Genomic DNA, 54,529 nt, shown 5'->3' on the forward strand with positions numbered 1-54,529 from the left:
CGTGCACGGTGAAGTAGTCCACGCCCTGTTCGGCCTGCTCGATCAAGGTGTCGCGGAAGATTTCCCAGGTCAGGTCTTCGGCAATGCCGCCCACCTTTTCCAGCGCCTGGTAGATCGGCACGGTGCCGATAGGCACGGGCGAGTTGCGGATGATCCAGTCACGCGTGGTGTGGATGTTCTTGCCGGTGGACAGGTCCATCACCGTGTCAGCGCCCCAGCGGATCGCCCAGACCAGCTTTTCAACCTCTTCCTCGATGCTGGAGGTGACCGCCGAGTTGCCGATATTGGCATTGATCTTCACCAGGAAGTTGCGGCCGATGGCCATGGGCTCGACTTCGGGGTGGTTGATGTTCAGCGGGATCACCGCGCGGCCGCGGGCCACCTCGGAGCGCACGAACTCGGGCGTCACCACCTTGGGGATGCTGGCACCAAAGCTGTTGCCCGCCAGGCGCTGGTCGCGCTCGGTATTGGCGGCGTACTGCTCCATCCATTCCAGCTTCTGGTTCTCACGCAGGGCGACGAATTCCATCTCGGGGGTGATGATGCCTTTGCGGGCGTAATGCATCTGCGACACGTTGGCGCCGGCCTTGGCGCGGCGTGGCGTGCGCTGCAGACCGGCGGCCTGGGCGCGCAGCAGTTGCAGGGCGTCGTGCTCTTCGCTCTGGCGGCCATCGTCCAACGCCTTGCGGATGCGTGCGGCATAGGTTTCGGTATCAAGGCGCGACTCGATCCAGCCCGCGCGCAGAGCTTGCAGACCGGCGCGCACATCAATCTGGGCATGCGGATCGGTATAGGGGCCGGAGGTGTCGTACACCGCCACAGTTTCGCCGTTGCTCTGCATGATCTCGCGTACCGGTACGCGCAGGTCGGGGCGGCTGCCCTGGATGTAGCGCTTGGTGGAGGCTGGCAGGGGATCGCAGGCGTAGTTGAGTAGCTGGACGAATTTATCGGGCGCGTTCATGGTGGGTTCTCCTTTGGAAGTGGGACCCGAAAGCGCAGCCAGACCGCGCAAACTCCCAAGGAGATGCCCCGCATCGTGGCAGAGGGGGCGTGTAGACGGAGCGCACCCGAAAATTACGGATAGAACGCTGTCGTCAAGCTCTTCTTACGCTGGTATGAACCAGATCAAGTTCGCGGGTTTGGATTCCATCTCAGCGCAGCTAACTGCACACCCCGGGCAGCGCGGAGTGTACGCGATGTGCAACACCTACCTATTGCAAACGCTGCAGGCGCGACTCCAGAGAACGTCGGACATGGTGCACCGGATACCGGGTGCAAAAGTGCCACAACATAGACACTGCGAGTCCCAGATCTGACCAATCCCGCTTCTCGCGCGCCCGGATCAACTCGTAGCAAAAAATCCGCCACCGCAGTCCCAGCATAAACCGCCCCGAAATTCGCCGCCCACTCTTGACCGTGGATACCGCCGAATGGACAACCGAGGTGTAAGGATATAGCCGCGGGACCGAATAGTTTGGTGGATAGTCAGAGATGGCATGCAGAATGTCAGTGATGCCATCAACCTGAACCCTAGTTGGGTCTATGACCAGCTTGGATTCGATAGCGACGGCCCAGTGGTCCCGGTATGCCGGGTCACCGACAACTCGCCACATCACCAGGCGGGGAGAAAAACCCAAATCTTGCGCATACGCAGCGAGCTCCAGGGACGCCGCCAAACAACTGCCTTCTGCCTCGGCCCGACTACCGGCACTCATGGCCTCTGCATAGCTCAGCAAGCGACTCGTCAACTGTTGGCGTTTCAGGAGAAAAGGGTGAAAACTAGACACGCTGGCGCCTTCGAATTCGAACCGCGACGACGCAATAGACGAGGAAAACTGCTTTTCTTTCATAATTTAGAGACGTCGACGGCAATGACGCCTGAACCTCCTCACGCGATCATACGGAAACCGAGCGTCAGCCGTCAGCCGTCAGCCGAACGTAGCCACAAACGGCTTGGGCTTCAGAAGCCGTGACTGTCATGGCATAAGCTTAAGCAAATGGACGGCAGCCATCTTAGCCGTCATCCCAACTCTGGCAGGTAAAGCAACCACGTGAGCGGTTTATAGTTCAAAATTGCATGTCTGGCTGCACCTAGACGCGCAATTTCAATGCCGTGGCAGCAGACCGTTCAGTCGACTTGTAGCCTAAACCGCTTATCCTGTTCATACGGAAACACGTCGTGCACATGGCCGGCCTGGATGCGCTCCTTGTGGGACTGCCAGAAGCCGGCGTCCAGCAGGTCCGCGTGGTGCTTCATGAAGACTTCACGCACAGCGGGGTTGCCCAGCAGAAACGGGGCAAAGGTCTCGGGGAACACATCCTTGGGGCCCACGCTGTACCAGACCTCACCGCTCATCTCGTCTTCCTCGTTGCGCGGCTCGGGCACTTTACGGAAGTTGCAGTCGGTCAGGTATTCGATCTCATCGTAGTCGTAGAACACCACCTTGCCGTGGCGCGTCACGCCAAAATTTTTCCACAACATATCGCCCGGAAAAATGTTGGCGGCCACCAGGTCCTTGATGGCGTTGCCATATTCGATGACCACGCGCTCGATCTGCGCACGCGCACGTGGGTCGTTCGGCCCTTGGTCAAACGCCTCCTGCAGATAGATGTTCAGCGGGATCATGCGGCGCTCGATGTAGACGTGCTTGAGGATGACCTCCAGCTGGCCGTCGCCATCCCGGTCTCTGATCTCCATCTGGCTGGGGGCGAACTTCTCGATTTCTGCGATCAGATCGTCCGAGAAGCGGTCGCGCGGAAAGGCCACTCCGCTGTATTCCAGCGTGTCGGCCATGCGGCCCACGCGATCATGGTGCTTCACCAACTGGTACTTGGCCTGGATCTGCTCGCGGCTGGTGTCCTTCTGCGGCGGGTAGTAGTCCTTGATGAGCTTGAACACATAGGGGAACGAGGGCAAATCGAACACCAGCATCACCATGCCCTTGATGCCGGGCGCGATGCGGAACTGGTCGCTGGAGTGGCGCTGGTGCTGCAGCAGGTCGCGGTAGAACAGGGTCTTGCCCTGCTTGGCCAGGCCCAGCGCGTTGTAGATTTCATTGCGCGGCTTGCGCGGCATCATGCTGCGCAAGAACTGCACATAGGCGCTGGGGATTTCCATCTCCACCATGAAGTAGGCGCGCGCAAAGCTAAACAGGCGCAGCATGTCGTCCTCACCGAACAGCGCGGCATCTATCACCAGCTTGCCCTGCGCGTTGTGCAGAATGGGCAAGGCAAACGGCAGTGCGTTGAAGCCGTTGATCACCTTGCCGCACACATACGCACCCTTGTTGCGGAAGAACAAGCCCGACAGCACCTGGAACTGAAAGTTGGCGCGCAGCGTGAACTCGCCCAGGTGCCGCAGCAACGCCTCCAGCACATGGCCGGTGTCGCGTGCCAGGTCGTCGAACGGGCGGCGCAGCTCAAAGTCCTGCACCATGCGCTGCAGCACCTCGCCCATGGTGTCGCGCGACGGGTAGTAGGCACGCCAGGTGGGGCGCTTTTCCGCCGGGTCGTTTTCGATGTACTCGGTGCTGACCGCAGGGCGTACGAAGATGAAGCCGTTATGGAAGTAGCTGCGGTGCAGTATCTTGGTGGTGACCGAGTTGAAGAAGGTCTCGGCCAACTCGGGCTGGTGGTGGTCTACCAGCAGGCCTATGTAATGCAGCTTGACCTGCGGCCACACCTCCTGGCCCTGCTCTCCCGCCTGGAACTCGCGCTCCAGCCGGGTGCTGCATTCGCGCACGCGCAGGTCGTAGAACTCAATGCGCTCGCGCTGGCCCCGCTGCTGGGCGCGCCAGTCGGCCGTTTCAAACCGGTGCTTGGCCCGCGCCGACTCGGTGCGGAACAGGCGGTAGTGCCGGTTGAAGCCATCCATGATGGCCTTGGCGATACGGTGAGCGAGCGGCGAGTCCAGCCGTTGCGGAAACATGAATTGCTATCGATTAAATAGCTGCAAGCGCAGGTATTACTTGCGCTCCGTCAGGAAAACATGGTCCACTGCAGCGCGGTAGGCGGCCTCCAGCTCGTCCACACCACCCACGCTGATGTGCAGGTTTTGCAGCAGGCCGTCGTGGATGCCATACACCCATCCGTGCACCATCACTTTTTGCCCACGGCCCCAGGCGTCCAGCATGACGGTGGACTGGCATACATTCACCACCTGCTCGATGGCATTGAGTTCCACCAGCGCGTCATGGCGGTGTGGCTCGGGAATCGTGTCCAGCAGGCCGCGATGGCGGTCGCGCACGTCCTGGATGTGGCGCAACCAATTGTCGGCCAGGCCCACGCGCAGGCCGGACAAAGCCGCCGCAACGCCAGAGCAACCGTAATGTCCCACCACGGTGATGTGCTCCACCTTGATCACGTCCACCGCGAACTGCACGGTGGACAAGGCGTTCAGATCGGAATGCACGACCACATTGGCCACGTTGCGGTGCACGAACACCTCGCCCGGTGCCAGGCCCATGATTTCGTTCGCCGGTACGCGGCTGTCGGAGCAGCCGATCCACATGTACTTGGGCTTTTGCTGGGCCTTGAGGCCAGTGAAAAATCCGGGGCGCTGACGCTCCATTTGCTCGGCCCAGGCACGGTTGTTGGCGAAGATGTCGGGGATATCGGGGGTAGTCTTGGTCATACCCGCATTTTGCCGTGTGTTGGTTACAGCCCAGGCACAGGGGCGGCCGGACGGCCGGCGCGCCCGTCTGCCCCGGGGCCGCCGGCCCTGCTTATCAACCCTTCTTTTCAGGCATCGCAGACGAATGGTGGTTGGTGATCAGCCACTGGCCGTTGGTGTACTCGTACACATAGGTGTAGCGGGCATGTACCTTGCCACCGTCCTTGAAGGTAAAGGTGTAGGTCCCCACGTCCTGCGCCACATTGCAGCCTATCTTGATGAAGCGCTTGTCGATCGCGCCTTGCGGCTGGCTCTTCAAGAACTTGACGAAGTAGTCCTGGATGTCGGCCGGCGTGCTGCGTGGCTCATTGGTCACCGTGGGCAGCAGTACGCCATCGGGTGCGTAGTTGGCCGTAACCTTGGCAGGGTCCAGGGTCTTCAGCGAATCGTTCCAGCGGTCGAACAGGCTGGCCACTTCTTTTTCACTGATGGTCTGGCAGGTCTGGGCACTGGCGGCGCCAGCAGCCAGCAGCGAGGCCAGGGCCACAACAGGAATCAGACGGTTGGAAACGGTAGACATATTTGCACTCTTTCAAAGGTTGGCCCTCGCTACAGCAGCGGGGGAAAATCCTGCAGCGGAATCCATCTGCTGCAGTGCAACCAGTGTCTGGCGCGGGCATGAACCCTAAGTCGCTTGCTGCGTGAACCGTGGTTAACGCCAAGATGAACAGAAGATGAATCTGTTTTAAGGCAAAGCCTCCAGCCGGTAGCCCAGGCCACGCTGGGTGTGGATCAGTGGCTGGGCCTGGCCGTCGTCGATCTTGCTGCGCAGGCGGCGGATGTAGACGTCCACCACATTGGTCAGCGGGTCCTCGTGCGAGCCCCACACCGCGGACAGGATGCGTTCGCGGCTGAACAAACGGCCCGGGGCCGACATCAGCAGCTCCAGCACGGCCAGCTCGCGGGCCGTCAAGGTCACGGGCTGATTCCCCCGGGTGACGCGCATGGCGTCGCGGTCCAGCACCAGGTCGCCCACCACCAGGCGGGACGCATTGGCGGGAGCCACGTCGCGCGATCGGCGCATCAGCGCCTCGATGCGGGCCAACAGCTCTTCAAACGCAAAGGGTTTGACCAGGTAGTCGTCAGCCCCCAGGCGCAGGCCGGAGACGCGGTCATCCAGCGAGCCCAGGGCGGTAAGCATCAGTATGGGCAGGGCCACGCCAGCGGCGCGCAGGGTTTGGCAGACCTCCAGCCCCCCCATGCCGGGCAGCATCACGTCCAGCAGCATCACGGCAGGGGTGTCTTCGTCGCGCGACTGCTGGGCCAGCACGCGTGCCTGGGCCAGGCCGTCGGTGCCGTTGCGCGCCAGTTGTACGCGGTAGCCCTCGGCGCGCAGGCCGCGGTCCAGAAAATCAGCGACGCGGGCGTCGTCTTCAACGATCAGTATGTTCATAGGCTTGTTCTGCCAACAGTGGCAGCCACAAGCTTACCGTGGTGCCCTGGCCTGGCTGGCTGTCGATATCGATATGGCCGCCGTGCGCATGTGCCAGCATGGCCGCAATCGGCAAGCCCAGGCCCAGGCCGCTGCCATCGGCGCGGTGCAGGCGGGCATTTTCACCGCGAAAGTTGCGCTCGAACACGCGGGGCAGGTCATCGGCGCTGATGCCTATGCCATGGTCGGTCACGTGCAGTTGCCACTGGGCTGCGCCATTTGCGTCTACCACGGTGCTAGCCCGCACCTGCACCCGGCCCGCAGCATGCGAATAGCGCACGGCGTTGTGCAGCAACAGGGTGAACAGCTGGCGCAGGCGCTGTGCATCGCCCAGCAGGCGCCAGCTGAAAGACTCGTCCGGCGAGGCGTACTCCACCTGCACGCGGTGTTCACGGCCCAGGGCTCGGGCCTGCTCCACGGCGTCCTGCAAGGGCTCGGCCACGTCCAGCGGTGTGCGATGCAGAGCCAGCGTGTCAATGTCGTTGCGCGCCATGGTCAGCAGGTCATCGATCACACCGCCGAGTTGCTTGGCGGAGCTCACGATCCGCTGCATGGCACCTTGGTAATACTCTGCCGGCTTGTCCTGCCCGCGCAAGGCAATATCGGCCTCGCCGCGGATGACCGTGGTGGGCGTACGCAGCTCGTGGCTGATGTCGGCAAACATCTGGCGGCGCCGGGCCTCGAGTTGCCGCAAGGTTTGCAGCGCCTCCTCCAGCTCTGCCGTGCGCGCCTGCACCAAATCCTCCAGCCGCTGGCGGGCCTGCACCTCGCGCTCGCGGTGGTGGGCGATCTCGGCGGCCATGGTATTAACGCGCTGGGCAAAGCGCGAAAACTCGTCGTGCCGGTGGTCGGGAATGCGGTGCTGCAATTCGCCGCGCTGCAGCGCTTCCACACCGTTGCTCAGCTCTTCCAGCGGCTGGCGCAGCGCCCGCGCAAAGTACAGGGCCAGCAGCGCGGCCGCCAGGGCCAGCGAGGTAGCGGCGCCCAGGGCCAGGGTACGCACTAGGGCCAGCGAGCTGTCGGCCGCGGCGCGGTCGCGCGCCACGGCGGCTTTTTCACGTTCGATATTGCGCGCCAGCAGCGAGCGCAAATCGCGCCCCTGGGACACATCGAACACACGGGTGATCTCGGACCACACCGCCACCGGGTTGGCGTTCAGCGGCTGGGGTTGCACGCTGGCCATGGCGGTGCGCAGCTCGTCCAGGCTTTGGTGCAGTACGACCAAATCCTCCTGGCGCTGGTGGTGTTCGGCCTGCACGGCGTCGCGGTCGCCATCCAGCTCAGCAGCCAGCACGGCCATGGCGTCCAGGCTGGCCAGGGTGGCAGCCATGTCGTTCTGCAGCTTTTCGCGCAGCTGCGGATCTACCGGCGCGCCCAGCAAAGACTGCGACAGCCAGGCGCGCAGGCGCTGCTTGGTGCCATAGAGCTCCAGAAAACCCGCCAATACGTCGCTGGCGACCCGGCCACGGTAGACCTTGTCACTTGCGGCCTGCAGCGCCCACAAAGACACTCCGCCCTGCAACAGCGCGGCCACAGCCAGCACACCCAGGGCCACGGTAAGACGTTTACGGAACATGCGCCATTATCAGTTTGCGCAGCATGAACGGCAGATGACAAACCGGTGAACCGGGCATGAACACCACCCAATGGCATCCAGCCTGCCAGGACGCCATTCAAAACCTGAAATAAAACCAGCTACCCTAACCCTCGGACGACTGGCCCGACCACCTTCAAATTGGCTTCACCCAGCAGAAACCGGGTAGAGATACACAACGCACGCTGCGGCAGGTACGCGCCATCATTCCGATACCAACAGCGGACTACGGCGTATTGTCAAAATCTGTTCGGCCACCAGGTGGTCGCCAAAGTTCATCAAATTGTCCTGGTCGGTTTCCAATGCTTGGCCCAGACCGACTTGTGTCTGATAGGCGCCATGCTCAGACCGCACAGCTGGATGCCGCAAACCCAGGATATGGCAAATTTCATGTGCCATTGCAATGCCCGTCGCAACGTCGTCAGATGCCTGAACGACGACGCCAAAGTAAGGGTCTTGCGGGTCTGGGGGGCCAGGCAACCCAAGGCTCTCACCACGTACGCCGCGTGGCAATCGGTCGACAACAAATACCGCCAACCCAGACCCCGGCAGTACGGACCGCCCCAACGCCACCAGATGGGCAAAGTCCCCAAAAGGAGACGCCCAAGGTAGTTCCAACGCATCAAATCGCGAGTATGGAGTGCCCGTCAAAACACGGCTGGCATCCACCTGTAGCTGGATGCCAGCCTGCCCAAGAACCCGATTGGCCACCGTCACGGCGGCACTCATTTCATCCGCCTGTACCTCTTCGGTCATACGGAAAACCCTCAGATGCAGCACGGGATTTTTGATAGATGCAGCGGCTACCACGGTCACTCCAACAGGCTCCAAGCTGCGACTAGACGCGACCTTGAACTTCAGCTCCTGCGGCACGGCTTGAGAGCCCGAAAACGGATACACCAAAGTGAAAGACCCAAGCCTTGCATTTTGCAAGGTATCCGCAGAGACCCCTCCCCACCCACCATCGCCGTAGGCTGAACGCACCCCTGCACTTGCATCTTGGTCGGAGACATCAATCCATTTTTGACCATCAACCTCCAACTGGCTGAGCGCGTACACAGAATACAGGTCGCCCTTGACCCAAATAGTCAAGGAGCGTGCGCCTGCTGGCGATGCCACCCTAATCACCGGCGACACACCTGCGTCATTCAACGCAAACGACCGGGCCTGCCCCGGCAGCAACAGGTCATCCGCATGCCCCTCTTTCCAGCACGCCGTCAAAGCGACTGCAGCGGTGAACGCAACAGCACGGATGACGGCGCAACGAAGCAAGGCCCCGACGTTCATTACTTTGGTTTTTTCCAAACCACCTCACAATAGCCGCCAGTAAACCCACCTTCCACGCCTGCAGCCGCCCCAACCCCGAGGGTAATGGAAGGAATTGGCTGTGTAATATTAGGCACCTTGGTAGATTCATCAAATGGCCAAGTCAGGTCTCCTATCCCCCCCAGTCCATCTCCACCTGCTACCGTAAGACCCAGGTATCCGCCAGCCGCATCTTTTACAGCCCCTGGAGACGCCGACACGAGAATTCCGGCACTGCCTTCTGCCCCCGAGGTGATGCCAGCGAGCCCGCCCTGACAAAGTGAAATACCCAGTCCGCCTTGGGTACCCATAACAAAATTCAATGTGAATTGAGCGCCAAGAGCCAACATTCCAGTGGGAATGACGATTCCATCATCAATCGCAATATCGGGCATCTTGGCCGCAGCCTCGATGTAGACGCCTAAGCCAATAGTCCACTCTTGTGCCAGATGCGGCAGGCGCATGAAATTCTCGCCATTGGAGCCCATGCCCATGCCATTGCGCAACAGGGCCAGATCGCTGGACAACTGGGCGCTGCTGAATTTTCCGCTTTTCACCGAAGCCTGAAAGCGCTCCATGACAGCCTTGCCGTTGACCGACTTCTGAAAATCCTGCGTCGAATGGGCGATACCGGCCGTCATGGGTTTCATCTTGTCGCGCCAAACCTTCATGGCTGCAATGAGTGCCTTACGCGCTGCGTCGTCCAACTCCTTCTTTATGCGCTCTTCCGTTTTTGCCACGCCATTCGTCAGCTTCTGGCTTGTATGTTTCCATTCGCCTTTTGCAGAATCAATACCTCTCTCTCCACCATGCACAATTGCACCACCTGCAATATTTCCACCTTTTTCCGCGCCCTTGAATACGGCGTGCAATTCAGTATCGGACTGTACGATTTGTTTTGCAGCAAGCGTGTCCGTCGTTTTTTGTGCCACGACAACAGCGCCGCCGGTTGCATTACCTGCGTCTACGACTGTCTTCTTTGCATCTTCGTATGTTTTCTTGGTTCCTTCTGTAACGGTTTTTTTGGCTTTGGAAAGCCAATTCGCCGATGCCGAATCAGCCACAGACAAAAGGCCTATTCCCAGCACCAACGGGAGCAGGTGGCATTTAATATTGGTCATTGTGTTGAGTGAGTTTTTCATATGCCGGTGAAATTGCATCAATGGGGTTAACAGCAGTTACTTCAGAATCGATGTGAGTTTCGGATCACTAGACACGTCCGATACAGCATGGTCCGACATGGTGTGGGCGGTCACGAACTCCATCAAAAACCGCTGCTGCTCTTCAGGCAATGCGGCTACGACCTCATCAGAAATGGCATCCAATTTAGGAATGATTTGCTGATCCGTCTCTTCTCGGGCACGTTGGCATGTTGCGTAACGCGACCGCAGGTCATTCTTCAAGCCTGTTTGGATATTTCCTCTCTTGTTTGCATGTGCTTCCAGCACTAACTTTGCGCATGTTTCCAACTTCGGATAAACCCCTTGCATTTGCGTAAGTAGCGCGGCAGGGAATGCCTGTGCAGCCGGCACAGCAGCATCTCCTGTGGCCGCCAGCGCTACGCCACTCTGAGCAGCGAACATCAGCCCAACAAGAGTGAAAGATGAGAGGTGCATAGCTGCACGGGTTTTAGCCGCAGTGCGATATACATTGAGATATAGATGCTTGTTTTTCATGGGTAATACCCTCACAGTTTTGAAAGTTTTTATCTGCACGCAATGACTTCAACGGTATTTGGACGAAGAAACAGAACGCCTTATTCACCATTCGATTGGCCCATACCGTTTTAATCATTGGCGGTCGCAACTTTAGTGGCGTTCTCTCGCCGCGCAGTACATACCTCCGTATGCCCTGAAGCAGACTTACCATACATCTGCGATATCGATAGAAAGCCCGGAGCATTGCAATAAAGCATTCCATGAAAATTGAATGCTTGTCGCTTTTCCGTACTTTTCCTTTTTTAGAAAATCTGTCGATACGTACGAAATAGAAGCCTATTCAGTAACAAAACTTCAAGGATCAAACATGAAAGCAATCATCTCTATCGCAGCAATTGGACTCTGCATGTCTTTCGGATTGGCACATGCAACCGATGCCCCGGCCGCGCAGGCGGATCAGTTGGGCTCTTGCGCCAAAGGCGCAGCGGGCAAACAAGGAGATGAACTGAAGGCCTTCATGAAAGAATGCGCCTCCGCCAAAGTCGCCACCGCGCGGGAGAAAATGGCATCGGTCAAAACACTCCAACAATCCTGCAAGGAGCAAGCCGGCGACAAGGCGGGCCCCGAGCGCATGAAGTTCATGGCCACATGCATGAAGAGCGGTGGTGCCAGTGCCACAACGACTGCTGCAACCACCACCGATACAGCCACGGCCACACCGGCAGCTCCCGCAGCCAGCAATTGATTGAGATTGGGTAGACACAAACCCAATGGCGCGGCATGTCAGCGCCTCGCTCCAGCCGCGTGCGGCCGCCTGCTGAACTCGGGTATGCTGGCCAGTGCCGAATAGGATAGCCAGCGTATGGAGCGCACCAGAAATTGCCTATCCGTTGTATGTATCCCGGCCCCATAAAGCAATTTCTCTGCGCGAATAGCTTTCCCAAGCGGGCAGCATCACCCGGATCGACGGAACCAACGCCATGGGGACAGCTAGACTTTGCGCAGCAGCCAGCCGCCCCTAGGAGCCATCAACGCCCAATCTGCGTTTGAAGCCATAACAGAGAAGCAAGCATCAACCGTGGACCCAGCAGCACTTATCGTCGAAGACCATCCGCTTTACCGTGACGCACTCGTGCGCCTCATGCAGGCCATCATGGATCCATCTTGCGTCTTAGCGGCAACCTCTGTCGAACACGGAATGCGTGTCGCCGCAGGTCGGACCATAAGCGTCATCTTGCTGGACCTGGGACTCCCGGGGATTAACGGCGTGGAGGGAATTCGCGCCTACCAGCGCTCACACCCAGGCGTCCCCATCATGGTGGTTTCGGCATCCGAGGACCGCCAGCAGTCAACCGCCGCACTGCGAGCAGGTGCCAAGATTGTGATGTCAAAAGCTGTTTCTACCGAAGCCATGCAGGAAGCTGTTCTGCGGGTACTAGGCGGACAGGTTGCCACGCCGGAATGGATCACATTCCAGGGGCAGGTATCGGCAAAAAATTCGGACCTTAAAAAACTGACACCACGCCAAACTGCAACGCTGGAGCTTTTGTTGCAAGGACACTCCAATAAGGAAATTGGCCTGCGCCTAGGTCTGGCTGAAATCACAGTCAAGATCCATGTGTCTGCGTTGTTCAAGGTCCTGGGCGTGGTCAATAGAACCCAGGCCGTACTGGCGGCTAGACGTCTGGGCTTATGCATCGAATCTGCAGACCTGCCCACGCCAGGAACGCCTGAATAGGTATGTTTGGGCGGAAGGTTTCCCGTTTTTTTCACAGCGTTATCACGCGCGTCATTGCCACGAGCATTGTGGTTGTGACTGTAGGATCTTTTCTCAAGTTCAACATACTGTCCTCGTATTTCCAGGATGAACTGGAGCTCTCTGCTATTGGCCATCAGATTGACACATCAAAGGCAATTGCCCAGCAAATAGAGAATGACCTGGCATTGAGACAGCAAACATTGGAGCGTATTGCGCAACAGGTGGCCACCGGCCATTTCGTGCAAAAAAAAATTGCGCAACGCTGGCTGAATGAACACTCGGATCTCGCCTTGCTTTTCCCGCTCGGCATAGCCATCGAACAAAGCGACCGGGGCACACTGGCGATGTATCCATCGGAGTCGATGAAGTTTCAAGCCTTAAAATCGAATGCGGCAAACACCGCCCAAGTCGGCTACATGGGCAATCAACTCGTGCTCGCCATCGCTGTGCCGCTGTTTTCGGTCGGTGCTGACCACACGATGCTGCGCGGGGTTTTCCCGTTGCCCAGGCCTGCCACGCTGTCCCCCTCCACCAAGGCAGAAGGCGATCGCCCCAGCTACCATGTCGCGCTGATATTTCCGGCCGAGCAGGTTTTTTCTGACTCGTCAAATGGCGTGCAAACGACAGGCCAACGACCTTCTACTGCGACTAACCCCGTGCTTGGCCAATCGCTGGTCGCCGCCGATGGCTCAGGAGTTGTAGTAAATGGAAAAGGTCAAAGGGAAACCACCGCATTTATCCGCATGCCTTCGACAGGGTGGTATGTATTGGTGCATCGTCCACTGGAGCGCGCTATCAATGCGTCCGACCATCTGCGGACTTTTGTTTATAAAGTAGCACCCTTTATTGCATTCATATACCTGGCAATTGCCTCCCTTGGTTTGTGCTATTTTTTGTACCCCTTGGCACGCGTAGCTCGCCATGCGGACCGCATGGCCCGAGGCGAGATTCCGCTAGAACCATTGCCTGTACTCAGCCAGGACGAGGTGGGGGACTTGACTGCTGCTTTCAATCGGTTGTTGGCACGCCTGGCTAGCCAAACCACCGATCTGGAAACCCAGAAGGAATTGGCGGAAGCCGCAGGGCAAGCAAAGACTCGGTTCTTGGCTGCGGCCAGCCACGATTTGCGTCAACCCATGCATGCCATGAATCTGTATCTCGGCACGCTGAATTCACTGCCAATGTCCCGGGCTGCAAATGATTTGGTCGCTCAAATTCGCCAATGCGCGCAGTCGATGGACGATATGTTCAGCTCTCTATTAGATATATCCAAGCTCGACACACATCTAATGCAAGCGGATCTTCAAGTATTTCCAGTTGCAACGATTCTTGAGATGATTCAATCAGAGTTCATGGTTCAGGCTGAACAAAAGGGCTTGGTGCTGACCGTCAAACCTTGCGCAGCACTAGTTTACAGCGACCCGGAAATATTGCTGCGCATCCTTAGAAACCTCGTCAGCAATGCAGTGCGCTATACCGAAAATGGAAGAATTCTGGTCGCCTGCAGACAGCGCTCTGCCGAACTCCAACTATCAGTCTGCGATACGGGGCCGGGAATTGCGGCAGCACAACAGACTCTGGTATTTGAAGAGTTTTATCAAGTGGACAACCCCGAAAGAGACCGCTCACAGGGTTTGGGTTTAGGACTTGCCATCGTGCAGCGTTTGGCGCGGCTCCTGAGCTCCCCCATCCAACTCAGATCCGTGTTGGGACACGGCTCAAGCTTCTCGCTCCATTTGCCGCTGATCAGCGCGACGGATAGGCGTACACATTTGCGGCATGGGTTCGCGCGCCACTATGGGCGCTCGCTTACGAACGCCTTCGTGGTGATCTTGGACGATGAGGAAATGGTACTCGACGCAACTCGCATGCTGCTGGAGCAATGGGGCTGCATTGTCATAGCGGCGGAGTCCGGCGACGCCATGATAAAGAAGTTGGAGTCCGTCAATCGCCCACCGGATGCCATCATTTGTGACCACCGACTAAGAGGGGCAGAAACGGGGGTTGATGTCATCACAGCACTCCGTGCCGAGTTCAACCTGGAAATTCCCGCCTTGCTGGTCACCGGAGACACCTCTCCGGAAAAGATTTCTGGCATGGCCGCAACCGGCATCAGAGTACTGTTCAAACCACTGCAAGACCATGCTTTGAAAGAATCGTTGTCTGATTTGCTTTTTCCTGGCTAAGTCAACCCATCTAAAAATTTAGATCAAATCGACTCTCAGCGCAGCAATTGCCTGCGCAAGATGCTATCAATTTAAAACCACACTCAATATCACACCTGGGCCGCATAGGCCCGCATGAACACATCCACGGCCCGCGCCACCGCCTGCTGCGCGAACTCAGGCGAGCCATCCACCGGCACGCCGAACAGGCGCTGGGGTTCGATCTCTGAGGGCCACAAGGCCAGCAAATGGGCGGCTGCCACCCGTGTATCCATCGGCCGCAGCCAGCCATCGTCTATGGCGTACTGCAGGAACTCGGAGATCACATCCAGCCCCTTGCCGGGGCCATTGGCGTAAAAGTGCAGCCCGATATCCGACTGCCCCGACTCGGCGATCACCATGCGTTCACGGGCAATCGTGTCAGACGACAGCAAAAAAGGCAGCACCACCTGGCCGACCTCGCACAAGCGCTGCGCGACCTCCTCTTGGCTGTGCGCGCGCGCCAAGATGGAGTCCCCGAAATGCTGGCGCGAGGAATTGTTCGCCACCTCCAGGAACAGGTCCTTCTTGGACGGGAAATAGCGGTACAGCGTGGCCTTGGAGCCGCCCACCCGGGCCGATATCTCAGCCATGGAGGCCCGCTCATAGCCCACCTCGGCAAACACCTGGGACGCCAGGGCCAATATTTCTTCACGTTTAGCAGGGCTCAGAACTCGCATGGGAAAGATGTCTCCATATGCCCCTATTTTTTTACGGGGGCTTTACTTACATGTTTTGACATTTTCATTGTACCCACATAAGATTAAAACGATACGGTACAGTACCGTTTTATTAAAACCTGCAATCCCAAGGAGTTTTTCCCATGCGCTTTACCTTTGTTCCCCATGCCGTGGCCCTGGCCGGCACCGTGCTGCTCAGCGCCTGCGGAAAGCCCCCCATGGGCGGACCACCGCCCTCGCTGGCAACACCCGAAGTCGGCACCATCACCGTACAAACCCAAAAGCTGGCCCTGACCACCGAACTGCCAGGGCGCACCGTGCCCTTCCAGATCGCCGAAGTGCGGCCCCAGGTGAACGGCATCGTGAAAGAGCGCAAGTTCCGTGAAGGCAGCGATGTGAAGGCCGGCGAGGCGCTCTACCAGATCGACCCCGCCACCTACAAGGCCAGCTACGACAGCAATGTGGCCGCCCTGGCCAAGGCCCAGGCCAATCTGCAAACCACCCGCCTCAAGGCCGAGCGCTACAAAGAGCTGGTGGCCATCAAGGCCGTCAGCCAACAGGACTACGACGACGCCGCTGCATCGCTGGCCCAGGGCGAGGCCGATGTGGCCGCCGCCAAGGCGAATGTGGAAACCAGCCGCATCAACCTGGCTTATGCGCGGGTGGACTCCCCCATCTCTGGCCGTATCGGCCGCTCCAGCGTGACCGCCGGCGCCCTGGTGACCGCCAGCCAAGCCACCGCACTGGCCACGGTGCAGCAGCTGGACCCGATCTATGTGGACGTAACCCAGCCCAGCGCCTCCCTGCTGCGCCTGAAGCAAGCCATGGCCCGGGGCGATCTGCAAAAAAGCGGCACCAACGCCGCCAAGGTCAAGCTGGTGCTGGAAGACGGCAGCAGCTACCCCATCGAAGGCAAGCTGCAGTTCTCCGACGTGACGGTGGACCAGAACACCGGCTCCATCACGCTGCGCGCCGTGTTCCCCAACCCACGCGCCGAACTGCTGCCCGGCATGTATGTACGCGCGGTGCTGGAAGAAGGCACGCTGGACCAAGGCGTGTTGGTGCCCCAGCCCGCCGTGTCGCGTGACAGCACCGGCAAACCCATTGCCTACGTGGTGGGCGGCGACAACAAGCTGCAACGCCGCGTGCTGGAAACCGACCGCACCATTGGCGACCAATGGCTGGTGCGCAGCGGCCTGAAGGCCGGCGACCAACTGGTCGTGGACGGTCAGTTGCACGTCACTCCCGGTGTGTCCGTGAAGAGCGTGCCCTGGGTCGCCAAGCAGGCGGCAAGCGCGCCAGCTACGGCATCCACCACCGCCAAATTGGCTTCGAACTGATAGCAGCAGAGACCACCATGGCACGTTTTTTTATTGACCGCCCCATCTTCGCCTGGGTGCTTGCCATCATCGTGATGCTGGCAGGTATCTTGTCGATCAACACCCTGCCCATCGCGCAGTACCCCAGCATCGCACCGCCGGCTGTCGCGATTACCGCCAACTACCCCGGTGCATCGGCCAAGACACTGGAGGACAGCGTCACCCAGGTCATCGAACAGAAGATGAAGGGCCTGGACCGGCTGAGCTATATGGCCTCGACCAGCGAATCCTCCGGCTCGGTCACCATTACGCTGACGTTTGAGAACGGCACCAACCCCGATACCGCACAGGTGCAGGTACAGAACAAGCTGGCCCTGGCCACGCCGTTGCTGCCGCAAGAAGTGCAGCAGCAGGGCGTGCAGGTGACCAAGTCGGCCAGCAACTTTCTGAACATCCTGGCCTTCACGTCGGAAGACGGCAGCATGGATGGAGCCGACCTGTCGGACTACGTGGGCGCCAATGTGCAAGAGCCGCTGAGCCGCGTCGAGGGCGTGGGCGACACCACCCTGTTTGGCGCGCAATACGCCATGCGTGTATGGCTGGACCCCAACAAGCTGAACAGCTTCAGCCTGACGCCGCTGGACGTTAAAACCGCCATCCAGGCGCAGAACGCCCAGGTATCTGCAGGCCAATTGGGTGGCCTGCCAGCCACGAGCGACCAACAGCTGAACGCCACCATCACGGCCCAAACACGGCTCAAGACCGTAGATGAATTTGGTGACATCCTGCTGCGCACGCAGTCGGATGGCTCCCAGGTGCGGCTGCGCGATGTCGCCCGTATCGAGTTGGGTGGTGAAAGCTACAACGTCACGGCCCGCTACAACGGCAAACCCGCTGCGGGCCTGGCCCTGAAGCTGGCCACGGGCGCGAATGCGCTGGACACGGTGCGTGGCATCGACGCGCGGCTGACGGAGCTGGAAAAATTCTTCCCCCAAGGCATGAAGGTCCAGAAGCCCTACGACACCACACCCTTTGTGCGGATCTCCATCGAAGAGGTAGTGCGTACGCTGGTGGAAGCCGTGGCCCTGGTGTTTCTGGTCATGTACCTGTTCCTGCAGAACTTTCGTGCCACGCTGATCCCCACCATTGCCGTACCAGTGGTGCTGCTAGGCACCTTCGGCGTGCTGGCCGCCTTCGGCTACAGCATCAACACGCTAACCATGTTCGCCATGGTGCTGGCCATCGGCCTGCTGGTCGATGACGCCATCGTGGTGGTGGAAAACGTGGAGCGGGTGATGACCGAAGAAGGCCTGTCACCCAAAGAGGCCACGCGCAAATCCATGGGGCAGATCACCGGCGCGCTGGTGGGCATCGCCCTGGTGCTGGCAGCCGTGTTTGTGCCCATGGCGTTTTTCAGCGGCTCCACCGGCGTGATCTACCGCCAGTTCTCTATCACCATCGTGTCGGCGATGACACTCTCGGTGCTCACCGCAATGGTGCTCACCCCGGCGCTGTGTGCAACGCTGCTCAAACCGGTAGAGAAAGGCCATGCGCTGACCACCACGGGCTTCTTTGGCTGGTTCAACCGCAACTTCGACCGCAGCAACCGCCGCTACCAAGGCGTGGTGCGGCACATGATCAGCAAAGGCTGGCGCTACATGCTCGCCTATGCGGTGATCGTGGGCCTGGTGGTATTTGGCTTCCTCAAACTGCCGGTAGGTTTCTTGCCTGACGAAGACCAAGGCACCTTGTTCGGCCTGGTCCAGCTGCCGTCCAGCGCCCCGCAATCACGCACGCTGGAAGTGATGAAACAGGTGGAACACCACTTCCTGGAAGATCAAAAGGATGCGGTCCAGGGCCTGTTCACCGTCGCGGGCTTCAGCTTCGCAGGCAGCGGCCAAAACTCGGGCCTGGTTTTCGTGCGGCTCAAATCCTGGGACGAGCGCGCCAGTGAAGCGCTGAGCGTCAACGGCGTCGCCGCCAAGGCGGGTGCATTTTTTGCCACCATCCGCGATGCCAAGGTTTTCGCCTTCGCACCGCCGGCGGTATCGGAGCTCGGCAACGCCACCGGCTTTGACCTGATGCTGCAAGACCGGGCCAACCTTGGCCACGCAGCCCTGATGCAAGCCCGCAACCAATTGCTGGGCATTCTGTCCCAGGACAAGCGACTGGTCGCGGTGCGCCCGAATGGCATGGAAGACACGCCCGAATTCCGGCTCGACATCGATCCACACAAGGTCGGCGCGCTGGGTCTGAGCATGAGCGACGTAAACAACACCTTTTCCGCCGCCTGGGGCAGCAGCTATGTGAATGACTTCATCGACAAGGGCCGCGTGAAGAAGGTAATGCTGCAAGCCGACGCACCCTACCGCATGCGCCCCGAGGACATCGACAAATGGCAGGTGCGCAACAGTGCCGGCACGATGGTCCCGTTCACCGCGTTTTCCACGGCCAGTTGGACCTCCGGGTCGCCGCGCCTGGAGCGCTACAACGGTGTGCCCTCGGTGGAAATCATGGGCATGGCCATGCCAGGCGCCGCGTCCAGCGGTGAGGCCCTGGCCATCGTCGAGCAGGCCGTGGCCCAGCTGCCACCGGGCATAGGCTATGAATGGACCGGGCTGTCGCGGCAGGAGAAAGCATCCAGCGGCCAGACCGGCATGCTGTACGCGCTGTCCATCTTGATCGTGTTCCTGTGCCTGGCCGCACTGTACGAGAGCTGGGCCATCCCCTTCTCGGTACTGCTGGTAGTGCCGCTGGGCGTCTTCGGCACGCTGCTGGGCGCCATCCTGACCTGGAAAATGAACGACGTGTACTTCCAGGTGGGTCTGCTGACCACCATCGGCTTGGCATCGAAGAACGCCATTCTGATCGTGGAGTTCGCCAAAGAACTGCACGAGCAAGGCAAGAGCCTGATGGAGTCGGCCTTGCAAGCCGCACACATGCGTTTGCGCCCCATTTTGATGACCTCGCTGGCCTTCATTCTGGGCGTGTTGCCCCTGGTGCTGGGTAGCGGAGCCGGTTCAGGCGCACAACATGCCCTGGGCACGGCTGTGATCGGCGGCATGCTGTCCGGCACCATCCTGGCCATCTTCTTTGTGCCGCTGTTCTTTGTTTTGGTGTGTGGCCTGTTCAAGGCCAAGCCGGCAACGCCGGAACCGCATGCCACTACCGTTACCGAAGGTGTTTGATATGTCCCGCTTCCTCTTGACTCCACTGGCACTGGCCGCCCTGCTCTCGGGTTGCAGCCTGATACCCACCTACCAGCAGCCCGCGGCACCGGTACCGGCGGCCTTCGCGGGCGACACCGGCGGCAGCACCAGCAGCGCCGTGGCCGACCTGGGCTGGCGCGATGTATTCACCGACCCGGCGCTGCGCCGCGTGATCGAACTGAGCCTGGCCAATAACCGCGATCTGCGTGTCGCAGTGCTCAACATTGAAAAGGCCCGCGCGCAGTACGGCGTGCAGAACGCCGCCCTGTTCCCCACCGTGAATGCCAGCGGCAGCGGCTCGAGCAGCCGCACGCCAGCCGATCTGTCCTCCACCGGGCAGGCCGCGGTGTCGCACCAGTACAGCGCCACGCTGGGCTTCAGCTCCTACGAGCTGGACCTGTTCGGTCACGTACGCAGCCTGAATGCACAGGCGCTGGAGCAGTTCCTGGCCACCGCCGATGCGCGGCGCAGCAGCCAGATCAGCCTGATTGCCGAAGTGGCCACCAGCTACCTGACACTGGCAGCCGACCAGGACCGGCTGAAGCTGGCCCGCGACACCCTGGCCAGCCAGAACGACTCGTACCGACTGAACCAGCGCAGCTACGAACTGGGCGTGACATCGGCCCTGACGCTGCGGCAGGCGCAGACCAGCGTGGACTCTGCCCGTGTGGACGTGGAGCGCTACACCGCCCAGGTGGCCCAGGACCGCAATGCCCTGGTGCTGCTGGTCGGCGCCGATGTGCCAGCCGAGTTGCTGCCGCAAACCCTGCCCGATGGCACCAGTGCTGCATCCAGCCCGCTGGCCAGCATCGCGCCCGGCCTACCATCAGACCTGCTGCAGCGCCGGCCGGACATTCTGCAGGCCGAACGCACGCTGAAAGCTGCCAACGCCAATATCGGTGCGGCGCGCGCCGCCTTCTACCCCAGCATCAGTTTGACGGCGTCGGCGGGCAGCTCCAGTTCCAGCCTATCGGGCCTGTTCAAGGGTGGGTCGGGTAGCTGGAGCTTTGTGCCGCAGATCTCGCTGCCGATCTTTGATGCCGGCGCGAACCAGGCCAACCTGGACATCGCCACCGTCAGCCGCGACATCAACGTCGCGCAGTATGAAAAGGCCATACAAACCGCCTTCCAGGAGGTGTCCGATGCGCTGGCCCAACGCAGCACGCTGGGCCGCCAGCTGGAAGCCCAGCAGTCGCTGGTGGACGCCACGGCGGACAGCCTGCAGCTGTCGGACGCCCGCTTCAAGCGCGGCGTGGACAGCTACCTGGGTGTGCTGGACGCGCAGCGTTCGCTCTACACCGCGCAGCAAAACCTGATCGGCACCCAGCTGTCACGGCTGACCAATCTAGTCACCTTCTACAAGGTGCTGGGTGGCGGATGGGTGGAAACCACACAGAACACTGCCAACAGCAACACAACAGGACCGAAATAATGAACACATCCCAGGCCAACACCCGCAACTCCATGGGCCGCATAGGCCTGCGTGCCGTCGCAGCCCTGTGCCTGCTGTCCAGCCTGTCCGCCTGCGTGCTGCCTCCACCACCTCCACCGCCACCCGTCGTGCTGTTGCCACTACCGCGCTAGCGGGTTTCGGCAAACAACTCGCGGCCGATCAGCATGCGGCGGATCTCGCTGGTGCCGGCGCCAATCTCGTAAAGCTTGGCGTCGCGCCACAAACGGCCCAGCGGGTAATCCAGCGTGTAGCCGTTGCCACCAAAGATCTGCACGCCCTCGCCGGCCATCCAGGTGGCTTTCTCGGCACACCACAGGATGACGGACGCACAGTCCTTGCGCACTTGGCGCACATGCTCCGGGCCCAGCGCGTCCAGGTTCTTGCCCACGGTATAGGCGAAGGCCCGGGCCGCCTGCAAAGTGGTGTACATATCGGCCATCTTGGCCTGGATGAGCTGAAACTCGCCGATGCTCTGGCCAAACTGCTTGCGTTCGTGCACATAGGGCAGCACGTTGTCCAGCACCGCCTGCATGATGCCTATGGGCCCTGCGGCCAGCACGGCACGCTCGTAGTCCAGGCCGCTCATCAGCACCTTGCTGCCCTGGTTCAGGCCACCCAGGATGTGGCTGGCCGGCACCGCGACGTTGTTGAATACCAGCTCGCCGGTATGGCTGCCGCGCATGCCCAGCTTGTTGAGCTTTTGCGCCACTGAAAAACCAGGCATGCTCTTCTCGACCAGGAAGGCGGTAACACCGCGCGGACCCGGTGCGGTGCGCGCATAGACCACCAGCACGTTGGCGTCCGGCCCGTTGGTGATCCACATCTTGTGGCCGTTCAGCAGATAGTGGTCGCCTTGGGCCTCGGCCTTGAGCTGCATGGACAGCACGTCACTACCCGCCCCGGTCTCGCTCATGGCCAGCGCGCCTACATGCTCGCCGCTGATCAGCTTGGGCAGGTATTTTTCGCGCTGCGCGTCCGTGCCGTTGCGCTTGATCTGGTTCACACAGAGGTTGCTGTGCGCGCCATAGCTCAGGCCGACCGAGGCGCTGGCGCGGCTGATCTCCTCCATCGCCACCATGTGCGCCAGATAACCCATGTCGGCACCACCATAGGCCTCGGGCGCGGTGATGCCCAGCACGCCCAGGTCACCCATCTTGCGCCACAGGTCCATGGGGAACTGGTCGTGGGCGTCGATGTCGGCGGCGCGCGGGGCGATCTGGTCCTGGGCGAAGCTGCGTACGGCGTCGCGTAGCGCATCAATATCCGCGCCGAGTTGAAAGTCGAGTCCGGGAAGTTGCATGCGGGGTCTCCTGTGTTTATGTACGCCATGCTGGCTCGTGGCCACTTGACGTTGACGTCAACGTAAAGCATAAGCCGCTACGCAGCGCCGCACAACCCCGGGAAAGCTAGCGTGACTTGCCGCGCTTCTCGCTTTTAGCCAGCAAGGCCTGCGCATCCACCTCATGCGCCTTGACCTCTTGCAGATTGGCCTGCAGTTCGGCCAGCTGGTCTTCCAGCTGCTGGCGGTGCGTGGCCAGCACAGCCAGAAACTTGCGCAGCTGCGGCGCTGTGTCGCGCGGGCTGTCGTACATGTCGATGATGTCCTTGGCCTCCGTCAGGCTCAGGCCCAGGCGCTTGGCACGCAGGGTCAGCTTGAGCCGAGCACGGTCACGGGCGCTGTAGACGCGGGTACGGCCGCCCGGGCCGGTGCGTTCGGGTTGCAGCAGACCCATATCTTCGTAGAAGCGCATGGCGCGGGTCGTCAGGTCGAATTCCTGGGCCAGATCGCTGATGGTGTAGGTAATGGTCGCCATGGTGTCGCAAATGAGGGGGCCGTCTAGAATGGCGTTGACGTGAACGTCAATTATGGTCTGAAAACGCGCCCCATGAACCTCCTTGAACAGCAACTCCACTACCCCTTGGGCGACACCATGCCGGCCACCGGCGACAGCATTCCAGTCGCACCGGGCGTACGCTGGATACGCATGGCACTGCCCTTCGCTCTGGACCATATCAACCTCTGGCTGCTGCGCGACGAGATCGATGGGCAGGCTGGATGGTCGGTAGTGGACTGCTGCATCAGCCGCGATGAATCGCGCGCGCAGTGGGAAAGCATCTTTGCCAGCCAGCTCGAAGGCCTGCCCATCTTGCGCGTCATCGTGACGCATATGCACCCTGACCATATCGGCCTGGCCTACTGGTTGTGCGCGCGCTGGAACGCACCGCTATGGATCAGCGCCACCGACTATTTCACTGCCTACCACCACACGCACACCACCAGTGGCAATGGCGGCGCGGCGGCTGCCAGCTTCTTCCAGAAGCACGGCCTGACCGACCCGGAATCCATGGCCAAGATCAGCGCCCGCAGCGGCTACTACAGCGCCATGGTGCCCGAGCTGCCGCCCAGCTTCGTGCGCATGCAGGACGGTCAGACGCTGCACATAGGCGGGCGCGACTGGCGCTGCATCAGTGGCTACGGCCACGCGCCCGAGCACATCGCGCTGTACTGCGCTGAGACCAAAGTTTTGATAGGCGGCGACATGATGCTGCCGCGCATTTCCACCAATGTCAGCGTGTTCGACATAGAGCCCGAGTCGAATCCGCTGCAGCAGTTCCTCGACTCGATAGACAAGTTCGCCACGTTGCCGCCCGACACCCTGACCCTGCCCTCGCATGGCCGCCCGTTCCAGGGACTGCACACCCGCATCCAGCAGCTGCACGACCACCACCGCGAGCACCTCGCCCGCGTCATGGCTTTCGCGCGGGAACAACGCAGCTGCTGCGCCGCCGACATCCTGCCGGTGCTGTTCAAACGCCAGCTGGACCTACACCAGACCACCTTCGCCATGGGCGAGGCGATTGCGCATTTGCACAAGCTGTGGGTAGACGGCTATCTGCAACGCCGGCGCGGCGCAGACGGCATCTACCGCTTCAGCCCCACACCTCTGGCCTATCCGCACGGCCTGGTGCCCGGACAAAGCGAAGAGCTACCGGTCAGCGCCTGATCACACGCACAAACGCGTCGGGCTTAGTCCAGAAACACCGCGGAACTGGCTCCGCCAGGCCGCAGGTGTTGCCCCTGCAAGGGGGTTGGCGGCCACTTGCGTTATCGACCCCTTGGGTCGATCCCGGGGGCAGTGGGCAAGCCTGGGGGTGTTCAACCATCTTCCCACTTGGGAATCTGCACCTGCTTGAGTTGGGCACGCAACGCCGGATAGTCCGGCATGACCGAGCCCACGGTGCCCCAGAAGCGCGGGCTGTGGTCCATATAGCGCAGATGGCTCAGCTCGTGCACCACCACATAGTCCACCACCGCAGGGCTGTGGTGCATCAGGCGCCAGTTCAGGCGGATGGAGCCGCTGCTGCTGGCACTTCCCCAGCGCGTCGCCGCGTTAGACAGTGCAAGGCGACTCCATTGCACACCCAACTGCGGCGCGTAATGCTGCAGGCGCTGGACAAAAAAGCTACGTGCCTGGGCCAGCATCCACTTATGGGCAGCCGCACGGATTTGCAGCGCGCTGGCCTGCAGGGGCAAGCCCAGGCAAAGCTGGTTGCCCAGCAAGGCGCTACCACGCCGCTGCGGGTCCAGCACCAGCACCAGGGTCTGCCCCAGATAAGGCAATTCCGTACCATGGCGCCAGACGATGCGCGAGGCCTGTTGCTCGGCCTGCCGCTCGCGCGCCTGCTCCAGCTTTTGCACAATCCAGCCGGCCTTGTCGCGCACGGCGGCGTCCACCTCGGCCAGCGGCACCCAGCGCGGCGCACGCACCGCCAGGCCCAGTGGCCCAACCACAAAACCGATGCTGCGCCGCTTGGCGCGCTGGAACTCGTAGGCCACCAGGGTGTTACCCAGCAGCGCCTCTCGCGTGGCACGCGGATGGCGAAACGATGGCGTCGCCAAGTCCCCATCCTCCATGGAGCCTGGCAATACATTTGCTATTAATTTAGGAGCTACTTGCGCAGGAGGTACATGCGCCAGAGGCACTTTTTTCTTGGACTGCAAGCGCGGGGCAGGCTCAGGCGCCGGCGCAGGGGCAAAGAGATCCAGGGTGAACTGCAGAAGGCTGCGCATAGCGATAAAGTTTACCGTGGACGCTGGTACCAACCATGCCGGCTCTTGACCACCCAGACGCGAAGGACTAAAAACCATTGCCAGCCCTTGCCGCAAAGGTATACACCTTGCAGCCCCCCGCGCAAACCTGGCCCCGCCCGACCACACTGAAAGGCGCACCGTGAAGCTCAACGACCTCAAAATTGGCACCCGCCTCATGCTGGGCTTTGGCTCGGCCACCCTGATCGGCATCGCCATTGCACTGGTAGGCGCCATCCAAATGCGCCAAATGGCCAACAGCCTGGACGAAATTGCGAACAACCGCATGGTGAAAATCAACCAGTTCTCCGATATCAAGGACAACTTGAACACCGTGGCTCGCTCGGTACGCAACATCGTGATCAAACCCGATGCGACCGCCAGCAATGCGGAGTTGAAACGTATTACCGATGCACGCGCCCAAAACAACCAGCTGCTGACGGTACTGGACCGCACCGTCAAAAGCGCCGAGGCACGCAGCTACCTGAAGACGCTGAACGAAACACAAGCCCCCTACAACCAAGGCGTGGACCGTGTCATCGAGCTGGCCAAGCAAAACAAGGCCGATGAAGCCATTGCGCTGCTCACCGGCGACATCCGCGACAAACAAAACCAGCTCTTCAAAGCCGTGGACGACGTAACCGAGTACCAGAGCAAGGTGGGCAGCGACCTGGCCCATGCAGCAGGCGGCAGCGCCTCCTTCTATGCCATGGTGATGGTCGGTCTGGCAATTGCAGCCACAGGCATAGGTAGCCTGCTGACCTGGGCCATTACCCACAACCTGACCCGCACACTCGGGGCCGAACCGGCGCAAGTCAACGATGCGGTGCAACGCGTCGCAGATGGCGACCTGAGCCACACGATTGTGCTGCGTCGCAACGACAGCTCCAGCACCATGGCCCTGGTCAAGCGCATGCAGGACGCCTTGACCAGCACCGTAGGCCGCGTGCGCAGCAATGCGGAGGGTGTCGCAGCCGCCAGCGCCCAGATCGCCCAGGGCAATAGCGACCTGAGCGCCCGTACCGAGCAGCAGGCCAGCGCGCTGGAACAGACCGCAGCCTCGATGGAAGAGCTCAGCTCCACCGTGCAACAAAACGCCGACAACGCCCGCCAAGCCAACCAGTTGGCCCAAAGCGCCAGCACCGTGGCCGTCAAAGGAGGTGAGGTGGTGGCCCAGGTGGTGGAGACCATGAAGGGCATCAACGACTCGTCCCGCAAGATCAGCGACATCATCGGTGTGATCGACGGCATTGCCTTCCAGACCAATATCCTGGCGCTGAATGCCGCGGTGGAAGCCGCCCGCGCCGGCGAACAGGGCCGGGGCTTTGCCGTGGTGGCCAGCGAGGTGCGCAGCCTGGCCGGACGTTCAGCCCAGGCCGCGAAGGAAATCAAGGACCTGATAGGCGCCAGCGTGCAGCGGGTGGAGCAAGGCTCCAGCCTGGTGGACCAGGCCGGCGTCACCATGACCGAGGTGGTCAGCTCCATCCGCCGCGTGACGGACATCATGGGTGAAATCAGCTCGGCCAGCTCGGAGCAGAGCTCGGGGGTCTCGCAGGTGGGTGAAGCGGTCACGCAAATGGACCAGGCCACGCAGCAAAACGCCGCGCTGGTAGAGGAAATGGCCGCCGCCGCCAGCAGCCTACGTACCCAGGCCGACGAGCTGGTCGGTGCGGTAGAGGTCTTCAAGCTCCCCCCGCAAAGCAACGCCGCCGCCCCTCGCATCGTCCAGACCCCACGCCCACCCCAAGGCGGGGCACGCCCGGCCATTTCGCAAAGGCCCGCACCCACGCTGAAAACCGCCGCGCTGGCCCGACCCAAGGCCCCTCAGTCCGCCGGAGCAGAAGGCGACTGGGACAGTTTTTAGAGCTGTAAGCAGCAACAAAAAAGGCAGCCCAGGCTGCCTTTTTCATGTGCGCAGTAAGCGCTGAATCTTATTTCTTGACCGCCAGCAGATCGCGTACGCGGTCCGCGCGGCCCTTGGCGTCGGGGTACAGCAAAGCGGTCGCCTTGTCGCGCTGGCCCTTGACCGCGAGCTTGCGGAGCGCGTGCTCCAGGGCCTTAGGGTCGATATGGTTCTTCTTCAGAAAAGCCAGGCTGTAGTCGTCGGCATCCAGGTCGGCACTGGAAGTGAACGGGTTCTTCTCCACTTGCTCGCCAATCGCCTGCAAGTCGGCGTCGGACAGATTGTCCAAGGCGTTGCTGAAGGTGGTGACGCTCTTCGCACCGTCAAACGCCTGGTAGGCCGTGCGCAGGCGCAACATGGCCGCGCCGCTCTTCACAAAGCTGATTTCGCGGCCCAACATGGCCAGCAGCTCGGGATCGTTCAAAGTATCCATCAGCCCGTTGTAGACACGGATCGAGCCGTCGGGTGAGGGCGTGGCGTCCGGTACGGGGTTGCGGTAGGGCTTGAAGTTCAGGCTCAGACCGTCTTCGTTCTGTAGCTTGGCTGTCAAGCGGGCCAGGCGCAACACATAGCGGTCGCGCGGACCCAGCGGGTTGATGTTGTCCAGACGGGTTTGCATCTGCACCGCCAGGCTCTTGAGCTCGACATCAGACACCGAGACCACCTTGGGCGCGGCGGCTTCCACTGCCGCTTCTGCAGCCGCGGCCGCATTGGCTGCTGCCGCCGTTTCCGCGGCCTTGCTACTGGCGTCGCCAGATTTGGGAACGGTATTGCACGCCGCCAACAGCAGCGCCATGGCGATCACAGAAAGCTTTTTCATAAGTCGGTGTGGTTGGGAATAGAGAGGGGGCGAGGCGCAGGCCCTTGCCTGCACAGCAGACGGTGGAAGGAAGCCACCAGCGAGCGCAAATTCTAGACGCGACCACCCGCACGCCTTGCCAATATGCCCTCCAAATGGAGGATAGAAAACCGCCCCGTCGGGCTAAGAACGTGTTGACGAACTCTTTGGGGTCGTCAACAGGTTCTTAGCGGTAGGCGTCCGGGTCCAGGCGGCGCATCTCGGCTTCGATCCAGGCCTGCACCTCGGCCATCAGCTCGTCCGGGCGCCGGCCCACGCTCGGAATGGGCTTGCCTATGGAAATGTCCACAATGCCCGGGGTCTTGATAAAGGCCTTGCGCGGCCAGCATTTAGCGGCGGTTACGGCAATCGGTACCACCGGCACACCACACTGGATGGCCAGGCGGGTGCCACCGGTCTTGTATTCGCCGACCTGGCCGCGCGGGATGCGCGTGCCTTCGGGGAACAGGATGATCCAGGTGCCCTGTCCCACCAGGCGCTTACCGGAAGCCACCATCTTCTTGAAAGCCTGGCTGCCCTGGCTGCGGTCAATGTGGATCATGTCCATGCAGGCCATGGCCCAGCCAAAAAACGGTATCCACAGCAGCTCTTTCTTGAACACAAAAGCCAGCGGGCGCGGCATGATGGCCGGCATCACCAGGGTCTCCCAGGTGGACTGGTGCTTGACCAGCAACACCACCGACGCCTTCGGATCGGTGGGCAGGTTCTCCATGCCGATGATGCGATTCTGGATGCCCAGGATCGCCGTGCCGCTGTCCACCGAGAGCTTTAGCCAGCGTGCGCAGGCCCAGTAGATGCGGGTCGCACCGGCAAACGGCGCAATCAACAGCACCGCCAGGGCCCAAGGGACGACGGTCACCGCCAAAAACAGCATGTGCAGCACGGATCGGATGAAAGGCATGGGTATCTTTTAGGCAGTTGGCGCAGGTTTCATCTGCGCATACAGCTATACAAACTATAGCAAACGAAAATCAGGCCTTGGCGGGTTGCTCGCGGCCGATGACGAAGTTGGCGAAGGCCAGCAAGTCCTGGTGCACCCATGTGCCCACCGGGTACTCGGGCGGCAGGCTGGCCTGGCCACGGTAGCAGGCGGCCTTGCCGGTCAGCACCAGGTGCGGCTCACAGCCCGCCGCAATACCGGCTTGCAAGTCGCGCAGACTGTCACCCACGGTCGGCAGGCCTTGCAGCTCAATGCCATAGCGGTCACCAATCTGCTCGAACAGGCCTGGCGCGGGCTTGCGGCAGCTACAGCCCTCGTCCGGCGCATGCGGGCAGAAGAACACCGCGTCCACCTTGCCGCCCACGGCCGCCAGCAGCTTGTTCATCTTGGCATGCATGGCGTTCAGCGCAGCCATGTCGAACAGCCCCCGGCCCAGGCCGGACTGGTTGGTCGCCACCACCACATGCCAACCCGCATGGTTGAGCTTGGCAATCGCCTCCAGCGCACCCGGCAGCGGCAGCCACTCTTCCGGCGACTTGACGAAATCGCTGCTGTCGGCATTGATGGTGCCGTCGCGGTCGAGGATGGCGAGTTTCATGGCGTGGGCTCCGGGCATGGGCTTCAGGTTTACGCGGCCAGCTTGGAAAGGTCCGCCACGCGGTTCATGGCGTCGTGCAGGCTTTGCAGCAGGCCCAGGCGGTTCAGGCGCACGTCGATCTCTTCGGCATTCACCATGACGCCGTCGAAGAACGCATCCACCGGCGCACGCAGTGCCGCCAGGGACTGCAAGGAGGCGGTGTAATCACCAGCCTCGAACTGCGCCAGGGCCGCAGGGGCTACCTGCTGCATAGCTTCGAACAAAGCGACTTCGGCGGCTTCCTTGAGCAACACGGGGCTGACATGGGGGTCCACCACCGCGGCGGCCTTTTTCAGGATGTTGCCGATGCGTTTGTTAGCTGCTGCCAGGGCTGCGGCTTCGGGCAGCGCGGCAAAGGCGCGCACTGCAGCCAGGCGCTTAGGCACTTCGGCCAGGCGCTGCGGACGCAGGGCCAGCACGGCATCCACTTCCTGGGCGCTATAGCCTTCTTCACGCAAGCTACCGCCCAGGCGGTCAAACATAAAGGTCAACAAGGCCTGCACCGAGGCATCGCGCCCCGCAGTCAGCTTGTCGCCCAGCACGTCAAAGGCACCCGTCACCAGAGCAGTTACGTCCAGCGACAGGTTTTGCTCGGTCAGCATGCGGATCACGCCCAGGGCGTGACGGCGCAGCGCGAACGGGTCTTTGTCGCCAGTCGGCAGGTTGCCGATGCCGAACATGCCCACCAGCGTTTCCAACTTGTCGGCCAGCGCCACGGCAATACCCACGGGGTTGCGCGGCAGGCCGTCGCCAGCGAATCGGGGTTTGTAATGGTCTTCGATCGCGTCAGCCACGTCGGCGCTCAGGCCGTCGTTGAGTGCGTAGTAGCGGCCCATGGTGCCTTGCAGCTCGGGGAACTCGCCCACCATGTCAGTCACCAGGTCGGTCTTGGCCAGTTGCGCAGCCTGGTCGGCCTGGGCCGCCAGCGCGTCGCCGCCCAACTGCTGTGCAATTGCCTTGGCAATGGCGCGCACGCGCTCCACGCGCTCGCCCTGCGAACCCAGTTGGTTGTGGTACACCACCTTGCCCAGGCCTTCGACGCGCGACAGCAGCGTCTTCTTGCGGTCCTGGTCGAAGAAGAACTTGGCATCGGCCAGACGCGGGCGCACCACGCGCTCGTTGCCGCCTATGACTTCGCTGGCGTCGGTTGGGCTGATATTGCTGACCACCAGGAATTTGTTCGTCAGCTTGCCGGCTGCGTCGAGCAGTGGGAAGTACTTCTGGTTGGCCTTCATGGTCAGGATCAGGCATTCCTGTGGCACGCCCAGGAATTCTTCCTCGAAGCTGCAGACCAGCACGTTCGGGCGCTCCACCAGGGCCGTGACCTCGTCCAGCAATGCTTCATCTTCGATAGCACGCACCCCACCACCGATCTGCGCTGCAGCCGCATTTAGCTGACGCACGATGTCGGCACGGCGATCCGCAAAGCTGGCGATGACGGCGCCGTCCTTGGCCAGCGTGGCGGCGTAGCTGTCGGCGTCTTTCAACACCACAGGGTCCACAGCGGCTTCAAAGCGGTGGCCGTGCGTGGTATTGCCGGACTGCAGGCCCAGGGCCTCCACCGGCACCACGTCGGCACCGTGCAGCGCCACTAGGCCGTGCGCAGGGCGCACAAAGCTGACGCTGCTCCAGCCGGGCAGCGCGCAACCGCTGGACAGCTGGTAGGTCATGACCTTGGGGATGGGCAGCTTGGCAATGGCTTCCAGCAGGGCTTTTTGCAGGCCTTCCTGCAGCTTGGCGCCGGCCACGGTGCGCTCCAGGAACAAGGCCTCGGCCTTGCCATCCATGGCGCGCTTCAGGCTGGCGACAGCGGATGCATCAGCACCCAGGGCTTGCAGCTTTTTCAGCAGGGCTGGCGTGGCCTGGCCATCAGCACCCAGGCCCACGGCCACGGGCATCAGCTTGGCGGACACGGCCTTGTCGGCGGCGAACGCGGCCACGGCGGTAATGTGTGCAGCCAGTCGGCGCGGCGAGGCGAATGCGGTGACTTGCGACTCGGCGCCGGCCAGGCCCTGGGCCTGCAGTTGCTCCAGCAGCACGCTGGCAAAGGCGTCGCCCAGCTTCTTCAGGACCTTAGGGGGCAGCTCTTCGACAAACAGCTCCACCAGTAAATTCTTAACGCTCATATCAGGCGGCTTTCTTTTCAATCTGGGCCAGGACTTCAGCGGCCCATTCCTTGGGCGCCATCGGGAAGCCCAGGCGGGCACGGCTGTCGAGGTAGCTTTGCGCCACGCTGCGGGCCAGGTTGCGGATGCGGCCCATATAGGCGGCGCGCTCGGTCACGCTGATGGCACCGCGTGCGTCCAGCAGGTTGAAGCTGTGTGCGGCTTTCAATACCTGTTCGTAGGCGGGCAAGGCCAGCTGCTCGGCTACCAGATGCTTGGCCTGCTTTTCATGCGCGGTGAAGGCGGTGAACAGGAAATCGGTGTCGCTGTGCTCGAAGTTGTAGGTCGATTGCTCAACCTCGTTCTGCTTGTACACATCGCCATACGTCAGTTTCTCGCCATTCAGGCCTTCGGTCCAGACCAGGTTGTAGACGTTGTCCACGCCTTGCAGGTACATGGCCAGGCGCTCCAGGCCGTAGGTGATCTCGCCGGTGGCGGGCTTGCAGTCTATGCCGCCGACCTGCTGGAAGTAGGTGAACTGGGTGACTTCCATGCCGTTGAGCCAGACTTCCCAGCCCAGGCCCCAGGCGCCCAGCGTGGGGTTTTCCCAATCGTCTTCGACGAAGCGGATATCGTTCTTCTTCAAATCGAAGCCGAGCGCTTCCAGAGAACCCAGGTAGAGCTCCAGGATATTTGCCGGTGCGGGCTTGAGCACCACCTGGTATTGGTAGTAATGTTGCAAACGATTCGGGTTTTCCCCATAGCGGCCGTCCTTGGGGCGGCGGCTGGGCTGCACATAGGCGGCCTTCCACGGCTCGGGGCCGATGGCGCGCAAAAAGGTAGCGGTGTGCGAGGTGCCCGCGCCCACTTCCATGTCATACGGTTGCAGGAGGGCGCAGCCTTTGTCAGCCCAATAGGACTGCAGGGTCAGAATGATTTGCTGGAATGTCTTCATGGAGGTCTGCAAAAGAAGAGGCCGCCGGAGGCGGACTAATCTTTGATTTTACGGGGCCGCGAACCTTGGCCCGCAAACCGACTCTGCCAAGTCGGAGGGCCGAGCGCCCACACATCACTTACATTTACATACAAGTTGCAGAACAGGAGGACGAATGGAGCAGACAGGTAGCAATTTTGCGTGGTTTATGGCGTACCTGGTCGGCGGCGTCGTGGTGCTGCTTGCCGTCGTGGCGTGGGCGCTGGTCCTGCAGCACCGCAAACACCAGCGCGAACGGCGGGCCACCGCACGGGCCTCCAAGGCACGCGCCAAAGCCTGGCGCGAAGGCCGCCCCTCCCCCTCCAAGCAAGTGCCACTTGAACCAAAAAAATAGCCGCCAGCGCATGTTTTATATGCGGTAGCAGCTATTATTTTTAGAGCATCAGAAACTTCGACGGTCACCCCTCTCCATTCCAGAGATACCGCGGGTCCGGCTTCGCCGGCCCGCAGGTATCGCCCCCTGCAAGGGGGTTGGCGAAAACGCGAAGCGTGTAGCCTGGGGGTGTTCAATACTCCCAGAATATGCGCTGCAGTTCCTTGGTGTCCGAGGTCTTGGTCAGGGCCACCATGGCCAGGATGCGGGCTTTTTGCGGGCGCAGGTCGTTGGCGACCACCCAGTCGTACTTGTCGTCAGGCTGCTCGGCATTGCGGATGACGAAACCGTCCGGCACGCGCGAGCTGCGGATCACGATGGCGCCATCGGTACGCACTTTTTGCAGGTAGGGCACGATGCGGTCGGCCACCGAACCATTGCCCGGACCACCGTGGACCAGCGCCTTGATACCGCTCTTGCCCAGGGCTTCGATGGCGGTGGGCGCCACGCCTTCATAGCCCATGGCGATTTCCACCTGGGGCAGCGAAGTGATGGTGTCAATGTCGAACTCGGAGTTCATGGTGTGGCGCTTAACCGGGGCGCGGAACCAGTAGTTCTTGCCTTCCACGATCATGCCCAGCGGGCCCCATTGGCTGGAGAAGGCGTTGGTCTTGACGTTGACGTTCTTGCTCACGTCACGGCCGCTGTCGATGGTGTCGTTCATGGTCAGCAGCACGCCCTTGCCCATGGCGTCCTTGCTGCCGGCCACGGCTACCGCGTCATACAGGTTCAGCGCGCCGTCGGCCGACAGGGCCGTACCGGGGCGCATGGAGGCGACCATCACGATGGGCTTGTTGGTGTGCTCCACCAGGGTCAGGAAGTAGGCGGTTTCTTCCACGGTATCGGTGCCGTGGGTGATGACGATGCCGTCCACGTCAGCCTGCTTGGCCAGGGCCGAAACACGCTTGGCCAGAGTCAACAGGTTGTCGTTGGTCAGGCTTTCAGACGCCACCTGGAACACCTGCTCGCCACGCACATTGGCCACATTGGCCAACTCGGGCAGGCCGGCGATCAGCTTTTCGACCCCGACCTTGGCAGCGGCATAGGTAGCGCTGTTCAATGCCGATGCACCCGCGCCCGCAATCGTGCCGCCGGTAGCCAGAATCACCACGTTGGGCTTGGCTGTCTGGGCGTGGGCCAAAGTAGCCAGCGCGGACAAGGCGGCGATGGCGGTACCTGCAATGAATTTTTCGATCCGGAAATGGGCTCGCATACAAATGGCTCCTGGTAATTTTGCTTGTGGAAACACGCCTCAAATCAGAGGTGCCCGATGGTATCGGTGCTCCCACAAAACACTACGCAAGAGCCATGCCTTGTAGGCATAACCCGTCACACAAACGTCATACGCCGGGTTTTTCCCTAGGTGCGCGCCGGCCCCATTTCCAAGCCGCAAACCAGGTCAACACGCCCAGCAGCCACAGCGGCCACAGCCCGCAGCGCGAGACCCACCAGGCATAGGGCGTGATGCGCCAGCCGCTGGTAGCGTTCAGCCCCCGGCCCTGCACGTCGCCCACCAGCACGTCGCGGGTCAAGCGCGGCAGCGCCTGCAGCACATGGCCCTGGTGGTCAATGATGGCAGTGGCGCCGGTATTGGTGGCGCGCAGCATGGGCCGCTCGAATTCCAGCGTGCGCATGCGTGAGATGCTCAAGTGCTGGTCCATGGCCAGCGAATCGCCAAACCAGCCGATATTGCTGACATTGACAAAGATGGTGGGCGCCTGCGCCGGGTCGATAAAACGCGCGCCCAGCTCTTCGCCAAACAAATCCTCGTAGCAGATGTTCGGCGCCAAGCGCTGGCCGGCCACCGGCCAGGATGCCTGGCCCACCGCCCCCCGGTTGAAGTCACCCAGCGGGATGTCCATCATTTGCGTGAACCACTTGAACAGCGGCGGGATGAACTCACCAAAAGGTACCAGATGGTGCTTGGCATAGGTGTACATCTGCGGCTGGCCGGGCTGCAAGCCGACCACAGCATTCAAGTAGCCATCGCGCGCATTACCCAAGGGCACGCCGACCAGGGCGGTCTGCTCGCCCGTGGCAAAGCGCTGCAGCAGAGACTGCCAGTAGCCCGCTGGCAGTTCCTGCGGCAGCATGGGCACGGCGGTTTCCGGCGCCACCACCAAGGGGGTCTGCGCCTGGCCCAGCTGCTGCGCATACCACTGCAGCGCGATGGGAATGCCGGTGCCGGCTTGGAACTTCTCGTCCTGCGGGATATTGCCCTGCAGCAGGCTCACCGACAACGTGGCCTGCGGGTCGCTCGGCGGCAAGCTTAAAGAACCGGCACCCAGAGCCAGCAGCAGCACGCCCCCCAGACCCCGCCAATGTCGCGCCACCAGCCAGGCCGCCACCAACGCCGCCACCCAGCCCACGCCGTACACGCCCACATAACGGGCGAACACAGCCAGGCCATCCAGCTGCGCGTAGCCGCCGGCACCCCAAGGGAAGCCGGTCAACCATTGCCCACGCGCCAGCTCGGCCAGCAGCCAGAATGATGCAAAAACGATAGCACTCAGCGCAGAATTTACAGGCGCAAGCGCCCTAAAACCCGCAGAGACCAAGCCATACAGCAAGGCCAGGGCGGCCGCCAATCCACCGACCGCCAACACGGCCAGCACCGCTGGCAGGCCGCCGTAGGTGTGCATGGAAATAAACAGCCACCAGAAGGTGCCCGACAGCCAGGCCCAGGCGAACAGCCAGCCGCGCAGCCCGGCCTGCCGGGGCGTGCCACTGCCTTGCAGCAGCCAGACCAATACAGACAGAGAAAGGATTTGCAGCCACCACAGTGGCTGGCCGTTCCAGGGCGTGGCGATGGACACCGCCTGTGCCAATCCCGCCAGCACGCAAAGCACCAGCGCCACACTGGCGCCGGGTCGCAACAACAGGCGGCGCATCAGCCGGTGTTGTCGCCGTCGGCCACCGGGGAGACCTTGAACCAGCGCACCGCACCGCCTTTGGCATGCAGCACCAGAAAGTTCAGGCCCGCCATGGCGTGGTGTTCGCCGCGCTTGGGCACATGGCCCATTTCATGGGCGATCAGGCCGCCGATGGTGTCGAACGCGTCATTCGGGTCGCTACCGGCCAACTTCACGCCAAAGGCTTCGTTGACGCGGTCGATAGAGGTGTCACCGCTGACGCGGTAAGTACGGTCGGCCAGACCGAAGATGTCGCCTTCGTCCTCGGCGATATCGAACTCGTCCTCGATTTCGCCGACGATCTGCTCCAGCACGTCTTCAATGGTGATCAGGCCCGCGATGCGGCCAAACTCATCGACCACGATGGCCAGGTGATTGCGGTTGCCGCGAAAGTCACGCAGCAGGTCGTTCAAGCCCTTGGTTTCCGGCACAAACACCGCCGGGCGCAGCAGGGCGCGGATGTTCAGCTCGGGCGCCCGCTGCAGCTTGAGCAGGTCCTTAGCCATCAGGATGCCGATGATGTTTTCTTTTTCGCCCTCGTACACCGGAAAACGGGAGTGGGCGGTCTCGATGACCACGTGCAGCAGTTCGTCGAACGGAGCTGCGATGTTCAGCAAGTCCATGCGCGTGGCGGCCACCATGACGTCGCCAGCGCTCATGTCGGCCATGCGGATCACGCCCTCCAGCATGGCGTGGGACTCGGCACCAATGATGTGGTTTTCTTCGGCGTCGGAGAGAGTTTCTAGCAATTCGTCGCGCGAATCGGGGCCGGGATGGATGAATTCGGCCAACTTTTGCAAGAAGCCGCGCTTGTCTTCGCGTTCAGGAGCGGAGAAGGACGAGCGCGCGGGATACGGGTCTGACACAGCCTTGGGCGCAGGACGTGCGGTTGTTAAGAAGCCGCTAGGATAGCGGATTGCTGTGAACAAAGGGTAAAACCGGGCAAATACCTCGCATCAGCGAGTTTTTTTGCCCTTCACGCCCCCTTGGCGCATTGTCTGCAGACTTTCCAGAAAATCCCAGAAATGCTTGGCCTGGATCTTCAAGCGGTAATCGGTCTGGGCGAACTGCTCTTCCACGATTTCAGCGATGCGGCTGTCCAGCGTAGCCGGCGGCAAGCGCAGAAAGGCCTCGGTTTCCGTGCCGTCGCGCTCCACCACGGCGCCCGCATTGCGGGCAATCTTCAGCATGGCGGTGTTCTGGCTCAGCGCGTGGATGAACAACAACTCCACACCCTGGTTGCGCGCATGGATGGTGGCGCGCTCGAACAGACGCGCACCGTAGCCACGGCCACGGGCCTTGCTACGCACCGACACGCCAAACTCCGCACAGGCCTTGAACTCGGGGTTCACCGTGTAGGCCAGGTGGGCCATGGCGATCAACTCCAGGCGGCGGTTGTAGATGCCGAAGATGTCGTCGCGCTCGAAGTTCAGGCCGTCCACATAGGCCTGGATGTTGTGGTCCTGCGCCGGATAGCCAAAGCGCAAAAACCGATCCTGCGCATCCAGCGCCAGCAAGTGGGCGGCAATGCGTGCACGGTGGCCCTCGCCCAGGGAGCGTATGGGCACCAGCACCGAGCTGCTGCCATCGGCAGGCTTTGTCCGCCCAAAATCGGACAGCAGAGACTCCCGCCCGGCTGGGGTCGTCTTCAAAGCATGGGTAGGTTCATCCATGGCTGAAATATAAGGGTTTGTACCTAAAACCCCAAGACCTCCTGTCCGCCTCCGCGCATCCCAAGGGCAATTCCCCTGGAATATGCCGAATAGTTCCGCCGGCCGGGCTCTGAAAACACGCTCTCAAACCGGCAGCGCGGTAGTCACTTTCACATGGTCCAGCACAAAGCTGGTCTTGCAGTCTTCCACGCTGGGATGCTTGAGCAGGGTGTCCATGATGAAACGCGAGTACGCCTGCATATCGGCCACCACCACGCGCAGCAGGTAGTCCATCTCTCCGGTGAGGGACGCGCATTCCACCACCTCGGGCCAGGTCTGCACGCTGGCGCGAAACACGTCCATGGGGTTGCGCTTGTGGATCTCGGTGTGCTTTTCCAGCCGCACGTTCAGGTAGGCGGTCAGGCCCAGGCCCACGGCTTCGGGCTTGACCAACGCCACGTAGCGGTCGATCACGCCCGAGTCCTCCAGCCGCTTGACCCGGCGCAGCACGGCGCTGGGCGACAGACTGACGGCCTCGGCCAGCTGCTCGTAAGTGGCCCGACCATCGGCTTGCAGGCTGCGCAAAATGAGGCGATCTATCTTGTCCAATGCTTCCATATGGATTATTTTGCAGCTTAGCTGCGCCAATGTCGCAAATGTTTCTGCATTCGCATAAAAATTGTGTCCACGCGGGACTACAGTGAATCGCAGTTCTCGCCCTTCCCCCACTCCACCACAGGAACACCATGAAGCTTTCGTTACGCCGCACCGCCACTCTGTTCGCACTGACCCTGGGCAGTGCCCTGGGCGCGCAGGCGCAGACCGCCTCCACGCTGGACACCGTGATGCAAACCGGCGTATTGCGCGCCTGCACGCCGGGCGACTACAAGCCGTTCAGCTTTCTGCGGGCCGATGGCGTGTTCGAGGGCATAGACGCCGACCTGACCCAGTCGTTGGCCAAGGCCCTGGGCGCCAAGGTCGAGTTCGTCAAAACCAGCTGGGCCAATCTGTTGCCCGACCTGGTGGCCGGCAAATGCGATATCGGCGTAGGCGGCATCTCCGTCACCACCGACCGGCAGAAAAAAGCCTTCTTCAGCACCGCCTACATGGTGAACGGCAAGACCCCCATTGTGCGCTGCGCCGACGTGGCCAAGTTCCAAACCCTGGCCGACATCGACAAGCCCGGTGTGCGTGCGGTGGCCAACCCCGGCGGCAGCAACGAGAAGTTTGCCAAGGCCAACTACAAGCAGGCCACGCTGACCATCCACCCGGAAAATCTGACCATTTTTGACGAAGTGTTGCAAGGCCGCGCCGACGTGTTCGTCACCGAAGCCGCCGAAGCCCTGGTGCAGCAAAAACTCAAGCCCGGCCTGTGCGCCGTCAACCCCGACAAGCCGCTGCAGTACGGCGAAATGGCCTATCTGCTGCCGCGTGGCGACGTGGCCATGAAGGCCTTTGTGGACCAGTGGCTGCACCTGGCACAGGCTACCGGCGAATACAAGGCAACCACCGACAAGTGGCTGCACTAAAACATGGCTGCACTGAACACCCCACCCGCGCCCGTCATCTATGGCGAAGGCAGCCGTCCGCCGCGTGGCGATTACGTGCGCGACGGCCTGGTGCTGGCGGACTACACCTGTCCGCAGAACTACGCGGCCTATACCGCGCAGGACCACGACACCTACCGACAGCTGTTCGAGCGCCAGTCGGCCCTGGTGCCCGGCCTGGCCTGCGATGAATTCATTGCCGCCCTGCCCTTGCTGGGCGTGAAAGACCGGATTCCACGCTTCGAGGAAATCAATGAACGGCTGCGTCCGGCCACCGGCTGGGAGGTAGTGGCCGTGCCCGGGCTGATCCCCGAGGTGCCGTTCTTCACCCTGCTGGCCAACCGCAAGTTCCCGGTGACGGACTGGATACGCACGCCCGAGGAGATGGACTACATCGTCGAGCCGGATGTGTTCCACGACATGTTCGGCCACGTGCCCCTGCTGTTCAACCCGGTGTTTGCCGATCACATGCAGGCCTATGGCGCGGGCGGACTGAAGGCCCATGGTCTGGAAGCTTGCGAGCAACTGTCGCGCTTGTACTGGTACACCATCGAGTTCGGCCTGGTGCGCCAGGAAGATGGCTTGCGGGCCTACGGCGCCGGCATCCTCAGCTCGTCCGGCGAGCTGCAGCACAGTGTGCGCAGCCCCGAGCCGCAGCGCCTGCTGCTGGACGTGCTGCGCTGCATGCGCACCCGCTACAAGATCGACAGCTACCAGCAGACCTACTTCGTCATCGACAGCTTCCAGCAGCTGTTTGACCTGACGGCGCCCGATTTCACGCCGCTGTACGCCCAGCTGAAGAAGCTGGACGAGCTCACGGCCGATGCGCAAGCCCCTGGCGACCGCCTGGTCACACTGGGCTAACACTACACTTTTGATAGCTGCCTGCGCAGGTATCTTCTGCGCCAGCGGCCCAAAACATTCAAGAGTGCAATAGTTCCAAAAAGCGCGCCGCTGCCGCGCTCACCGGCCGGTCGCTGCGCACAATGCTGCCGTAGGCGGCCAGCTTGTGGGCGATGGTGTAGGGCAATATCTTCAACAGGCCATGGGTCTGGTAGCGGCTGGCGCTGGACTCGGGAATCACCGCAATCATCTGGGTCTTGAAGATCAGATTCGTGGTGGTCAGGATGGACGATGTCTCGATCAGCCCCCGGTGAAAGCTGGTGTGGTGGTCGCGGAACTCCTGCTCCAGCACCTCGCGCATGGGGCTGCCGTGCGGCTGCAAGATCCACGGGTATTGCAGCATGTCGTCAAACGACACGCTGCTGCGCTCGGCCAACGGATGGTCGGTCGCCACCACCACAGAAAGCGGCTCCTCGCCCAGGGGGCGAAACACATGGTTCTGCGTGGCCGGGCCCAGCATGCGGCCAATCACCACGTCCAGCGCGCCTTCACGCAGCTGCTCCACCAGGCGGTCGCTGGTCTCCACGGCAATCTCTATCGACAGCAGCGGGTACTCCTCGCGCAGGCGTATCAGCGTGTCGGTCAGCAGGCCGGGCGACGCGGCCATGATGCAGCCGATGAACAACTTGCCCGCGCCGCCCAGGCGCAGCTCCTGCAGCTCACGGTTCAGGGCCTCCATGGTGCCGCGCATGCCGCGGAAAGTGTCCATCACCGCCAGGCCAGCCGCGTTCAGGGTCAGGCCACGGCCCACGCGGTCGAACAGGCGCTGGCCCAGGGCATCTTCCAGCTCGTGCAGCATCTTGGTGGCCGCCGGTTGGGTCATGCCCATCTGCTGCGATGCGGCGTGCAGGGTGCGGTGCTCGCCTATAGCCAGCAGCAAGGCGATCTGGCGCATGCGCAAGCGGTTCAGCAACTGGCTGGTGGTGTCGGTCGTGGCTGTCAATTGATAACCCCAAGGAATTGATTCATCAAATACTTTCAATATACGGGAATCAATCGACTTTCTAAGATGCAGCCATAAGAAAGTATTCGGAGACAAATTCAGGTGCAGCCCGCCATGCGGCCTTAGCTTGGTTGTCTCCGCTCGGAAACACCACCAAGAAAGCACCTTCGCCATGGAACAGAAACCCGTCGTCGCCCTGACCCTGGGCGACCCCGCCGGCATCGGCCCCGAGTTGATCGCCCGACTGCTGGGCCAGACCGACGCCCTCAGCCACGCCAACGTCGTGTTGGTCGGAGACGCCTGGCTCTGGGCCGATGGGCAGAAGACCGCCGGCCTGCAGGTCGCCACCCAGCCGGTGAACAGCTTCGCCGAGGTCCGCAACCGGGCTGACACCACGCAAGCCGCCTGGCTGGCGATGGACACCGTCGCCGCCGCGCAAGTGCAGCGCAGCCAGGCCCAGGCAGCCGGCGGCGCATCGGTGCTGACCGTGCTGAATGCCTGCATGGATGCCGCCAAGCACCGCGAGGTGGACGCCATCTGCTTCGGCCCGCTGAACAAGTTCGCCATGAAGCAAGGCGGCCTGAAGCATGAAGATGAACTCCACCATTTCGCCGAATACCTGGGCGTGAACAGCTACTTTTGCGAGTTCAACACGCTGGGCGATTTGTGGACCTCGCGCGTGTCTTCGCACATCCCGCTGAAAGACGCCGCCAGCTACCTCAACAAGGACCGCATCAAGGATGCCACGCGGCTGATCTACCGCTCGCTGCAGGCCGCAGGCTTTACCCAACCCAAGGTGGCCGTGGCCGCATTCAACCCGCACGGCGGCGACGGCGGCACCTGCGGACGTGAAGAGATCGACACCATCCAGCCCGCAGTGCGTGAACTGGCCGAAGAAGGTATTGCGGTGGGGGGCCCGTTCCCGGCCGACACCATCTTCCTCAAAGCCCGCGACGGCGAGTACCAGGCCATCGTCACCATGTACCACGACCAGGGCCAGATCGCCATCAAGCTGATGGGCTTCAGCAAGGGCGTGACCGTGCAGGGCGGCCTGCCCGTGCCCATCACCACGCCGGCCCACGGCACGGCCTATGACATCGCCGGCCTCGGCAAGGCCGACGTCAACGCCACCTACAACGCATTCCGCATTGCCGCCCGCATGGGCCTGGCCACGCACAACCACTGAAACAGGAGACTCTGCATGAAAATCAAATCCGTCCGCGCCCGTGTTTTCGAATGGAAGGGCAAGACCGTACCCCCGCAAGGCAACTTTTGCTCCAACGCCATGGACCTGGTGTATTCCAAGACCGAGAGCATGAGCACCTTCCGTTTCCACTCCTGGACGGTGGTGGAGATCGAAACCGACGACGGCATCGTCGGCCTGGGCAATGTGGCGCTAGCCCCCAAGATCGCCAAAGCCATCATCGACGAATACCTGGCACCGCTGGTCATCGGCCAGGACCCCTGGGACTATGAATACCTATGGCAGCGCATGTACCGAGCCACCCACGCCTGGGGCCGCAAGGGCGTGACCATGGCCGCCATCTCGGCCATCGATCTGGCGATCTGGGACATCCTTGGCAAGTCGGTCAACAAACCGGTGTTCAAGCTGCTGGGCGGCCGCACCAAGGAAAAAATCCCTTGCTACTACAGCAAGCTGTACCGCACCGACCTGGATGAAATGCAGAAGGAAGCGCAGAAGTTCAAGGACCAGGGTTTCACCGCCTTCAAGATGCGTTTTGGCTACGGCCCCGCGCATCTGCAAAAGGGCGTGGCCGAGAATTTGAAGTCGGTAGCAGCCGTGCGCGAAGTCATCGGCTACGACAACGATCTGATGCTTGAGTGCTATATGGGCTGGAACCTGGAATACGCCAAGCGCATGCTGCCCAAGCTGGCCAAGTTTGAACCGCGCTGGCTGGAAGAACCGGTGATCGCCGACGACATCGACGGCTATGCCGAACTCAACGCCATGAACATCGTGCCCATCAGCGGTGGCGAACACGAATTCAGCCTCTACGGCTTCAAGCAGCTGCTGGAACGCAAGGCCGTGAGCGTGGTGCAGTACGACACCAACCGTGTGGGCGGCATCACCGCCGCGCACAAGATCAACGCCCTGTGCGAGGCCTACAGCGTACCCGTCATCCCGCATGCCGGCCAGATGCACAACTACCACCTGACCATGAGCACCCTGGCCTCGCCCATGAGCGAGTACTTCCCCATGTTCGACGTGGAAGTGGGCAACGAACTGTTCTACTACATCTTCAAGGGCGAACCGGTAGCCGAGAACGGCTTTGTGCAACTCGACGACAACACGCCGGGCCTGGGCCTGACGCTGAACACCGAGTTCCTCGACCAGTTCAATATCGTCGAATAAACCCATGCGCCGTGCTTTTCTCTCTCTGCTGCTGTGTGCCTCGGGCCTGGCCCAGGCCTTCGACGTGGCCCCACACAAGGTGGGGGACGCCTTGCCTACCGCCGAGGCCCAGGCTCTGCTGGCACGCTATGCCGCACGGCCACAGCAACCCTGGCGCGAACCCAGTGAGGCGCGCATTCCAGCGGGCCCCGAAGGCGATCAGATCCGCGACGGCATCGATATCCTGCGCAACACCTCGATGCGTGTGGGCAAGCTGGCCCCCGATGCCAGCAAACGCATGAACTGGAACAGCCTGAACTGCGTCAACTGCCACCAAGCCGGCCCCTCCGGCCTGCCCGGCAGCAAGAAGTTCACCCTACCCCTGGTCAACGCGGTCAATGACTACCCCAAGTTCGACATCAAGTCTGGCAAGGTGATTTCGCTGGAGCAGCGTGCACTCGGCATGTTTGGTGCGGGCGCCGTGCCCATCCAGGTGGATACGCCGGAATTCCAGTCCATCATGGCCTACCTGCGTTGGCTGGCACAAGATACGCGAACCGGTGCGGCCATGGACGGCGCGGGTCTGCTGCCAATGAAAACCATCGCCCGTGCCGCCGATCCGGTGCGGGGCCAGAAACTGTTTGTCGCCAAATGCCAGGCCTGCCATGGCGTGGACGCCACCGGCCAGCGCAAGCCGGACTTCGCCAACGGTGCGGGCTACCTGTTCCCACCGCTGGCGGGCAGCGACACCTACGACAACGCCGGCCATATGTTTGCCGTGCCGCTGCTGGCACGCTACATCCGCGCGTCCATGCCGTTTGGCGCCAGCGCCGACAAACCACAGCTCACCCCTGCCGAGGCACTGGACATTGCCGCCTTTGTGAACGACGACGCCACGCCGCGCGGGCAGAACCCGAACCGGGTCAAGCTCTATCCTGATGCGGCGCTACGCCCCCAAGGCTTTGCGATTCCCGAGAACTTTGCCGGCCAGCCGCCGCAGGCCTACCAGCGCGCCAAGTTCGGCCCCTTCCGCAATATCAACGAACACTATTGAACATGCGTTCCCTTTCTTTCATTCCCGGGCCTGGCTCGGCTCCACAGACTCCACGGGCTGGGATATGAGCACCATTCTTGATCCTCGATTGAAAGCGGTTCTGCAGGATGCCCAGTTGGAGCGCCTGTGCACCGGCGCCACCTGGAGCGAAGGCCCAGTGTGGCTACATGAAGACAACTGTGTGCTGTGGAGCGACATCCCCAACAACCGCATGCTGCGCTGGTCTGCCGCCGATGGCATGACCGTGTGGCGTGATGCCGTAGAGTTCACCAACGGCCACACCCGTGACCTGAACGGCGACCTGCTGCACTGCTCGCACGGCCAGCGCGCCATCGTGCGCACACCGCTACGCAACGGCCGGATCGACGCCACCACCGCCGACGCAGTGGTGGTCGACCGCTACCTGGGCAAGCGGCTGAATTCACCGAACGACATCGTGGTCAAAAGCGATGGCAGCATCTGGTTCAGCGACCCGCCCTACGGCATTCTCAGCGACCGCGAGGGCCACAAGGCTCTGCCAGAGCAAGCGGCGAACCATGTGTTTTGCTTCAATCCGGCTACCGGCGTGCTCACCGCCGCCAGTGACTGGGTGCAGGAGCCGAACGGCCTGGCCTTCTCACCCGATGAATCACTGCTGTATGTGTCGGACACATCTGCCGCCCTGGCGCCCGCCGGCCAGGGCCACCACCACATCGCCGTGTTCGATGTGGCGGCCGACAACAGCTTGCACAACCCGCGTGTCTTCGCCGAAGTCAGCCCTGGTCTTTCGGACGGCTTTCGCCTGGACGTGCAGGGATGGATCTACACCAGCAGCGAAAACAGCGTGCAGGTCTACCACCCGGACGGCACGCTGCTGGGCAAGATCGCGGTGCCGGAAAAGATCGGCAACCTCTGCTTTGGTGGGCCGCAAGGCAACCAGCTCTTCATCGCGGCCAGCACCTCGCTGTACCGCATCACCCTCCACACCCGAGGAAACTGAAAAACCATGTCCAAAGAAATCCTGCTGCTGGTGGAAAAGTGCAGCCACTGCTTCAGCTACTACGATATTGATAGCGGCACACGCTTGCACAGCGTGCAGCTACCCGAGTTTCCGCATGAGTTTGTGGTGGACGCGGCGCAGCGCTACGCCTACATCGGCCACTACGGCGTGGAGACCTCGGGCCACCTGGGCCATGGCGGTACCAGCATCTTCCAGATCGACATTGCCGAAAAGCGCCTGGCGCGCACCATCGACATTGCGCCGTTCAACCGCCTGCACGGCATGCAGATCGACGACCAGGACCGCCTGTACGCCCTGAGCGAAGACCGCGCCCAGTTGGTGGTGCTGGACCACCCGGCCACCGACACCGCGCCACGCCGCGCCGTGCCCACCGGCGGCATCAAGTCCCACCTGTTCGCGCTGACGCGTGACGGCCAGACCGCCTACGCCATGAACCTGCTGTCGCACACCGTGACCAAGATCAAACCCTATGACGCGACCTTCGCCCCGCAGGCCTGCGCGCCCGGCGATAAGCCCGAGGGTTATGCGTTGAGTGAAGACGAGAAAACTCTCTACGTCACCTGCCGCTGGAGCAACACCCTGGCCGCCATCGACACCGCGACCATGCAGGTGACGCGCACTGCGCCAAGCCGCGACGACGCCACCCGCCTGTATCTGTACCGCGATGGCCGCATCGTGGTGACCAACTACGGCGAGCGCTCCCTCAGCGTGGTCGATCCGGTGACGCTGAAGGAGCTGGCCCACATCCCCATGGAAGCCCGTGCGATTGCGCTCAGCTACCACCCCACCAAGCCCCTGGCATTCGTGAGCCAAGATAACGACAAGCTCGGCTACTTCAACATGGAGACGCTGAAGTTCGACCGCTTCATCGCCACCCAGCGCGAGCCCGATGTATCTCGGGTGGTGTTGCTATGAGCACGGGCACACCTGTGGTCAGCATCCAGAACCTGGGCAAACGCTTCGGCGGCACCCAGGCGGTGGATGGCGTGTCCATCGACCTGTTCCAGGGCGAGATCCTGGCGCTGCTGGGCGAGAACGGAGCCGGCAAGTCCACGCTGATCAAGATCCTGGCCGGCGTCTATGCACAAGACGTGGGCAGCATCAGCCTGCAGGGCGAAGCCGAATCGGTCTGGCGCGCCCGGCCCAAGGACCAGCAAGGCATCGCCTTCATCCACCAGGACCTGGGCCTGGTGGAGTGGATGACGGTGGCCGAGAACGTAGCCCTGGGCATGGGCTTCCCCAAGCGCCGCGGCTTCATCGACTGGAAGCAGGCCGAGCGCAACGCCGCCCGCGTGCTGGGCCATGTGGGTTGCGATATCGACCCGCGACGCCGCGTCTTCACGCTGACCCGTGCCGAAAAGTCGCTGCTGGCCATCGGCCGGGCACTGGACACCCAGGCCAAGGTGCTGGTACTGGACGAGCCCACGGCCAGCCTGCCGATGGCCGATGTGCAGCGCATGTTCGAACTGCTGCGCCAACTCAAAAGCCAGGGCGTGGCCATGATCTACGTATCGCACCGGCTGGACGAGATCATGGACATCTCGGACCGCGCCGCGGTGATGCGCGACGGCAAGCTGGTCGGCACCCGCACCACGGCCCAGACCACCGATACCGAGCTGGTGGAGCTGATCGTGGGCCGCAAATTTTCCGGCACCCTGGCCAAGGCCGATGCGCGCAGCCGCGAGGTGGTGCTGCAGCTGGACCAGGTGTATTCGGCCAATGCGGGCCCGGTAAGCCTGGATGCGCGCAAGGGCGAGGTGCTGGGCCTGATCGGCCTGCGCGGTGCCGGCCACGAGGCTATCAGCCGCGCGCTGTTCGGCCTGGCCGAGGTGTCGCAAGGCCGCATGCTGCTGGGCGGCAATGCCATCGCACCGCGCAACCCGGCGCACGCGATCGCGCTGGGCGTGGGCCTGGTGGCGGCTGACCGGCTGGAGGAAAACCTGGGTGCCAACTTGAGCGTGCAGGAAAACCTGTTCCCCAACCCGGCCCTGGTGCTGGGCTCGCTGCTGGCCCGCTTGCGCCGCACCACCGAGGAAAAACAGGCCCGCGCACTGATCAAGCAGTTTGACGTGAATCCGCCCGCGCCGCAGGCCGATGTGCAGAACCTCAGCGGCGGCAACCAGCAAAAAGTAGTGCTGGCGCGCTGGATCAACCTGCGGTTGCCGCTATTGATTTTGGAGGAACCCACCGCCGGCGTGGACGTGGGCGCCAAGCGCCAGATCTACGACATCCTGCGCGAGCAGGCCAATGCCGGCGTCTGCGTGCTGGTGGTGTCCACCGACTTCGAAGAGGTGGCCAACGTCTGCACCCGCGCCCTGGTCTTCCGCGACGGCCAGGTCGCCACCGAACTCACCGGCGATGCGCTCAGCGTGGCCGGCCTGCTGGTCGCCGCATCGGGCCAGCAAAACACAACAACAAGCCAATTAACGGAGACAACCACACCATGAGCAGTTCCATCAAAGCCACGGCGCTAGAGCCGGACCCATCCTTCGACAGCCAGCACAAAGGCTTGCTGGCCGGCATCGGCCAGTTGATCCCGGTATACGGCCTGCCGGCCCTGGCGCTCGGCCTGATCCTGCTGTTTTCCATCCTGCTGCCGGACAGCTTTCCCACGCTGTTCAACCTGCGCTCCATCCTCAGCGACAAATCGGTGATCGCCATCCTGGCGCTGGCCGCCACCATCCCGATGATGACCGGCAAAATCGACCTGACCGTGGGCTACGGCATCGTGCTGTGGCACATCCTGGCGATCAGCCTGCAGACCAAGTTCGGCCTGCCCTGGCCTGCGGCGGTGCTGGTGGTGCTGCTGTGCGGCGCGCTGTTCGGCCTGCTGAACGGCATCCTGGTGGAGCAGGCGCAGATCGACTCCTTCATCGCCACACTGGGCACCGGCACCGTGCTGTACGCCGTGGCGCTGTGGCACAGCGGCGGCCGCCAGGTGCTGGGCGAGCTGCCCGATGGCTTCTTGAACATTGCCGGTTCGGACTTCCTGGGCCTGCCCATCACCGCCTTCTACGTACTGGCGATTGCAGTGGTGCTGTGGCTGGTCAGTGAGCACACCCCGATTGGCCGCGCACTGTATGTGATCGGCTCGAATCCCAAGGCCGCCGTGCTGAACGGCATTGCGCTGGAGAAATGTGTGATGGGCGCCTTCGTCGCCTCGGGCACCTTGTCGGCCTTTGCCGGTGTGGTGCTGGCCTCGCGGCTGCAGATCGGCCAGGCCGGCGTGGGGCTGGAATTCTTGCTACCGGCCCTGGTCGGCGCCTTCCTGGGCTCCACCACCATCCGGCCCGGACGCGTCAACGTATGGGGCAGCCTGGTCGGCGTGGCGATTCTGGCCGTAGGCATCTCGGGCATCCAGCAATTTGGCGGCGCCTTCTTCGTCGAGCCCTTGTTCAACGGACTGACCTTGCTGGTCTCCATCGGTATCGCAGGCTACGCACAGCGCAAGCGTGGCCAATCCATCAAACGCCGTATTGCCGAGCTGCATATGGCGGTTGCCCCAGCCGCGCCGTCACCCGACAGCGCAACCACCCGTGTCAATTCCCACTAAACCAACAGGAGACAAATATGAAGACACTGACATTCCCTCTGCGCGCCATCGTGCTGGCCACCGCGGCCTTCGGTCTGGCCGGCCACGCCCTGGCCGATGATTTTCTGGACGCGGCAAAAAAGCGCGTGACCGCCGCGACCGTGCCCGTCGACAAATGGGACGGCCCCACCACCGGCCCCAAGGCGGCTGCAGGCAAGACCGTGGTGTACGTGGCAGGTGATTTGAAGAACGGCGGCCACCTCGGCACCTGGCAAGGTGTGCAGGAAGCCGGCAAGGCAATTGGCTGGAATATGCGGGTGATCGACGGGCAAGGCTCTGTCAGCGGACGCACCGCCGCGCTGAACCAGGCGCTGGCGCTGAAACCGGACGGCATCGTGGTCGGCGGCTTTGACACCTCGGAACAAAAAGTGGCCTTCGCCGCCGCCGCCAAAGCCGGTATTCCACTGGTGGGCTGGCACTCTGGCGAGCAACCCGGCCCGAACCCGACCGCCGGCCTGTTCGCCAACGTGACCACCCTGCCTGCTGACGTGTCGGAAACCGCCGCCTCGTGGGCGGTGGCGGACTCCAACGGCAAGGCCGGTGTGGTGATCTTTACCGACTCGCAGTACGAGATCGCCATGTTCAAGGCCCGCGCCATGGAGGCCATCATCAAGAAGTGTGGCGGCTGCACCGTGCTGAGCTTTGAAGACAGCCCGATCTCGGAAAGCTCCACCCGCATGCCCCAGCTGACCACCTCGCTGCTGCAGCGCTTTGGCGACAAGTGGACGCACTCGCTGGCCATCAACGACCTGTATTTCGACTTCATGGGCCCCACGTTGCGCGCGGCCGGCAAAAAAGGCGATGGCGAACCCAAGGCCGTGTCCGCGGGCGACGGATCGGAAGCCGCCTACCAACGCATTCGCTCCAAGCGCTACCAGGCCGGTACCGTGCCCGAACCACTGAACATGCAAGGCTGGCAACTGGTGGACGAGTTGAACCGTGCATTCGCCAAGGCCCCCTGGTCTGGCTACTCTGCCAAGGTGCACCTGGTGACGCCGGACAACGTGGGCAAGGATGGCGGACCCAACAACATCTTTGACCCAGACAACGGCTACCGCACGCAGTACAAGACGATCTGGGGCAAGTAAGCCCCCCGGGGGCAGACCCGCCACGGCTGCCCCCCACCCTTCCCTCCTAGCCCCCCTGCGCAGGCTGCCGAGCAGCAGTGCGGGCTTGCCCCTGGGCGCATGGGACCGCGCACGCCAACGTGATTCTTCCTCTGAAAGAGCTCCATGAAAAATTTAAGCATCTCGCAAAGATTGGGGGTGAGTTTTTCGGTTGTGATGGGCATCTTTGTGCTGTTTGCGGTCGCCGCCTTCCTGAAGCTGCAAACCGCTTCGCTGGCCTCCGCCGACATGCTGCAGCAAAACGACACCATGCAGACCGCCAACGCACTGGACGGCCATATCCGCCAGAACGCGGTACGCACCATTGCCATCGGCTTCTCGGACGGCAGCGGCCTGGGCAAGCTGTTTGGCGAAGCCATCCAGGCGTCGGACGCCAAGATCGCGCAGAGCCACCAGGCGCTGCTGGCGTCGGCCACGCCAAGCGCAGCCTCTGGCACGCTGAAGACATTCGACACCCTGTTCACCGCGTGGACCGCGGTGCGCAATGAAATGAACGGCCTGCGCTCCGAGGGTGACGTCGGCGGTTCGCGGGAAATTCTGCAAGAGAAATTTCTGCCGCTGACCGACCAGCTGCTGGCCGCCACCCAGGTGCTGGTGCAGCAACAATCCGACGCTGCCAAGGACTCACAGCAGCAGGTGGACGCGGCCTTTCGGCAGCTCTACCTGACCGGCGCGGGCTTTCTGGTGGTAACGCTGTGCGTGGCGGTCGCTACCTGTCTGGCCTTGTCGGGCGGCATATCCAGAGGGCTGCACGCCGCCGTGACCGCGGCCGACAGCATAGGTGCAGGCGACCTGGGCACACCCATCCGGGTCACGGCCCAGGACGAGATCGGCAAGATTCTGCTGTCGCTGGAAAACATGCAGCAGAACCTGGTCCAGGTCGTCACCACGGTCATGCAGGGTGCCGACGGGGTGGCCCACTCCTCCAATGAAATCGCGCAGGGCAATATGAGCCTGTCCGACCGCACGGAAAACCTGGCCAGTACCGTGGAGCAAACTACCGCATCGATGGAAGAGCTGTCCGGCGCCGTGCGGCAGAACGCGGAAAACTCGCTACAGGCCAACCAGCTGGCGCTCACCGCGTCCACGCACGCCAAAGAGGGGGCCATGGCCGTCAGCCACATGATCGAGACCATGCAGGGCATCAACGAGTCCTCGCAAAAAATCTCCGACATCACCGGCCTGATCGACGCGATCGCGTTCCAGACCAATATCCTGGCCCTGAACGCGGCAGTGGAGGCCGCGCGCGCGGGCGAACAGGGCCGTGGCTTTGCGGTCGTGGCCAGCGAGGTCCGCAACCTTGCCAGCAAAAGTGCGGCGGCAGCCAAGGACATCAAGCACCTGGTGAACACCAGCGTGGAGCGGGTCAACGTCGGTTCGAACCTGATCCACCGCGTCGGAGCCACCATGGAGGCCATCACCCGCTCGGTACACAAATTCGAGACACTGATGAAGGAGATCAGCGCGGCCAGTGCGGACCAGTCCTCCGGGGTGTCACAGATCAGCGATGCGATCCGGCACATGGACTCTTTCACGCAAGAGAACGCGGCCCTGGTCGAAGAAATGGCGTCCGCCGCCAGCAGCCTGAAACGGCAGTCTTTCGAGCTGCTGGAGTCAGTACGCTTCTTCCGGCTGGAAAACGGCGGCCCGCACCCGGCCCATCAGGCACAGCACCGCCTGGCCCTGCACTGAGCTTGCCAACGGCCTGGATGCATCAGGCCACCGGACGCAGCATCTCGGTAAAGCGCTGCGCCACGCCTGACAGCGTGCCGCTGGCACGCGTGACGATGCCGAAAGGCTGGGTGCGCGAGGTGAGCGTGATGGGCAATATCTTCAGCAGCTTGTGCGCCTTGAAGAACTCGCACACATCGCGCGGCAGCAGGGCCACCAGGTCCGGACTGTTGCGCAGCAGCACCACGGTGGTGAAGGTGGAGGCGGTTTCGATCAGGTTGGCCGGCAGGGCCTGGCCGGCATCGCCCATTTCGCGCTCCAGCAGCGAGCGCAGCGGCATGCGGCTGGGATAGACGATCCAGTTGTAGGGCGCCAGGTCTTTCAGGCCCACGCTACGCATGCGTGCCAGCGGGTGCGCCAGGCCGGCCACCACGCACAGCGGCTCGTCACGTAGCGGCTCGTAACGGTACATGTCCGGCCGTGGGCTGACTGCCACGCGGCCCAGCACCACCTCCAGCTGGCCCTGGTCCAGCATGTGCAGCAGGCGCGCGCTGGTGTCTTCCACGATCTCTATCGATACATCCGGCTCCTCCTGGCGCAGCTGGCGGATAGCGTTGGCCAGCAGGTCGGGCACGGCGCCCATGATCACACCCACCTGCAGGCGCCCGCCGCGGCCCCGGCGCAGATTGGCCACCTCCTGCACCATGGCATCCACATCGGAGCGTAAGAGCCAGGCGTAGCGCACCACGCAACGGCCCAGCTCGTTGGGCGCGATGCCGGAGCGCGAGCGGTCGAACAAGCTGCCACCCATCACGCTTTCAATTTCCACCAGCGCTTTGCTGGCGGCGGACTGCGTCATCGACAGGCTGCTGGCGGCCTTGCGCAGCGAGCGGTGCTGGTCCAGGGCGATCACCAGGCCCAGCTGTTTCAGGCGCAGGCGGTTCAGTACGGAGTGGGTGGTGGTGGCCATGGCAAGAATGTTGGGGATAGTCGTAAAAGCGATCACATTATGGAAAGAATTCTATCGACAGCCCCCAGGCCGCGCACTACATTCGTGCCCACAACTACCCGAGCGAGACCATGACCCAAGCATTCACCGCATCCACAGCACGCTACCGTGGCGTATTCCCGGTGGTACCCACCACCTTCACCGAAGATGGCCAGCTGGACCTGCCCAGCCAGCTGCGCTGCGTGGACTTCATGATCGACGCGGGCTCCACCGGCCTATGCATCCTGGCCAACTTCTCCGAGCAGTTCGTGCTGTCGGACGAAGAGCGCGAAATCCTGACCACCACCATCCTCAAGCACGTGGCCGGCCGCGTGCCAGTGATCGTCACCACCACCCACTTCGGCACCCGCGTGTGCGCCGAGCGCAGCCGCCGCGCCCAGGACGCCGGCGCCGCCATGGTGATGGTCATGCCGCCCTACCACGGAGCCACCATCCGCGTGTCTGAGGAGCGCATTTACGAGTTCTACGCCAGCCTGTCCGACGCGATCGACATCCCCATCATGATCCAGGATGCACCGGTCAGCGGCACACCCCTGTCGGTGGCACTGCTGGCGCGCATGGCCAAGGAGATCAAGAACGTGGCCTACTTCAAGATCGAAACGCCCGGTGCAGCCTCCAAGCTGCGCGAGCTGATCCGCGTGGGCGGCGATGCGATTGAAGGCCCGTGGGACGGCGAGGAAGCCATCACCCTGCTGCCCGACCTGGATGCCGGTGCCACGGGCGCCATGACCGGCGGCGCCTACCCAGACGGCATCCGCCGCATCGTGGACGCCTATGCTGCCGGCCGCCGCGAAGATGCCGTGGCCGAATACACCCGCTGGCTGCCGCTGATCAACTACGAAAACCGCCAGGGCGGCATCCTGACCGCCAAAGCCCTGATGAAGGCCGGTGGCATCATCGACTGCGAAGCGCCGCGCCACCCCTTCCCGGCCATGCACCCCGAAGTGCGCAAGGGCCTGATCGAGACCGCCAAGCGCCTCGATCCGATGGTGCTGCGTTGGAAGGCGTAAACCTCGGCTTGCTACAACTTCAGTAGCTGCCAGCGCAGATAACACCTGCGCTGGTGCCCGATTTCTTTAAGAATTAGCCGCAGGCTTCAGTAATGCGGCGGCAACTCGTTTCAGTAATGCGGCGGCAACTCGTCGCGCAGGCTGCGCGGCGCACCCAGACCACCGTCGGTAGACGGCTGCTGCAGGCGGGCGATCTCGCGCACCAGCAGGTCGATCTGCTGCTGTTGCCGCACCACCACTTGGTCCAACTGCTCCAGCAGGTGCTCGGTATAGCTGAGCTTGATCTCCAGGTCGGTCAGGCGCTGGTCTTGCGGATCGGTATCTTGGTGGGTTTCCATGGGCCTATTGTCTCCGCGCGCCAATTGCTATCAAAAGCAGAGCTGCCAGTGCAGGCAGCCCGTGCACCAGAAGCACTTTTCCCTGATTAGCTACCTGCCTCAGACAGACTTGAATTTTGGTTCAGATGCGCCATACTGGTGTTTCATCCAGTTGCGTGCGAGGTGCCCCATGCCTATGAACCGCATCCAATTCCAGCCCGGCCTGTCTATGCCGGACTTCCAAAGTCAGTAC

The 54,529-nt window shown here is 62.1% G+C and carries 48 protein-coding genes (1 of these 48 running past the window's edge); 22 read left to right on the top strand and 26 right to left on the bottom strand.

Annotation, left to right across the window (positions count from 1 at the left end; genetic code table 11):
- From thiC to AC07VY_RS08775, 9 genes are all read right to left on the bottom strand, one after another.
- Window positions 1–961, bottom strand: partial view of a phosphomethylpyrimidine synthase ThiC gene (gene thiC / locus AC07VY_RS08735; protein ID WP_495096962.1) — the 5' portion only. Its footprint begins 932 nt before the window's first position; only the first 961 of its 1,893 coding nucleotides appear in the window; its start codon is at window positions 959–961; the stop codon falls past the left edge of the window.
- 1,167 nt (window positions 962–2,128) lie between these two features.
- Window positions 2,129–3,928 (bottom strand): bifunctional isocitrate dehydrogenase kinase/phosphatase, encoded by a 1,800-nt coding sequence (gene aceK, locus AC07VY_RS08740; RefSeq protein WP_495096961.1) that lies wholly within the window; start codon window positions 3,926–3,928, stop codon window positions 2,129–2,131.
- A 36-nt stretch (window positions 3,929–3,964) separates the two neighbouring features.
- Window positions 3,965–4,633: a carbonate dehydratase gene (gene can, locus AC07VY_RS08745; RefSeq protein ID WP_495096960.1), complete on the bottom strand. Its 669-nt coding sequence runs from the start codon at window positions 4,631–4,633 to the stop codon at window positions 3,965–3,967.
- A gap of 94 nt (window positions 4,634–4,727) precedes the next feature.
- Complete coding sequence (locus tag AC07VY_RS08750) at window positions 4,728–5,192, bottom strand: SgcJ/EcaC family oxidoreductase (RefSeq protein WP_495096959.1); 465 nt, start codon at window positions 5,190–5,192, stop codon at window positions 4,728–4,730.
- A gap of 165 nt (window positions 5,193–5,357) precedes the next feature.
- Window positions 5,358–6,065 carry a response regulator transcription factor gene (locus AC07VY_RS08755; RefSeq protein WP_495096958.1) on the bottom strand — a complete coding sequence of 236 codons (708 nt, stop codon included), beginning with the start codon at window positions 6,063–6,065 and terminating at the stop codon, window positions 5,358–5,360.
- Window positions 6,046–7,680 carry a sensor histidine kinase gene (locus tag AC07VY_RS08760; RefSeq protein ID WP_495096957.1) on the bottom strand — a complete coding sequence of 545 codons (1,635 nt, stop codon included), beginning with the start codon at window positions 7,678–7,680 and terminating at the stop codon, window positions 6,046–6,048. Before AC07VY_RS08760 ends, AC07VY_RS08755 begins: the two co-directional genes overlap by 20 nt.
- A gap of 222 nt (window positions 7,681–7,902) precedes the next feature.
- Complete coding sequence (locus tag AC07VY_RS08765) at window positions 7,903–9,003, bottom strand: zinc metalloprotease (protein ID WP_495096956.1); 1,101 nt, start codon at window positions 9,001–9,003, stop codon at window positions 7,903–7,905.
- Entirely contained in the window at window positions 8,985–10,145 is a 1,161-nt protein-coding gene (locus AC07VY_RS08770; protein WP_495096955.1) for a hypothetical protein, read from the bottom strand. Before AC07VY_RS08770 ends, AC07VY_RS08765 begins: the two co-directional genes overlap by 19 nt.
- 36 nt (window positions 10,146–10,181) lie before the next feature.
- Window positions 10,182–10,679: a hypothetical protein gene (locus AC07VY_RS08775; protein WP_495096954.1), complete on the bottom strand. Its 498-nt coding sequence runs from the start codon at window positions 10,677–10,679 to the stop codon at window positions 10,182–10,184.
- A 253-nt stretch (window positions 10,680–10,932) separates the two neighbouring features.
- Here AC07VY_RS08775 and AC07VY_RS08780 point away from each other — a divergent pair, with 253 nt between their 5' ends.
- From AC07VY_RS08780 to AC07VY_RS08790, 3 genes are all read left to right on the top strand, one after another.
- Window positions 10,933–11,406, top strand: a complete 474-nt coding sequence (locus AC07VY_RS08780; protein WP_495096953.1) for a PsiF family protein — start codon at window positions 10,933–10,935, stop codon at window positions 11,404–11,406.
- Between the two features lie 252 nt (window positions 11,407–11,658).
- Window positions 11,659–12,399, top strand: coding sequence for a response regulator (locus AC07VY_RS08785; RefSeq protein WP_495096952.1), 741 nt, complete (start codon window positions 11,659–11,661; stop codon window positions 12,397–12,399).
- Window positions 12,400–12,401: 2 nt separating this feature from the next.
- Window positions 12,402–14,606: an ATP-binding response regulator gene (locus AC07VY_RS08790; RefSeq protein WP_495096951.1), complete on the top strand. Its 2,205-nt coding sequence runs from the start codon at window positions 12,402–12,404 to the stop codon at window positions 14,604–14,606.
- An 89-nt stretch (window positions 14,607–14,695) separates the two neighbouring features.
- On the opposite strand, the gene AC07VY_RS08795 is transcribed toward AC07VY_RS08790, so the two are convergent.
- Window positions 14,696–15,304, bottom strand: a complete 609-nt coding sequence (locus AC07VY_RS08795) for a TetR/AcrR family transcriptional regulator (protein ID WP_495096950.1) — start codon at window positions 15,302–15,304, stop codon at window positions 14,696–14,698.
- Between the two features lie 143 nt (window positions 15,305–15,447).
- Here AC07VY_RS08795 and AC07VY_RS08800 point away from each other — a divergent pair, with 143 nt between their 5' ends.
- The 4 genes from AC07VY_RS08800 to AC07VY_RS08815 are packed head-to-tail and all read left to right on the top strand — an operon-like array spanning window position 15,448 to window position 21,416.
- A complete protein-coding gene (locus AC07VY_RS08800) occupies window positions 15,448–16,644 on the top strand; it encodes an efflux RND transporter periplasmic adaptor subunit (RefSeq protein ID WP_495096949.1) in 1,197 nt (398 codons plus the stop codon).
- 17 nt (window positions 16,645–16,661) lie between these two features.
- The gene (locus AC07VY_RS08805) at window positions 16,662–19,811 is read left to right on the top strand and encodes an efflux RND transporter permease subunit (protein ID WP_495096948.1); all 3,150 of its coding nucleotides are present in this window, start codon (window positions 16,662–16,664) and stop codon (window positions 19,809–19,811) included.
- Window position 19,812: 1 nt separating this feature from the next.
- Complete coding sequence (gene adeC / locus AC07VY_RS08810) at window positions 19,813–21,264, top strand: AdeC/AdeK/OprM family multidrug efflux complex outer membrane factor (RefSeq protein ID WP_495096947.1); 1,452 nt, start codon at window positions 19,813–19,815, stop codon at window positions 21,262–21,264.
- On the top strand, window positions 21,264–21,416 hold the full coding sequence (locus AC07VY_RS08815; RefSeq protein ID WP_495096946.1) for a hypothetical protein: 153 nt from the start codon (window positions 21,264–21,266) through the stop codon (window positions 21,414–21,416). The genes adeC and AC07VY_RS08815 overlap by 1 nt, the downstream gene beginning before the upstream one ends.
- Here the strand turns inward: AC07VY_RS08815 and AC07VY_RS08820 are convergent.
- Entirely contained in the window at window positions 21,413–22,585 is a 1,173-nt protein-coding gene (locus AC07VY_RS08820; protein ID WP_495096945.1) for an isovaleryl-CoA dehydrogenase, read from the bottom strand. The genes AC07VY_RS08815 and AC07VY_RS08820 overlap by 4 nt on opposite strands.
- Before the next feature lie 106 nt (window positions 22,586–22,691).
- On the bottom strand, window positions 22,692–23,099 hold the full coding sequence (locus AC07VY_RS08825; protein WP_495096944.1) for a MerR family transcriptional regulator: 408 nt from the start codon (window positions 23,097–23,099) through the stop codon (window positions 22,692–22,694).
- Between the two features lie 72 nt (window positions 23,100–23,171).
- Between AC07VY_RS08825 and AC07VY_RS08830 the strand changes: the two genes are divergently transcribed.
- The gene (locus tag AC07VY_RS08830) at window positions 23,172–24,290 is read left to right on the top strand and encodes an MBL fold metallo-hydrolase (RefSeq protein WP_495096943.1); all 1,119 of its coding nucleotides are present in this window, start codon (window positions 23,172–23,174) and stop codon (window positions 24,288–24,290) included.
- 152 nt (window positions 24,291–24,442) lie between these two features.
- On the opposite strand, the gene AC07VY_RS08835 is transcribed toward AC07VY_RS08830, so the two are convergent.
- Complete coding sequence (locus AC07VY_RS08835) at window positions 24,443–25,186, bottom strand: M48 family metallopeptidase (RefSeq protein ID WP_495096942.1); 744 nt, start codon at window positions 25,184–25,186, stop codon at window positions 24,443–24,445.
- 331 nt (window positions 25,187–25,517) lie between these two features.
- On the opposite strand from AC07VY_RS08835, the gene AC07VY_RS08840 reads away from it, so the two are divergent.
- A complete protein-coding gene (locus AC07VY_RS08840; RefSeq protein ID WP_495096941.1) occupies window positions 25,518–27,239 on the top strand; it encodes a methyl-accepting chemotaxis protein in 1,722 nt (573 codons plus the stop codon).
- Window positions 27,240–27,306: 67 nt separating this feature from the next.
- Here AC07VY_RS08840 and AC07VY_RS08845 read toward each other — a convergent pair whose 3' ends face one another.
- From AC07VY_RS08845 to glyQ, 5 genes are all read right to left on the bottom strand, one after another.
- A complete protein-coding gene (locus tag AC07VY_RS08845) occupies window positions 27,307–28,098 on the bottom strand; it encodes a M48 family metalloprotease (RefSeq protein ID WP_495073956.1) in 792 nt (263 codons plus the stop codon).
- Window positions 28,099–28,303: 205 nt separating this feature from the next.
- Entirely contained in the window at window positions 28,304–29,038 is a 735-nt protein-coding gene (locus AC07VY_RS08850) for a lysophospholipid acyltransferase family protein (RefSeq protein WP_495096940.1), read from the bottom strand.
- 70 nt (window positions 29,039–29,108) lie between these two features.
- Window positions 29,109–29,675 carry a D-glycero-beta-D-manno-heptose 1,7-bisphosphate 7-phosphatase gene (gene gmhB / locus AC07VY_RS08855; RefSeq protein ID WP_495096939.1) on the bottom strand — a complete coding sequence of 189 codons (567 nt, stop codon included), beginning with the start codon at window positions 29,673–29,675 and terminating at the stop codon, window positions 29,109–29,111.
- 29 nt (window positions 29,676–29,704) lie between these two features.
- On the bottom strand, window positions 29,705–31,840 hold the full coding sequence (gene glyS, locus AC07VY_RS08860) for a glycine--tRNA ligase subunit beta (RefSeq protein ID WP_495096938.1): 2,136 nt from the start codon (window positions 31,838–31,840) through the stop codon (window positions 29,705–29,707).
- Between the two features lies 1 nt (window position 31,841).
- Window positions 31,842–32,774, bottom strand: a complete 933-nt coding sequence (gene glyQ, locus AC07VY_RS08865) for a glycine--tRNA ligase subunit alpha (protein WP_495073960.1) — start codon at window positions 32,772–32,774, stop codon at window positions 31,842–31,844.
- 154 nt (window positions 32,775–32,928) lie between these two features.
- Between glyQ and AC07VY_RS08870 the strand changes: the two genes are divergently transcribed.
- Entirely contained in the window at window positions 32,929–33,147 is a 219-nt protein-coding gene (locus AC07VY_RS08870; protein WP_495096937.1) for a hypothetical protein, read from the top strand.
- A 172-nt stretch (window positions 33,148–33,319) separates the two neighbouring features.
- Here AC07VY_RS08870 and AC07VY_RS08875 read toward each other — a convergent pair whose 3' ends face one another.
- From AC07VY_RS08875 to AC07VY_RS08895, 5 genes are all read right to left on the bottom strand, one after another.
- On the bottom strand, window positions 33,320–34,399 hold the full coding sequence (locus AC07VY_RS08875) for a type II asparaginase (RefSeq protein ID WP_495096936.1): 1,080 nt from the start codon (window positions 34,397–34,399) through the stop codon (window positions 33,320–33,322).
- A 127-nt stretch (window positions 34,400–34,526) separates the two neighbouring features.
- On the bottom strand, window positions 34,527–36,077 hold the full coding sequence (gene lnt, locus AC07VY_RS08880; RefSeq protein WP_495096935.1) for an apolipoprotein N-acyltransferase: 1,551 nt from the start codon (window positions 36,075–36,077) through the stop codon (window positions 34,527–34,529).
- Complete coding sequence (locus AC07VY_RS08885) at window positions 36,077–36,964, bottom strand: CorC family transporter (RefSeq protein WP_495096934.1); 888 nt, start codon at window positions 36,962–36,964, stop codon at window positions 36,077–36,079. The genes lnt and AC07VY_RS08885 overlap by 1 nt, the downstream gene beginning before the upstream one ends.
- 90 nt (window positions 36,965–37,054) lie before the next feature.
- A complete protein-coding gene (locus AC07VY_RS08890) occupies window positions 37,055–37,771 on the bottom strand; it encodes a GNAT family N-acetyltransferase (protein WP_495096933.1) in 717 nt (238 codons plus the stop codon).
- Window positions 37,772–37,894: 123 nt separating this feature from the next.
- Complete coding sequence (locus AC07VY_RS08895) at window positions 37,895–38,368, bottom strand: Lrp/AsnC family transcriptional regulator (RefSeq protein WP_490591031.1); 474 nt, start codon at window positions 38,366–38,368, stop codon at window positions 37,895–37,897.
- Window positions 38,369–38,496: 128 nt separating this feature from the next.
- On the opposite strand from AC07VY_RS08895, the gene AC07VY_RS08900 reads away from it, so the two are divergent.
- Both AC07VY_RS08900 and phhA read left to right on the top strand, forming a co-directional pair.
- Window positions 38,497–39,279: a transporter substrate-binding domain-containing protein gene (locus AC07VY_RS08900; protein WP_495096932.1), complete on the top strand. Its 783-nt coding sequence runs from the start codon at window positions 38,497–38,499 to the stop codon at window positions 39,277–39,279.
- A 3-nt stretch (window positions 39,280–39,282) separates the two neighbouring features.
- A complete protein-coding gene (gene phhA, locus AC07VY_RS08905) occupies window positions 39,283–40,161 on the top strand; it encodes a phenylalanine 4-monooxygenase (protein WP_495096931.1) in 879 nt (292 codons plus the stop codon).
- A gap of 58 nt (window positions 40,162–40,219) precedes the next feature.
- On the opposite strand, the gene AC07VY_RS08910 is transcribed toward phhA, so the two are convergent.
- Window positions 40,220–41,095, bottom strand: coding sequence for a LysR family transcriptional regulator (locus tag AC07VY_RS08910; protein ID WP_495074219.1), 876 nt, complete (start codon window positions 41,093–41,095; stop codon window positions 40,220–40,222).
- A 220-nt stretch (window positions 41,096–41,315) separates the two neighbouring features.
- Between AC07VY_RS08910 and AC07VY_RS08915 the strand changes: the two genes are divergently transcribed.
- The 9 genes from AC07VY_RS08915 to AC07VY_RS08955 all read left to right on the top strand — a co-directional run bounded on the left by AC07VY_RS08915 (window position 41,316) and on the right by AC07VY_RS08955 (window position 51,961).
- Window positions 41,316–42,329, top strand: coding sequence for a 4-hydroxythreonine-4-phosphate dehydrogenase PdxA (locus tag AC07VY_RS08915; protein WP_495096930.1), 1,014 nt, complete (start codon window positions 41,316–41,318; stop codon window positions 42,327–42,329).
- Window positions 42,330–42,344: 15 nt separating this feature from the next.
- Entirely contained in the window at window positions 42,345–43,517 is a 1,173-nt protein-coding gene (locus AC07VY_RS08920; RefSeq protein WP_495096929.1) for an L-rhamnonate dehydratase, read from the top strand.
- A 4-nt stretch (window positions 43,518–43,521) separates the two neighbouring features.
- Window positions 43,522–44,550 (top strand): c-type cytochrome, encoded by a 1,029-nt coding sequence (locus tag AC07VY_RS08925; RefSeq protein ID WP_495096928.1) that lies wholly within the window; start codon window positions 43,522–43,524, stop codon window positions 44,548–44,550.
- A 64-nt stretch (window positions 44,551–44,614) separates the two neighbouring features.
- Window positions 44,615–45,529, top strand: a complete 915-nt coding sequence (locus AC07VY_RS08930) for an SMP-30/gluconolactonase/LRE family protein (protein ID WP_495096927.1) — start codon at window positions 44,615–44,617, stop codon at window positions 45,527–45,529.
- Window positions 45,530–45,535: 6 nt separating this feature from the next.
- Entirely contained in the window at window positions 45,536–46,465 is a 930-nt protein-coding gene (locus AC07VY_RS08935; protein ID WP_495096926.1) for a YncE family protein, read from the top strand.
- Complete coding sequence (locus AC07VY_RS08940; RefSeq protein ID WP_495096925.1) at window positions 46,462–47,997, top strand: sugar ABC transporter ATP-binding protein; 1,536 nt, start codon at window positions 46,462–46,464, stop codon at window positions 47,995–47,997. Before AC07VY_RS08935 ends, AC07VY_RS08940 begins: the two co-directional genes overlap by 4 nt.
- Entirely contained in the window at window positions 47,994–49,103 is a 1,110-nt protein-coding gene (locus tag AC07VY_RS08945; RefSeq protein WP_116608885.1) for an ABC transporter permease, read from the top strand. Before AC07VY_RS08940 ends, AC07VY_RS08945 begins: the two co-directional genes overlap by 4 nt.
- Window positions 49,104–49,120: 17 nt before the next feature.
- A complete protein-coding gene (locus tag AC07VY_RS08950) occupies window positions 49,121–50,230 on the top strand; it encodes an ABC transporter substrate-binding protein (RefSeq protein ID WP_310376963.1) in 1,110 nt (369 codons plus the stop codon).
- Between the two features lie 144 nt (window positions 50,231–50,374).
- Window positions 50,375–51,961, top strand: coding sequence for a methyl-accepting chemotaxis protein (locus AC07VY_RS08955; protein WP_495096924.1), 1,587 nt, complete (start codon window positions 50,375–50,377; stop codon window positions 51,959–51,961).
- Between the two features lie 22 nt (window positions 51,962–51,983).
- Here the strand turns inward: AC07VY_RS08955 and AC07VY_RS08960 are convergent, their stop codons facing one another.
- Window positions 51,984–52,910, bottom strand: coding sequence for a LysR family transcriptional regulator (locus AC07VY_RS08960; RefSeq protein ID WP_495096923.1), 927 nt, complete (start codon window positions 52,908–52,910; stop codon window positions 51,984–51,986).
- A 110-nt stretch (window positions 52,911–53,020) separates the two neighbouring features.
- Here AC07VY_RS08960 and AC07VY_RS08965 point away from each other — a divergent pair, with 110 nt between their 5' ends.
- Window positions 53,021–53,959, top strand: coding sequence for a dihydrodipicolinate synthase family protein (locus AC07VY_RS08965; protein WP_495096922.1), 939 nt, complete (start codon window positions 53,021–53,023; stop codon window positions 53,957–53,959).
- 110 nt (window positions 53,960–54,069) lie between these two features.
- Here AC07VY_RS08965 and AC07VY_RS08970 read toward each other — a convergent pair whose 3' ends face one another.
- Complete coding sequence (locus tag AC07VY_RS08970; protein WP_495073977.1) at window positions 54,070–54,297, bottom strand: SlyX family protein; 228 nt, start codon at window positions 54,295–54,297, stop codon at window positions 54,070–54,072.
- Window positions 54,298–54,529: the final 232 nt, after the last annotated feature.

The organism is Rhodoferax sp. GW821-FHT02C08 (assembly GCF_059421805.1).

What these genes read in the sequence shown, in the direction of transcription:
- aceK (WP_495096961.1), bottom strand. Translation starts at nt 3,928, where the DNA reads ATGTTTCCGCAACGGCTGGACTCGCCGCTCGCTCACCGTATCGCCAAG.
- can (WP_495096960.1), bottom strand. Translation starts at nt 4,633, where the DNA reads ATGACCAAGACTACCCCCGATATCCCCGACATCTTCGCCAACAACCGT.
- AC07VY_RS08750 (WP_495096959.1), bottom strand. Translation starts at nt 5,192, where the DNA reads ATGTCTACCGTTTCCAACCGTCTGATTCCTGTTGTGGCCCTGGCCTCG.
- AC07VY_RS08755 (WP_495096958.1), bottom strand. Translation starts at nt 6,065, where the DNA reads ATGAACATACTGATCGTTGAAGACGACGCCCGCGTCGCTGATTTTCTG.
- AC07VY_RS08760 (WP_495096957.1), bottom strand. Translation starts at nt 7,680, where the DNA reads ATGTTCCGTAAACGTCTTACCGTGGCCCTGGGTGTGCTGGCTGTGGCC.
- AC07VY_RS08770 (WP_495096955.1), bottom strand. Translation starts at nt 10,145, where the DNA reads ATGAAAAACTCACTCAACACAATGACCAATATTAAATGCCACCTGCTC.
- AC07VY_RS08775 (WP_495096954.1), bottom strand. Translation starts at nt 10,679, where the DNA reads ATGAAAAACAAGCATCTATATCTCAATGTATATCGCACTGCGGCTAAA.
- AC07VY_RS08780 (WP_495096953.1), top strand. Translation starts at nt 10,933, where the DNA reads ATGCTTGTCGCTTTTCCGTACTTTTCCTTTTTTAGAAAATCTGTCGAT.
- AC07VY_RS08790 (WP_495096951.1), top strand. Translation starts at nt 12,402, where the DNA reads ATGTTTGGGCGGAAGGTTTCCCGTTTTTTTCACAGCGTTATCACGCGC.
- AC07VY_RS08795 (WP_495096950.1), bottom strand. Translation starts at nt 15,304, where the DNA reads ATGCGAGTTCTGAGCCCTGCTAAACGTGAAGAAATATTGGCCCTGGCG.
- AC07VY_RS08800 (WP_495096949.1), top strand. Translation starts at nt 15,448, where the DNA reads ATGCGCTTTACCTTTGTTCCCCATGCCGTGGCCCTGGCCGGCACCGTG.
- AC07VY_RS08805 (WP_495096948.1), top strand. Translation starts at nt 16,662, where the DNA reads ATGGCACGTTTTTTTATTGACCGCCCCATCTTCGCCTGGGTGCTTGCC.
- adeC (WP_495096947.1), top strand. Translation starts at nt 19,813, where the DNA reads ATGTCCCGCTTCCTCTTGACTCCACTGGCACTGGCCGCCCTGCTCTCG.
- AC07VY_RS08815 (WP_495096946.1), top strand. Translation starts at nt 21,264, where the DNA reads ATGAACACATCCCAGGCCAACACCCGCAACTCCATGGGCCGCATAGGC.
- AC07VY_RS08820 (WP_495096945.1), bottom strand. Translation starts at nt 22,585, where the DNA reads ATGCAACTTCCCGGACTCGACTTTCAACTCGGCGCGGATATTGATGCG.
- AC07VY_RS08825 (WP_495096944.1), bottom strand. Translation starts at nt 23,099, where the DNA reads ATGGCGACCATTACCTACACCATCAGCGATCTGGCCCAGGAATTCGAC.
- AC07VY_RS08830 (WP_495096943.1), top strand. Translation starts at nt 23,172, where the DNA reads ATGAACCTCCTTGAACAGCAACTCCACTACCCCTTGGGCGACACCATG.
- AC07VY_RS08845 (WP_495073956.1), bottom strand. Translation starts at nt 28,098, where the DNA reads ATGAAAAAGCTTTCTGTGATCGCCATGGCGCTGCTGTTGGCGGCGTGC.
- AC07VY_RS08850 (WP_495096940.1), bottom strand. Translation starts at nt 29,038, where the DNA reads ATGCCTTTCATCCGATCCGTGCTGCACATGCTGTTTTTGGCGGTGACC.
- gmhB (WP_495096939.1), bottom strand. Translation starts at nt 29,675, where the DNA reads ATGAAACTCGCCATCCTCGACCGCGACGGCACCATCAATGCCGACAGC.
- glyS (WP_495096938.1), bottom strand. Translation starts at nt 31,840, where the DNA reads ATGAGCGTTAAGAATTTACTGGTGGAGCTGTTTGTCGAAGAGCTGCCC.
- glyQ (WP_495073960.1), bottom strand. Translation starts at nt 32,774, where the DNA reads ATGAAGACATTCCAGCAAATCATTCTGACCCTGCAGTCCTATTGGGCT.
- AC07VY_RS08870 (WP_495096937.1), top strand. Translation starts at nt 32,929, where the DNA reads ATGGAGCAGACAGGTAGCAATTTTGCGTGGTTTATGGCGTACCTGGTC.
- AC07VY_RS08875 (WP_495096936.1), bottom strand. Translation starts at nt 34,399, where the DNA reads ATGCGAGCCCATTTCCGGATCGAAAAATTCATTGCAGGTACCGCCATC.
- lnt (WP_495096935.1), bottom strand. Translation starts at nt 36,077, where the DNA reads ATGCGCCGCCTGTTGTTGCGACCCGGCGCCAGTGTGGCGCTGGTGCTT.
- AC07VY_RS08890 (WP_495096933.1), bottom strand. Translation starts at nt 37,771, where the DNA reads ATGGATGAACCTACCCATGCTTTGAAGACGACCCCAGCCGGGCGGGAG.
- AC07VY_RS08895 (WP_490591031.1), bottom strand. Translation starts at nt 38,368, where the DNA reads ATGGAAGCATTGGACAAGATAGATCGCCTCATTTTGCGCAGCCTGCAA.
- AC07VY_RS08900 (WP_495096932.1), top strand. Translation starts at nt 38,497, where the DNA reads ATGAAGCTTTCGTTACGCCGCACCGCCACTCTGTTCGCACTGACCCTG.
- phhA (WP_495096931.1), top strand. Translation starts at nt 39,283, where the DNA reads ATGGCTGCACTGAACACCCCACCCGCGCCCGTCATCTATGGCGAAGGC.
- AC07VY_RS08910 (WP_495074219.1), bottom strand. Translation starts at nt 41,095, where the DNA reads ATGCGCCAGATCGCCTTGCTGCTGGCTATAGGCGAGCACCGCACCCTG.
- AC07VY_RS08915 (WP_495096930.1), top strand. Translation starts at nt 41,316, where the DNA reads ATGGAACAGAAACCCGTCGTCGCCCTGACCCTGGGCGACCCCGCCGGC.
- AC07VY_RS08920 (WP_495096929.1), top strand. Translation starts at nt 42,345, where the DNA reads ATGAAAATCAAATCCGTCCGCGCCCGTGTTTTCGAATGGAAGGGCAAG.
- AC07VY_RS08925 (WP_495096928.1), top strand. Translation starts at nt 43,522, where the DNA reads ATGCGCCGTGCTTTTCTCTCTCTGCTGCTGTGTGCCTCGGGCCTGGCC.
- AC07VY_RS08930 (WP_495096927.1), top strand. Translation starts at nt 44,615, where the DNA reads ATGAGCACCATTCTTGATCCTCGATTGAAAGCGGTTCTGCAGGATGCC.
- AC07VY_RS08935 (WP_495096926.1), top strand. Translation starts at nt 45,536, where the DNA reads ATGTCCAAAGAAATCCTGCTGCTGGTGGAAAAGTGCAGCCACTGCTTC.
- AC07VY_RS08940 (WP_495096925.1), top strand. Translation starts at nt 46,462, where the DNA reads ATGAGCACGGGCACACCTGTGGTCAGCATCCAGAACCTGGGCAAACGC.
- AC07VY_RS08945 (WP_116608885.1), top strand. Translation starts at nt 47,994, where the DNA reads ATGAGCAGTTCCATCAAAGCCACGGCGCTAGAGCCGGACCCATCCTTC.
- AC07VY_RS08950 (WP_310376963.1), top strand. Translation starts at nt 49,121, where the DNA reads ATGAAGACACTGACATTCCCTCTGCGCGCCATCGTGCTGGCCACCGCG.
- AC07VY_RS08955 (WP_495096924.1), top strand. Translation starts at nt 50,375, where the DNA reads ATGAAAAATTTAAGCATCTCGCAAAGATTGGGGGTGAGTTTTTCGGTT.
- AC07VY_RS08960 (WP_495096923.1), bottom strand. Translation starts at nt 52,910, where the DNA reads ATGGCCACCACCACCCACTCCGTACTGAACCGCCTGCGCCTGAAACAG.
- AC07VY_RS08965 (WP_495096922.1), top strand. Translation starts at nt 53,021, where the DNA reads ATGACCCAAGCATTCACCGCATCCACAGCACGCTACCGTGGCGTATTC.
- AC07VY_RS08970 (WP_495073977.1), bottom strand. Translation starts at nt 54,297, where the DNA reads ATGGAAACCCACCAAGATACCGATCCGCAAGACCAGCGCCTGACCGAC.